Origin of the sequence: Streptomyces sp. NPDC050287, from assembly GCF_044459385.1 — a bacterium.
Classification (GTDB): Bacteria; Actinomycetota; Actinomycetes; order Streptomycetales; family Streptomycetaceae; genus Streptomyces.
On the sequence record NZ_JBITIY010000001.1, the window covers coordinates 911,893 to 968,449 of the forward strand.

The following is a 56,557-nucleotide window of genomic DNA, read 5'->3' on the forward strand; positions in this document are numbered from 1 at the left end:
GTCCTCAAGGACGGCAAGGAGATCCGTACGAAGAGCGTCGCGGAGGCCATCAAACACGGCATCGCGTACGTCACCGAGGACCGCAAGCACTACGGCCTGAACCTCATCGACACCATCAACCGGAACATCTCGCTGACCGCCCTGGACAAGGTCGCCAAGCGGGGCGTGGTGGACGAGCACGAGGAGCGGCAGGTCTCCGAACGCTTCCGCAAGTCCATGAACATCAAGGCGCCGACCGTCTTCGAGCCGGTGGGCAAGCTGTCCGGTGGCAACCAGCAGAAGGTCGTCCTCAGCAAGTGGATCTTCGCGGGTCCGGAGGTGCTGATCCTGGACGAGCCCACCCGCGGCATCGACGTGGGCGCCAAGTACGAGATCTACACGGTCATCGACCAGCTGGCGGCCGAGGGCAAGGCGGTCGTCTTCATCTCCTCCGAGCTGCCGGAGCTGCTCGGCATGTGCGACCGCATCTACACCATGGCCGCCGGGCGGCTGACGGGCGAGTTCTCGAGGGCCGAGGCCTCCCAGGAAGCGTTGATGCGTCAGATGACGAAGGACAAAGAGGTAACCCGATGAGCACCGATGTGACCGCCAAGACCCCGGCGCCCGCGCCGCCCGGCAAGAGCGGATCGGCCACCGGCGAAGGTCTGCTGCAGCTGATGCTCGGCGGACTGCGCCGCAACATGCGCAAGTACGGCATGCTGATCGCCCTCGCCCTGCTCGTGATCCTGTTCCAGGTGTGGACCGGCGGCGACCTGCTGCTGCCGCGCAACGTCTCCAACCTGGTGCTGCAGAACAGCTACATCCTGATCCTCGCGATCGGCATGATGCTGGTGATCATCGCCGGCCACATCGACCTGTCGGTCGGCTCGTTGACGGCGTTCGTGGGCGCGACGGCGGCCGTGCTGACCGTCGAACACCATGTGGCCTGGCCGGTCGCCCTGGTGCTGTGCCTGGTGCTGGGCGCGGTGGCCGGTGCGGTGCAGGGCTACCTGATCGCGTACTTCGGCATACCGTCCTTCATCGTGACCCTGGCAGGCATGCTGCTCTTCCGCGGTCTGACGGAGATCTTCCTGGAGGGTCAGACCCTCGGCCCGTTCCCGGAGGGTCTGCAGAAGCTCGGCAACGGCTTCCTGCCGGAGGTCGGCCCGGACACCAACTACCACAACCTCACGCTGCTGCTGGGCCTCGTGCTGCTGGCCTCCGTGGTCTACCAGGAGATCCGCGACCGCAAGCGCCAGCAGGAGTTCCTGCTGGACGTGCTGCCGAGGAACGCCTTCCTGCTCAAGCTCGTCGCCATCGCGGCGGCGGTCCTCGCCGTGACGATGCTGCTCGCCAGCTACCAGGGCGCGCCGATCATCCTGATCGTCCTCGGTGTGCTGGTGGTCGGTTACGGCTATCTCATGCGCAATGCCGTCTTCGGCCGCCACATCTACGCGATCGGCGGCAACCTGCCGGCGGCCAAGCTGTCCGGCGTCAAGGACAAGAAGGTCACCTTCCTGGTCTTCCTGAACATGGGCGTGCTCGCGGCCCTGGCGGGTCTGGTGGTCGCCGCCCGCCTGAACGCGGCCTCACCGAAGGCGGGCCTCAACTTCGAACTCGAGGCCATCGCCTCGTCGTTCATCGGTGGCGCGTCCATGAGCGGCGGTGTGGGTACCGTCCTGGGCGCGATCATCGGTGGTCTCGTCCTCGGTGTGCTGAACAACGGTATGAACCTCCTCAGCGTCGGCACCGACTGGCAGCAGGTCATCAAGGGCCTGGCCCTGTTGTTGGCGGTCGGATTCGACGTGTGGAACAAGCGCAAGGTCGGTTCGTAGCCTGGTCGGGCCCCGCCGAAGGGCGGGGCCCGGTTCATTTCCCAGCAGTTTCCCGATGAAGCGGAGCCGCACATGGAACTGAACAGACGCACGGTCATCGCAGGAGCCGCGGCGGCAGGGTTAGCCGCCACGGCGCTCGGCGGCACAGCACACGCCACGGGAGGCAGGAAGCCGGTGAAGGAGCTCTTCGGCAAGCTGGCCGACGGCACGAAGGTGTACCGCTGGTCGCTGGAGAACGGCGGCACGCGGATGAAGGTCCTTTCCTGGGGCGGCGTCGTCCAGTCCCTGGAGATCCCGGACCGCAAGGGCCGCTACGCCAACGTCTCCCTCGGCTTCGACAACATCGAGGACTACGTCGCCAAGACCCCGTACTTCGGCGCGCTGATCGGCCGTTACGGCAACCGCATCGCCAAGGGCCAGTTCACCCTGGACGGCAAGAGCTACCAGCTCTCCGTCAACGACGGCGCCAACAGCCTGCACGGCGGCGCCCAGGGCTTCGACAAGCGGGTGTGGGACGTCGAGCCGTTCACCAAGGGCTCCGACGTCGGTCTGCACCTGCACTACACGAGCGCCGACGGCGAGATGGGCTACCCGGGCACGCTCAAGGTGAAGGTGACGTACACCCTCACCCGGCACGGCGACTGGCGCATCGACTACGAGGCCACCACCACCAAGGCCACCGTCGTCAACCTGACCAGCCACGTGTACTGGAACCTGGCCGGCGAGGGCAGCGGCACGATCGAGAACCACGAGCTGAAGATCGCCGCCGGCCGCTACACGCCCACCGACTCGGGCCTCATCCCGACCGGTGAGCTGGCGAAGGTCTCCAGCACCCCCTTCGACTTCCGCAAGGCGAAGCCGGTCGGCCGGGACATCCGGGACGGTCACCCGCAGCAGATCCTCGCCCAGGGCTACGACCACAACTGGGTCCTCGACAAGGGCATCACGGCGAAGCCCGAGCACGTGGCGACCCTCTGCGACCCGTCCTCCGGGCGCACCCTGAAGATCGCCACGGTCGAGCCGGGGCTGCAGTTCTACTCCGGAAACTTCCTCGACGGCACCCTGACCGGCACCGGCGGCCGCACCTACCGCCAGGGCGACGCCCTGTGCCTGGAGACGCAGCACTTCCCGGACTCGCCGAACCACCCGTCGTTCCCGTCCACGGTGCTGCGACCTGGGCAGACGTACAAGACGACGACGGTCCACACGTTCGGCGCGTAGGGCCGCGGCCGGCACCGTCGACGCGTCCGCCGGATGAAGTTGATAGGTCACGCTCCTTTCACACGCGTTGAACGGCGCCACCCCAGCCTCCGTATCTAAGGGTGGCCCGCGCTCCCCCGCGCGGGCCACCCAAGACGACGGGCCCGGTCGTCCCCGCCAGGCCCGCCCCATACGGAGGCTCCCTTGGCTGACAACGTCACCTCGCTGTTCCGCGGCACCGCGGCGCACAGCCCGTCGATGGCGGCGTTGACTCGGGAGGGCGGCGAGGGAGCCGGTCCGGTCGACTTCTGCATTCCCTGCAACCCGTACTTCCCCACCCCGGCCATGTTCGAGTCCATGGCGTCCCGGCTGCGCGACATCATCACGTACTACCCGAGCAGCGCCGACACCATCACGGCCGAGCTGTGCAACCTGCTCCAACTCCCCCCGCAGTGCGTGGCGATGGGCAACGGCTCCACCGAGCTGATCACCTGGATCGACCACCTGCTGGTGCGTGAGTCGCTCGCCATCCCCGTCCCCACCTTCGGTCGCTGGACCGACCAGCCGATGGAGACCGGCAAACGGGTCGACATGTTCCCGCTCCAGGAGTCCAGCGGCTTCGCCCTGGACCTCGCCCAGTACGCCGAGTTCATCCGCGCCCGCGGCACCCGCGTCGCCGTGATCTGCAACCCGAACAACCCCGACGGCGGCTTCCTGCACAAGCACGCGATCGTGCAGTTCATGGACGCGATGGCCGACCTGGACCTGGTCGTCATCGACGAGTCCTTCCTGGAGTTCGCCGACGCCGAGGTCGAACCCAGCGTCGTCCACGAGGCCATGCTGCGGCCCAACGTGGTGGTGCTGCGCAGCCTCGGCAAGAACTTCGGCCTGCACGGCATACGGTTCGGCTATCTCGTCGCCAACCCGGCCCTGGCCGGCCGGATCCGCTCGATGCTGCCCAAGTGGAACCTCAACTCCTTCGCCGAGCATGTGGTGTTCATGCTGAAGGAGCACGGCTCCGAGTACGCCCAGAGTCTCCAGCAGGTCCGCCGGGACCGCCTGGACATGGCCGGCCAGCTCGCCAACCTGCCCGGCCTGACGGTCTACCCCTCCCAGGGCAACTTCCTCTTCGTACGCCTTCCCGTCGGCGCCGAAGGCACCGTGGTCCGGGACCGGATGCTCACCGAGCACCGGATCCTCGTCCGCGAGTGCGGCAACAAGATCGGCTCCTCCAGCCGCTTCCTGAGACTCGTGGTGCGCCCCCAGGTGGACGTGCGTCGCCTGGTGTCCGGCCTGGAACAGGTGCTCTACGGGACCAGGAGGGGAGCCGCCGTGCCCGAACTGGCCACAGGGACCGGCTACAGCTCGGGTACGGCGGCCGTGGACCGGCTGGTCGGTGCCACCAACGGTGGCGGGATGCAGGGCCTGGCGGCCCAGGCGGTGGCCGCCGGTGGCCAGGGACTGCACGCGGCCCCGTCCATAGGCTCCGGCATGCCGATGCCCGCGGCGGCGCAGTCCGGCCGGCCGAGCCAGCCGAGCCAGCCGGCCCGGCCGGCTCAGCCCGGCGGTGCCCCCCAGATGCCGATGCCGGCGGTGGCCCAGGCAGCGCCCCAGCCGTTCGGCATGCCGGCTCCGCCGGCGCCGGCCCAGATGCCCATGCCCGCGCAGATGCCCACGCCGGTACCGGCACCGGCGCCGATGCCCACGCCCGTACCGGCGCCGGCACCGATGCCCGCCCAGGCGCCGACGCCGTTCCCGGCGGCGGCCGCCGCCACCGGCCCGACCCCGCCGGGCGTCCCGGCCCGCGGCGGCCTCACCGCCGCCCAGGTCCGCGGCATGACCGGCCCGGCGCCGGTACCCGACCTCACCCCCGCCGCCGCCACCGGCTGGCCCAACGCGCAGAGCTGGCCGAACGCGGCGGGGATGGGTCAGGCGGGTTAGCTCTTCCGCGCACGCCCCCGGGTGTGCGTCAGTACGCCACCGGCCACCCGCTGCTCCAGTTCAGCAGGTTGATACCGAGCTTGGGTGTGCCGTTGTCGTTGCCGTCGTAGTAGTGGTAGACGATCAGGTCGCCGTCGGAGTCGTTCATGATCGACTGTCCGCCGGGGCCGATGACGCTGCCGTGCGTCTCGAGGACGGGCGTGCCTCCGTTGTTCGTCATCGCGACGCCGCTCTTGTCGTAGTACGGCCCGGTGACGCCGGTGGCGCGGCCGACCTTGACCTTGTACGTCGAACTGGTGCCGGCGCAGCAGGTGTCGTACGAGGCGAAGAGGTAGTAGTAGCCGCCCCGCTTGACGACGTACGGCGCCTCGACCGCCTTGGTCCCGGTGGGGCGGGAGGCGATCGAGTACCGGGTGGTGTTGGAGGACAACTGTTTCCCGGTGGACGGGTTGATCTGGATCATCTTGATCCCCGTCCACCAACTGCCGAAGGACAGCCACCACTTGCCGTCGTCGTCGACGAAGAGGTTCGGGTCGATGGCGTTGTAGTCGCTGGACGTGGTGGAGGTGTAGACGGTGCCCTGGTCGCTCCAGGAGCCGGGCAGCCCCGTGCTCGACGTCGCCAGGCCGATGGCCGACTTGTTCGAGCCGAAGGTGGAGACGGCGTAGTACATGAGGTACTTGCCGCCGTGGTACGAGATGTCGGGCGCCCAGGCCTCGGTGGCGTACGAGGACCACCAGCCTGGCTTGGCGGAGAAGGCGTCGCCGCCGTTGGTGAAGGCGATCCGGTCGGTGGAGCTCTTGTAGCCGAGGCCGCCGCCGGTGCCGTACAGCAGGTAACGGCCGGCCGAGGAGCGGACCATCGTGGGGTCGTGGACGACGACGTCGCCGGTGACGCGGCCGGGGTTGGGGTACGCCGAGGCGGTGCTCGGTATCAGGGCGAGGAGCACGGCGGCGGGGAGGGTGAGGAGGGCGGCTCTGCGGGAGGTTCGGGGGGTGCGGGGAGTGCGGGGGGTGGCTGGCGTGCGGGGTATGCGGGGGGTGCGGGGGGTGCGGGAGGTGCGGCTCACGCGGGTCTCCTTGTGTGGGGGGGAGTATGGCCCGTTCGGCCTGTTCGGTTCGTTCGATATATCGATCGACGATCAGAACTTCGGACGGACCGTAGAATCGAAGCCCTTGCGCGTCAATGGTCCGCGCAGCCGCCTGCGGTCCACGCAGCCCCACCTGTGAGCCGGCGCCCGCCCGGCCGACGGCCCGGCCCGGCGGGCGCGGCGGAGCCCACTCAGACGGCCGGGCCGAAGTCCGCCTCCAGTCGTTCACGCCAGCCCTGGTCCGCCAGACCGGCTCCCACCAGCACGTCCCGCCAGTCCTCCTTGGCCAGCTGCACGGCGTCCAGGAGGCGGTCCACCCGCCCCCGGCCGCACAGCAGCGTCGCGGCGGCGATGCGTTCCTTGTCCTCCCGGTCACCCCGCTCGGTCAGGTGGTGCACGAGCTCGGCGAGAAGCTCCCCCACGATCTGGCCGTCCCGCCCGGGAAAGTCCTTGGCGATGCGCTTCTCGACGCGCACGGTCAGCCCCATTCGCACTCCTTTTCGCCCTTTTCCGACCCTTTTGTCACACCACGCTACCTTGACGAGCCGTCAGAGACAGCCACCCCGGCAGGTCGACCTCGGCGCGCACGGTCTTGCCCGGCGGCGGCTCGCGGTCCACGACCTCCCACCGGTCGGCGAGGGCGTCGACCAGGAGCAGGCCTCGGCCGTCCTCGTCCAGCGGCCCCGCAGTCCGTACGCCCGAGGCGGCCGGCGGACGGGGTTCCGTGCAGGTGTCGGTCACCTCGACGCGCACGCTCCCGGTGACCAGCGCGAGCCGTAGCTCGAAGTCCCGGCCCGGGACACGTCCGTGTGTCACCGCGTTGGCGGCCAGCTCGGCGACGATCACGGCGACCGCGTCGGAGACGTCGCTGCCGTGCGGGATGCCCCAGGCGTGGAGTTGGTGCAGGGCGAGGCGGCGGGCCAGGCGGGCACCGCGGGGCGTGGAGCTGAGACGCTGACTGAACACACGTACGGTAACCGGGCCTTGGCGGATGGGGGGTGGTGTCATGCGCCCAATCTGGCGGGCGCGAGGGCCACTTCACCAGGTCGGCGCCGCGTACGCTGCGCGGGCGTACGCGGTCACGGGCTGGACAGTACTGGTGACTGCCCGTGACCATGGGCGCGGGAGGTGACCGATGGTGGTCGATGGAGCGGTGGGTGCGGGCGGGAGCGAGCCGGAGTCGTCCGACAGTCTGCGGACCTTCGGGGCGGTCGTCCAGGCGTTGCGCGAGCACGCGGGACTGAGCCGGGAGGAGTTCGCGGACCTGGTCCGGTTCTCCAAGCACACGGTGGCGTCGGTGGAGTTGGGGCGCCGGATGCCGGATCCGGCGCTGGTGGACCGGGCGGAGGACGTGCTGGGGAACACGGGGGCGTTGCGGAAGGCGGCGGGGCATCTGGCTCGGCAGCCTGGGTTGGCGGCTTGGTTTCGGCAGTGGGCGCGGATGGAGGCAGTGGCGATCAACCTGGACACGTACGAGTGCAGGGTCGTGCCAGGTCTGCTGCAGACGGAGGCGTACGCACGGGCAGTGTCGCTGAGCGTGCCGCCGGTTCCCGACGAGGAGGAGCTGAACCAGCGGATCGCCGCGCGGCTGGCCCGACAGGAGCTGCTGTCGACGCGGCGGAAACCACCCTGCGCGTTCAGCTTCATCTTCGAGCAGGCGCTGCTTGAGCGCCACACCGGCGGCGAGGAGGTCACACGGGATCTGCTCGATCACTTGCTGCGGGTGATCGACCGGCACTGGAACCTCCAGGTGCAGATCATGCCGCTGCGGCAGCCCGACCACCCGGGTCTCGACGGGCCGTTGCAGTTGCTGGAGACGCCGGAGAACCAGTGGTTCGCCTACTCGGAAGGGCAGAACAACAGCCGCCTCATCTCCGACCGGAAAGAGATCAGCGTTCTCAGCCAGCGATATGGAAAACTGCGCGCGCAGGCTCTCACCCCGGAGGACTCGAAGAGCCTGCTGAAGCGGATGCGAGGAGCGCTATGAGCAGCACGCCGGACCTGGCCTGGTTCAAGAGCAGCTACAGCAGCGGCAGCCAGGGCGACTGCGTCGAGGTCGCCGTTGCCTGGCAGAAGTCGACGTACAGCAGCAGCGGCGACGGCGACTGCGTCGAGGTAGCCCTCACCCCCGCCACCATCCACGTACGCGACTCCAAGGACCGTAAGGGCCCGCAACTCGCCCTCTCCCCCACCGCCTGGGCCGAGTTCGTGTCGCGGCCCCTTCCGCACTGAACGAGTAGTTCCAATGGCTCGAAGTGTGGCGTGAGCGTGCGACAGCCGGGCCGCTGTTACAGCCGACGGAGAACGAGAATCTTGCTCAGGTGCTTGGTGGAGCCGCGAGCTGCTACTCGCAGGGCCCCTGCGCGCCGTCGCACTCGCTGCTGTCGCCGGTGTCACGCTGGTGGCCGCGGCGGGCGTCGCGGTCGAAGATGCCCATGATCTCGCACGGGCCGCCCTCGGCCCCGATCGCGTGCGGCATCATGGTGGGGAACTCGGCGGCCTGGTTGGCCTCGACGCGGAACCGGCGGTGGCCGAGCATGAGGATCGCGGTGCCGGAAAGCACGACGAGCCATTCGCGGCCGGGGTGGGCGCGCATGCGGGCGGGATTGTCCGGCGGCGGTTCGGTCATGCGCTGACGCATGACGCTCATGCCGGGGTCGCCCTTTACAGGCCAGCGCATCAGGCCGTGGGCGGCATCGATCATCGGGCTGATGACGACGTCGTCGGCGGCGTTCTCCACCAGCTGGTCCAGGGTGGTGTCCAGGGCGCGGGCGAGGGTGACGAGCTGATCCAGGGCGAGGCGGCGCTGCCCGTTCTCGATCCGGCTCAGCGAGGACTGGCTGAGGTTGGCGCGAGTGGCCAGTTCTTCCAGCGACCAGCCCTGTGCGACGCGCAGTGCGCGGATCCGTTTGCGTACGAGGCCGTCCAGCGCTCCATCTTCTTGCGTCATAGGCAAGATTGTATGCCCTAGCTGCAATATGTGCTTAACGTCGAATACAGCTGGCCCAGCACGGGGGCCACCTACGACGAAAGGGGCGCGACGTGTCCGCGCAGACTTCCCGCGACGAGAGCGACACCCTGCCCGCCACGACAGTGGACGTGGTGGTGATCGGCGGCGGCGCCGCGGGCCTGAACGGCGCGCTCATGCTCGCCCGTTCGCGCCGCTCGGTTGTCGTGATCGACAGCGGCACCCCGCGCAACGCACCTTCCGCAGCGATGCACGGCTTCATCGTCCTGGACGGCACCCCGCCGACCGAGATCCTCAAGCGCGGGCGCCGGCAGGTCCGCGAATACGGCGGGCAGATCATCTTCGGTGAAGTCGCCTCCGCCGAGCCCGCTGAACCGGTCGAGGGTGATCTGCGGTTCACCGTAACCCTCGCCGACGGCCGCGGCGTGACCGCGCGCCGCGTCCTGGTGGCCACCGGTCTGCGCGACGTACTGCCCGAGGTGCCGGGCCTGGCCGGGCACTGGGGCCACAGCGTCGTGCACTGCCCCTACTGCCACGGCTGGGAAGTGCGCGACGAGTCCATCGGCATCCTCGCCACCAGCCCCGCTTCCCTTCACCACGCACTGCTGTTCCGTCAGCTGACCGACGACCTCGTGTACTTCACCAACGGCACCGACCTGGACGAGGCCACGCGCGGCCGGTTCGCCGCCCGCGACATCCGCGTCGTCGAGACCGAAGTGCGGGAAGCCGTCGAGGAGGACGGCGCCCTGACCGGTCTGCGCCTGGTGGACGGCACCTTCGTCGCCCGGCGCGTGATCGCGGTGGCCACCCGATTGCAGGCCCGTACCGAGGGCCTGGACGGGCTCAAGCTGCCGATGGAGGACCTGCCCGACAACATGGGCCGCCGCTTCACCTCCGCCATGGCCGGCACCACCGACGTCCCCGGCGTGTGGGTGGCGGGCAACGCCACCGATCTGACCGCGCAGGTCGGTGCGGCCGCCGCGGCCGGCGCCCTGGCCGGATCCCACATCAACGCTCTGCTGGCCACCGCCGATACCGATGCGGCCCTAGCCGCCGCCCAGGCCGCGAACACCCCCGCCTGACCCTCGTACTGATCCGCGCGGACCGCAGCCGGCGGTCCCCGCGACGAGCCCCCTCTTCAGCCCCTCTTGGCGACCGGCCCTGTCCGGCGCTGATTCCGCATGCCCTTTTTGAGAGGAAAACATGAGTAGCAACCAGCCTCCCCAGGCGGCGGCCGCGCCAGTGAGCGGCGAGGGCACGCCGGACGCGCGTCAGCTGCGTGCGATCCTGATCACCGTCTCGATCGCGCTGATGGCCGTCATCGCCTCGGTGTCCGGCCTGAACGTCGCCCAGACCCACATGGCCGTCGAATGGGGCGCCTCGCAGACCACCGTCCTGTGGATCATCAACATCTACACCCTTGCCCTGGCCGCCCTGCTGCTGCCGCTCGGCGCGATCGGTGACCGATTGGGCCGTAAGCCCATGCTGATCACCGGACTGATCATCTTCGGCGCGGCCGGCGTCGTCGCCGGGCTCGCCCCGTCAGCCGAAGTGATGATCGGCGCCCGCCTGGCCGCGGGCATCAGCGCAGCGATGATCATGCCGATCACGCTGGCCGTCATCACCTCCACGTTCCCCGAGCAGGAACGGGGCAAGGCGATCGGTGTGTGGACCGGTGTCGCCGGAGGCGGCGGCATCCTGGGCATGTTCCTCTCCGCGCTCCTCGTGGACGTCGCGGACTGGCGGTGGCTGTTCGTGCTGCCCGTGGTCCTGGTCGTCGTCGCGCTGGTGATGACCCTGAAGTCGGTGCCCAACTCCCGCGAACGCTCCACCCATTCCTTCGACACCATCGGTGCGGTGGTATCCACCATCGCCGTGATCGGACTCATCTTCGTCCTGCAGGAAGGCCCCGAGCGCGGCTGGACCGACCCCGTCTCCCTGATCAGCCTGGCCGTCGGTGTCGTCGCCGCCATCGCCTTCGTGGCCTGGGAGTTGCGCCGCCGCGACGCCTCCCTGCTGGACGTACGCCTCTTCCGCGAGCGCGGCCTGGCCGGCGGCTCCATCACGCTGCTCGTCGTCTTCGGCGTCCAGGCCGGCATCGCCGTCGTCCTCTTCCCGTTCTTCCAGGCCGTGTTGGGCTGGTCGGGTCTGCTGTCCACCGTGGCGATGATGCCCATGGCAATCATGATGATGATGACGTCCGGCCTGGCCCCAAAGATGGCCGCCAAGATCGGCGCCCGCTCCACCATGACCGTGGGCGTCGCCCTGTCCACCTTCGGCCTCGCGCTGATGGCGCTGTTCGTCTCCGTCGACGGCGGCTACCTGTCCATCCTCGCCGGCATGCTCGCCATGGGCATCGGCATGGGCCTGTCGATGACGCCCTCCACCGAGGCCATCACCAGCTCCCTGCCCCGCGCCAAGCAGGGCGTTGCCTCGGCCCTCAATGACGTCACCCGCGAATTCGGCACCGCCCTGGGCGTCGCGATGCTCGGCGCGCTCCTGGCGGGCGGCTACCGCAGCGCCATCGATGACAAGCTCGGCGGCATCCCCCAGGGGGCCGCGGACACCGCACGCGAAGGCATCGCCAACGCCGTCGAGGTGGCCCCGAGCACTGGCGACCACGCCCAGGACCTGATCCACACCGCGCAGCAGTCCTTCGTCGACGGCTGGCAGCAGGCCATGTGGGCAGGCGTCGCCGTCATGGGCGTGCTGCTCGTCTACGTCGCTCTTCGCGGGCCGAAGGGATCAGACCGCGCCACCGCGGACGAGGCGGAGACCACGGAGACCGTCGCCGTCCGATGACCGTGTGACAACTGGCGGATCATCCGTCAGGCGTTAGGCATCGCGATACCGCGATGCCTAACCCCAGCTCAGCAGCGCCTGTGCTCACCGCACTCGCCCGGCCGATACATGTCGCGGCGCGGGAGAACCCGCAGTTCCAAAGGACCGTGGAGCTTCTCATCGCGGAACTCGCACAGCCGCAGATCGGCACCACCGCCGCAGTCAACAGACGCGTCGGCCTCCTGCTCGTACAGTTCGTACGCGCCTGGCTGGCCCGTCATCCGCAGGGGCAGCCCGGCTCATGGCTGGGGGTGATGCGGAACCCGGTCGTGCGCGCCGCTCTGACGTGTGTCCACAGCGAACCGGAACGCCCGTGGACCACGGAGACGCCGGCCGCCGAGATCAGGGTCTGCCGAGCGACACTGTCCAGGCACTTCCGGGACGCCCTCGGACAGACACCGGGCACCTACGTGACACAGTGGCGGATGGACCTGGCGTCCCTCCGGCTCCGCGACACCGGCGAGCCGTCGAGTCGATATCCAGCGCCGTCGGATACGGCTCCCCGCACGCCTTCCGCCGCGCCCGCGGCATGCCCCCCCGGCGAGTACCGCTCCCGCTCCCGCGACCAGGGCTTCGGCAAAGTGTCGTGACGTCCAGCCCGCCGTCTGTCCGAAGCCTGGACCCCGTCCTCCAACGACTGCACCACCGCCCGTTCGGCGACCGCCCTCGGCGGTCCCGCCCCGTACTGGACCAGCTGGACCTACAAGCCCGGAGGCCTGCGCGACACCCAGACCGACCACAAGACAGCCGGTGACACCAAAACCGGCTACGGCTACCCCGCCGTCAACACCTCTGGCGCCGGCCAGCCCCACACCCTGACCTCCAGCACCGTCAACGGCGCCACCGCCAAGACGTACACCTACGACGAGCAGGGCAACACCACCAAGCGCTACAGCCCCACCGGCACCGCGCAGACCCTCACCTGGGACATCGAAGGAGAACTTACCCGCCTCACCGAAGGCACCAAGACCACCGGCTACCTCTACGACGCCAACGGCGAACTCCTGATCCGCCGTGGCCCCGCCAAGACCGTCCTCTACCTGGCCGGCCAGGAACTCCACTACGACACAGGCACCAACAAGTTCACCGCTCAGCGCTACTACCCGGCCGGCGACGCCACCGCCGTCCGCACCGAGGCCGGCCTGTCCTGGATGGTCGACGACCACCACGGCACCGCCTCGATGACGGTGGACGCCACCACCCAGGCCGTCAGCCGCCGCTACACCAAGCCATTCGGCGAGGCCCGCGGCGCGACGCCGCCGGCCTGGCCCGACGACAAGGGATTCCTCGGCAAACCCGCCGACGCCGACACCGGACTCACCCACATCGGCGCCCGCGAGTACGACCCGGCCATCGGACGCTTCCTCTCCGTCGACCCCGTCCTCGCCCCCGACGACCACGAATCTCTCAACGGCTACGCGTACGCCAACAACACCCCTGTCACCCGATCCGATCCCACGGGGCTCCGTCCCGATGGCATGTGCGGCGGTGCCTCAGGCCACTGCAACGGCGGCACTGAGTACTACACAAAGAACAGCAACGGGTGGGAGTGGCACTACACACAGACCTACACCCAGACGTACCAGTACCCGAAGGCGGGCGGCGGTACCGGAAGCGGCACCATGACCGTCACCGTCCGCACGGACGGGGGTCACAAGTCGGCGCAGATCGTGTTCAAGAAGGGACCTGACCCCAAGCCAGAGCGAAAAGACGGATCGCAGTGTAAATCCTGCTGGGCAATGGGAACGAACCCCTACTACGACTCGAACGCACACGATCTACCGGACACGCCGGAGCTCGCAACCTGGCAGAAAATCGTGCTAGGCGTCGTCGTGGGCGTAGCGGCGGCAGTAGTTGCCGCTCCGGTCGTTGCAGCTGTCGGTCCAGAGATCAGCGCAGCATGCCTGGCCAACCCTGCAGGTTGCGCTGGAGTCGTAGCTGAAATAGGAACAGGCGGCGCCGCAGGTGGAAGCATGCCGTCTGGCGCCGCAAACGCTGCCAGCGGGGCCCGGCTTGCGAAACAACTCCAGTACGAGGTCGACGCAGCCGCAGCGGCCAAAATGTTCACCAAGGAGGGTGACCTGACTACGGAGACCATCGCGCGTTCCACGAAAATTCAAGAGGGCTCCAAGATGGGAAACCCCCATCTGAAGGAATACTTCGCAGCGCACGGTGGTGCTGACCAGTGGGGTAAGTACGCTACTCCGCGACTCAATACCCCGGGAGGCGAGGGAACTCTCGACATTCATTTCTACAGAAATGAAGTGAGTGGAGAAGTTTACTACTACGACTACAAGGTGAAGCTCGGTGGAGGGGAAAGAAAGTGAGAGTCCGTTACCTGGGCGCCCCGGACGCGCCTCCTAATCCTACTGATGGCAGATACCACTTCGTTCCAGGGCAGGAATACGTCGTACTCGAACTGCATGTTCGGAGTGACGGTTCTTCCTCTCTGCGAATCGAGCACTCGCCAGGCGACCTCGCTGGCCTATACAGCGGGAACTACTTCGAGCAGGTGTCTGACGTCATTCCTTCCCAATGGAGGGTGGAGATCTACCAGCGAGGCGGGCTGAGCATGGGGCCGAAGGAATGGATCGCAGGAGATTTCTGGGAGCGCATGATGGAACGTGACCCTGAAGCGGAGGCTGCCTTCGAGGTGACACGCGACGCGATCCTGGCCGAGGATCCGGTCACCTGATCGTTTCGCCGAGGCCATTCCATACCGGAGGCCAGCAGCCGCGCCCGGCGCGGACGTTCGTTCGTGGACGTCCGCGCCGGGCGCGCGTGGTCGCGTAGAAGGAGCCGGACCTCCGGGGCGCCTGGCATCTCCCACGGGCGGCTGGTGGTCGTCCGCAGGAACTCTGCTCCCTTGGCATCCACCAGGACGGTCATCAACTCGTGCGCGCGTTCCTGCCGCCGGCGCATCCGGTAAGCGCCGGCCACACACGTCGGTCCGCAGGGACGGGATGGATGGTCGACGACCACCACGGAACCGCATCGATGACGCTGGACGCCATCACTCAGGCGGACACCCGCCGCCATACCGATGCTCACCGGTGGCCGCGTCCGCTCCCGGACCGGCCCACAAGTGCGACACGAGCCGCGTAAGGAATGCTGCCCGACCCAGCCGGTTGCGGCCACCACCTCCCGTGCGATGTCTATGACAGGCCGCAGGTCCGTCATCACCCGCACCGTCCCTGCGGTGGCCCGCTGGTCCAGGAGCGGTCCTTTACGGACGCTGCTTGCCTCCTTTTCCAGCTCCGAGCCGAGTTCCCGGCCCACCAGCCGCTCGCGAGCGGTGGCGTCGGAGGCGGTGAGCAGGACCCGCGTCATCCGCACATTCGCCCCCATGGCGCGCTCAAACATGCCCGTCGCCTCAGGCAGCACACTCGCAGTGTTCGTGTAGATCAGACGCCGGTAGCCGAGCCGGGCGAAGTTTTCCCATACGGCGGTCAGATTCCTCTCAGTGATCTCCGAACGGTACGGGTCCCCCTCTGGTGCCGGATGCACCTGCCCCATGAAGTCGCCCTCGATGACCGCATGAGGGACCGCCGCAGCGCGCAGCAACGCCGAAACCTCCCACCCCACCGTCGTCTTGCCGACACCGGCCCGCCCGCCGATGAGTAGTACTTCCGCGTGATCCATGGCGGCAGCGTGCCAGTTGGCGACCGCCTCACGCGATCCCATATCGCCCCGTCCTCAGGACCACACCCGACCAGGGTCATCGCGTGATCGGGATCTGTCCGGGTGTGTCACGTGAGGCCGAGGGCTCGTATGGGCCTGAGGTAATCGCGGCCGGTGTGGCGGAGGGCGGCAGCGACGTCGGTCTGGCCGTCCTGGCGGAAGGCGATGATGTCAAGGTTGCGCATGGAAGCCGTGGTGCGGGGCAGAGGCCGGTGCGGACCTTGGAGTCGTTCTCGCGGAACGTGCGGTACCGGACGTGGTGCAGGATGTTCTCGATGCCCCAGTGGCCTCTGATCCAGGTGGCCAGTTCAGTGCAGGTGGCATCGAAGACGCTCAGGCTGGTGATCAGGTAGACGCGCTCGATGGCCAGCTTTCCGGCGCTCAAGTCGCGCCGCCACCGCACCACTTGGATCACCTGCCGATTCCTGCCGCTCACCGGGATCCCTTTGCGTAACGGACATGACGCCACGTCACCCATGAGACCGGCGAACCGGACCAATCCCAATGCTGCCGGAATGGCTTCGCCGTGAATTGACCCTGGCGCTGATCGTCGCGATGACAGCTCCGTCGTCGACTGGGAGCGACATGTCAACGTGCAATGCCCCTGCCATCGGGCAGGGCATTGCTCGAGATGGTCTGTTTCAGGATGCCTTTTGGTCGGCGGGCTTCTCTGTCTCGCTGGTCACCCGTGCCCCTCGGAAGAGCACCGGGAGCCACAGGAGACATGCCAGCAGGGGGACCGCGGCGTAGGTGGCCATGCCCGCACTGGAGCCCAGCCCGTCCATGAGCGCGCCGAGGACGAGATAGCCGATGCCGATGAGCGCCGACTCCACGAACGCGATCATCGACAGCAGGCTCGCCCGGTGGCGCGACGGCACGGCCTCGTTGAACACGTTGTCCACGATCACCGCGGTGATCTCGGGAATCCCGACCAGGGCCAGGAACGCGGCGATGGTGACCCAGACAAGGCCCAGGCCGCTCAGGCCGAGTGCCGCCGCGAGCGTCAGGAGGGACACCGGGACCATGACCCGATACCCGATGCGCCGGTCCGCGCGGTCCGACAGCAGCGGAGTGAGCCCGCCGGCGAAGAATCCCGCCGATATGACCACGCTGACCAATGCGGTGCCCGCTCCCTGATCGGAGAGGGTCTTCTGCGCAAAGATGATGTACGGCGTCAAAGTCGCATGCATCAATCCGGACACCACGACAAGCGTCACGAGCGCCGGCGTGGCGACCCGAAGCATCGCCCGCCATGCCGTGGCGTCGCCGTGCCCCTCGGTTCCGTCCTGCTCGTCCACCGCGTCCGCGCCGCGGATCTCGGGCACCCGTGACATCAGCACCACCACGGCCAGGACGAGGCACGCCGCCGAACCGACGTAGACGACTCCCCAGGAGATCCGCTGCAGTTGGCCGCCGAGGACGATGGCGGCTCCCGAGGTGACCGTCCCGAGCATGGTGAACCGGGACTTGATCTTGACGTAGTCGGCCGTTGCGCCACGCCGCACGAGCAGGTCGTACAGCAGGGCGGTGTCCGAGCCGGACACGCATGCCATGCCCACGCCCTGCCCGACGAACAGTGCCAGGAACACCCAGTAGTTGGAGAACGTCCCCTGGCCGAGCAGGCATCCGGCTATCAGCATCTGGCCGATCACGACGCCGGCACGCCTGCCGATTCGGTCGGCGATGACTCCCGTCGGTAACTCCGCAAGTCCGCTGACCAGGTACAGCAGTGTCTGCAGTAGGGCCACTTGTCCGGCGGAGAAGCCTCGCTGCTGAAGGAAGAGGACGAATACGCCGCGCTGGAACAGCGAGTTGGCGAGCACGGCGTATACGTAGAACGGGCGCGTGACACTTCGTGCTGCGTTGTCGACCGCGGCCGACCCGCCAAGGGCCTCCGTGGTGCCGGTCATGCTGCGGGCTCCCTGGTGACTCCGGTGATCATTGGTGTTGGGCCTCCGCCGCCGACCGGAACCTCCAGTCCGTACGTCGCACAGGATATGGGGCGGCCATCCGGGAACCGTCGCCGGCGCCGCGCCGTCGTCGAAACGGCGGCCAGTCGGTCTGCGCCAGGCCCAAGAGCAGGTGTTCTGGTCGTGGGCCTGGGCAGCCGGTGAGTCCGTACTCGACTTCGCCGTAACCGATCAGGACTCCGGGCACTCCTTCCACGCCAGGTGGTACACCGTGCTGATGTCCCCGTCGGTGGAGTCCATCGTCATGAAGCTGACCTTGCCCGGGGCCTGGCTGCCCGCGGTCACCCGGAGTTCGGTGTTGATGTTGAAGTTGCGCTGGACTCCGCAGGGTGCGTACACCAGTTGGGGCCAGTCCGTGGTGTCGGTGGCCTGCCAGTTGTCGTCGCGGGGGCCGGTGAAGGAATGGTTCTTGAAGACCGTGCTCGAGGAGCCCTGGAAGTAGTACGAGGCCCTCTGCGTGCCGCTCGCGCCGGGCTGGAGCGAGGCGAAGCCGCGGTAGTCGGCGCTGGCGATGGCGTACGTGAAACCGCCCGGGACATGGACGATCAGGCTGAGCTGGCAGTTCTTGCGGAACGCCGTGGGGTCGGAGCCGCCGCCGGCCTGGGCGAGGTAGTCGCTGTAGGTCACGGTGAAGGCGGTGTTGTCCTCGGAGACGGCGACCGCGGCCGTGCCCTGCGGGCAGCCGGAGCCGTTCACGGTGGCGACCTTGATGACGATCTTGTCCGGGGGCGGGTCCTCGAACCCGCCGGACGAGCCCTGCGCGGGCAGTGCGGTGGTGAGCAGAGCGGCTATCGCCCCGCTCAGCAGGAATCCACCGGTCATGGTCTCTCCTAGGGGTGGGGGGTGGCTGCGCAACCGGACTGTGGAGAAACCATGAGGTTTCTGTGAAGTCCGGGAGCGGTCGCAGCCTAGGGAGACGCGGGGGAGGCGGTCAGGGCGAACTCAAGCCATTCACATTTCGGATTTCACAGCCCCGGGCACGAGAACGGCGATCAGTCGGTCCGCGCATGGCGGGAGTGGCTGTCGGCGGTCTCCCAGTACGGCGCCCAGGTCGGGAAGGACTCGGGCAGCTGGCGGGCGCCCAGCGGGTCGCTGCCGTCGTTCACGCCGGTGCCGTGCGCGGGTCTGGACAGTGCGTCGGCCAGGTACCAGCGGTGGAACTTCCGCCGCCGGAAGCACCACTCGCCGTCCACCCGCAGGTAGTCGTCCCAGTACTGCAGTTCCCCGACCTCCCACTGGCCGGTCGAGGGCCGTTCGAGCTGGTCCCGGCAGTAGACGACGCCTCTGGCGCGGTCGGCGTCGTCGAAGTCCACGATGTGGTTGGTCACCTGGTGGATCGTGGTTCTGGAGGCCCGCATGGCCTCGGTGTACCAGCGGCGCAGTGCCGCGCGGCCGGACTCGTCGCGCCCCACCCGCACGTCGGGCACGAACAGGTCCGCGACGGCGTCCATGTCCCGTGAGTCGAGCGCCAGCGCGTACCGGTAGGGGAGTTGGCGGATCTCGGCCAGCGACTCCATGCGGTCGAGCCGCTCCTCGACCGTCGTCGGTGTCCAGGGTCCAAGTCGGCCCATGCTCGTCTCCTCCCGGGTACCGGCGCGCGTCGCCACCGCGATCATACTGCGCCTTACAGATTAATAAGCTAACTGATTCAGGCAAGCCCGTCGGGGTAACGCGTTCGAACCGCCGGCCGCACTCGACCGTCAGGGCGTGAAGATGATCTTGCCCGGGGCCGTCCGGGCGGAGGATTCGGCCGGCTCCATCGCCGCGCCCGCCTCGGCCGGCGGAAATTGGGCGGCGATCTGCGCGGTGAGCACGCCGTCGCGAAGCAGTTCGAGGACGTGGGTGAGGTCGGTGCGTGTCCGGGCCCGGAACGCCTCGCGCTTGGCCGAGCCCGGCTTGCCCGAGCCCGCCCACGACATAATCCGGCCGTGGAAGCGCGTACAGAGGCAGATGAGATTCAGGCGGGACGGGTGGTGCCCGGCTTCACGTCGGGGCCGCCCATGGAATGGGCCATGCGCCCCGCCGAGCCGGCGGATGTGGAAGGGATCGCGGAGCTGCGGGCCGTGGTGATGCGCCCGGACCTGGAGAGCCTGGGCCGGTTCGACGAGCATCGGGTCCGGCAGAGGCTGCGGGATTCCTTCTCCCCGCGGCACACGTCGGTCATCCTGGCCGATGGCGCCTTCGCGGGCTGTGTCACCTTGCGGCCGGCTGAGGACGGGCAGTGGCTGGAGCATTTCTATCTCTCCCCCGACGTCCAGGGCCGGGGGCTCGGTTCGGCTGTCCTGCGAACACTGCTGGACCGGACCGACGCCGACGGCGTGCTCGTCCGCCTGAACGTCCTGCAGGGCAGCGCCGCCCGGCGGCTGTACGAGCGCCATGGGTTCACAGTGGAGGTTCAGGATCCGATCGACATCTTCATGGTGCGACTGCCAGGTGCGGGCACCCTTCGGGTGTGAGGGGTCACCTGGCCCAAAAGCCGCCCGAAAGCTGCCCAAAAGCCGCCCAAAACCTGTAGAACGACCGCGAAGCCCCGTATCCCGGACCCTCAGGGATTCTCCCAGGCCGCCGGCTCCGCGGCCAGCTGCCGTACCGGCTCCGGCAGCGTGCCCGTCGCGATGTCGGCGATCGTGACGCCCTCCAGGATGCGGCGGACGTTGGCGCGCAGGGCGATCCACAGGGGGAGCAGGGGCTGGGCGGAGCCGGTGTACTCGAGGCCTGTGGGGCGTTCGCCGCGCACGGAGACGATGGGGCCGTCGACCGCGCGGATGACGTCGGCGACTGTGATCTCCGTCGCGGGGCGGGCCAGCCGGTAGCCGCCGCCTCCGCCGCGCCGGCTGTCGACGACGCCGGCGCGCCGCAGATCCCCGAGAATGCCCTCCAGGAACTTGTGCGGGATGTCCTGGACGGCGGCGACGGCCTCCGCCTTCACCGGTCCGTCGTGCTGCCGTACGGCGAGCTCCAGCACCGCCCGTACCGCGTAGTCCGCCCGCGCAGAGATCCTCATACGACAATTGTGGGGCGTCGGACCGTAGAGAATGACCCCACAACCCACCCAAGCACCCACGGTCGCGGACGGAACAGGCACAACAGGAGGCGCTCCCTTGGGGCTCAGCAGAAGGACCTTCAGCATTCTCGCCGGTACCACGGCGCTCGGTTTCACGCTGGGCGGCAGTATCGGCACGACGACGAAGGCCTCCGCGTCGCGCAGTGTGCCCACCGGTCCCGCGCCGGGCCCGCCCGGTGCCGACGGGCGCGGGCACACGGTCGGCTTCGACCGGTACTCGCTGCTGGTCGACGGCCGGCGGCTGGTGCTGTGGTCGGGCGAGATGCACCCGTTCCGGTTGCCGAGCCCGTCGCTGTGGCGGGACGTGCTGGAGAAGATGCGGGCGCACGGCTACAACGCCGTCAGCGTCTACGTGTCCTGGAACTACCACTCCCCCGCGCCCGGCCGGTACGACTTCACGGGCGTCCGCGACCTGGAACTGTTCCTGCGGACCGCCGCCGAGACCGGCCTGTACGTGATCCTGCGCCCCGGGCCGTACATCAACGCGGAGATCGACGGCGGCGGCTTCCCCGGCTGGCTCACGGCCACCGAGGGCCGCGCCCGCACCTCTGACCCGGCCTACCTGAGGCACGCCGACGAGTGGCTGTCCCGGGTGAACCAGATCGCCGCCCGGTATCAGTTCACCAGCGGCACCGGCACGATCCTGCTCTACCAGATCGAGAACGAGTACGACGCGTTCGTCGCCGAGCCCGCGGGCCGCGACTACATGTCCCACTTGTACAAGAAGGTGCGGGCCGACGGCATCGACGTACCGCTGTTCCACAACGACAAGGGCAGGAACGGCCACTGGATCCCCGGATCGTTCGACACCGGAGGGGAGAAGGGGCGGTGGCTGTACGGCTTCGACGGCTATCCCGAGCCCGCGCGGGTACCGCCCGACTGGGGGCACTTCGGCGTCGGCGGGGCCAGGGGCGGGGCTACGGCGAGTCCTGAAACGCCCGGGTTCATGCCCGAGTTCGGGGGCGGCTGGTTCGATCCGTGGGGCGGGGCCGAGTTCCAGGGCAAGGGGTACGCGCAGGCCCGGCGGACCCGGGACGCGGCGTACGAGCGGCGTTTCCACCTGACCAACCTCGCCAACGGCATCACCCTGCACAACGTCTACATGACCTTCGGCGGCACCTCCTGGGGCTGGCTTCCCGCGCCGGTCGTCTACACGTCGTACGACTACGGGGCGGCCTTCGACGAGGGGCGCAACGCCACCCCCAAGCTCGCCCCGATGCATCAGATCGGGCAGTTGTTGCAGCGCCAGCCGGACCTCGCCAAGCTGGACCGGGCGGCGGCGGTCGAGCCCGCGGACGACCGGCTCAAGGCCTACCACCTGACCAACCCGGACACCGGCGCCCACGTGTACGTCCTGCGCAACGACAGCGACGAACGCGTCACCACGACCCTGCCGGACACCGACTTCGACGTGCCGGTCTCCGTCCCGGCCCGGGACGCCCGGCTGCTGGCGACCGGGATGGCACTGGGGCAGCGGAAGCTGAGGTTCTCCACGGTCCAGCCCATGTTCTGCCTCACCGCCGGGCGGCAGGACATCGCCGTGTTCGCCGGGCCGTACGGCGAGATCGCGCAGGTCGTGCTGGACTGCCCCGAGGAACCGGAGACGACCCGGCTGGACGCCGAGGGCGCGTGGGTCTACGACCGCGGTCTGCTGCGGGTGACCGCGCCGCTCGGCGTCGGCGGACTGACCCGGGTGCGGGTCGAGGGCGGCGGCCACGACCGGACCCTGCTGCTGTTCTTCACCGACGACGCGACCTCGCTGAGGCTGTGGCCGTACGACACCCCGTCGGGCTCGGTGCTGGTGTACGGCCCCGCGCTGGTGCGGGACGTGACCCTGAGCGGCGACACGGTCCAGCTGACCGGGGACACGATCGGGGAGACCGGCATGGAGGTGTGGGGGCCGCGCGGTATCGCCCGGGTCACCTGGAACAAGGGCCCGGTGCCGACCCGGCTCAGCGGTACCGGAAGCCTGCTGGCCGAGCGGTTCCTGCCCGGAGTGCGCCCGGTCGCCCTGCCGTCCCTGGCCGGCGGCTGGCGGCGGCGGACGGAGAACCCGGAGGCGGAGCCGGACTTCGACGACTCGGCGTGGAAGTCCGCCAACAGGACGACGTCGTACAGCGTCACGCCCGTGCCCGAGGGGCAGCCCGTACTCTTCGCGGACGACTACGGTTTCCACTACGGGGACGTCTGGTACCGGGGGCGCTTCACCGTCGGCGCCGATGACCTGGCGGACCTGGAGTCCGTCTCCCTCGCCTACAGCACGGGCACCCAGGGCCTGCTGATGGCGTGGCTGGACGGTGAGCCGCTGGGCACGCACCGGATGCCGGTGCCGGACAAGAGGACGGTACGGAAGGGCAGTTGGGCGGCCACGGCCACGTTCGAGGTGCCGAAGGCGTTGCGCGGGAAACAGGCCGAGGACGGTGCCGCGCACGTCCTGTCCGTCCTCGTGCGACGCATGCAGCACGACCAGGACGGCAAGGCGCTCGACACGCACAAGGTCGCGCGCGGACTGACCGCGGTCACCTTCAAGGGGGCGGCCCCGAAAGTGCGGTGGCGGTTGCAGGGCGAGGGCGCGCCCGACCGGGTGCGCGGGCCGCAGAACAACGGCGGGCTGCACGGCGAGCGGGAGGGCTGGCACCTGCCGGGGTTCGAGGACGGCGACTGGGAGACGGCCGAGCTGCCCCGGGCGGACCGACGGCAGGGAGTGACCTGGTACCGGACGGAGTTCAGGCTCGCCGTGGACCCCGGGACCGACGCCTCGATCGGTCTCACCCTCGACGACGACCCGGCCCGCGCCTACCGCGTCCAGATCTTCCTCAACGGCTGGAACATGGGCCAGTACATCAACGACGTGGGCCCGCAGCACACCTTCGTTCTGCCGAACGGGATCCTGCGCACACGTGGCGCGAACACACTGGCGCTGGCGGTGTTGTCCGACGGGACCACACCGGCGGGGCCGGGTGAGGTGCGGCTGACCCTGCTGGGCGCGGCGGCGGGCGGGGTGCCGGTGGAGCCGGTCGACTCGCCCGGTCGGTGACCGCCGAAACCTCGTCTCCGAGTGCATTGCCTTCTTCGGCCCACTGGTCCACGGTGTGGGGTCCGGAACCGCGAAGAGGGAGGGGAACCTCGTGCGAAGACGGCGTTTCATCGGCGGACTGGCAGGAGCCGGGGCGGGGTTGGGGCTGGTCTCGGCGAGCGGCGGTACGGCCGGGGCGGCCCCGGTCGCGCTCGCCGGGGAACCAGCGGAACCCCACGAGTGGCAGGCCGTCCCCGTGCCGGAGGGCACGCCGGCCGCCCAGTTGAGGGACGTGGCCGCAGCGGACGCGGGCCTCGCGTGGGCCGTGGGCGAGGAGGGCCGCGGCGGCGCCGCCTTCGGGCCCCCGCTGGCCCTCGTGTGGGACGGCGGGACGTGGACCCGGACCGGCCTCGGTCACCTGGGGTTCCGCGGCTACCTGCACTCGGTCGCCGGTACCGGCGCCGGCTCCGCCTGGGCGATCGGCACGGACTCCTCCGGCGCCACCCGCCTCCTCGCGTGGGACGGGCAGACCTGGCGCGAGAGGTCCTTCCCCGGTCAGGGCCAGGCCGGGACCTCCCTCACCGGTGTCACGGTGGACCCCGCCGGGGGCGCCTGGTTCTCCGGACGCGACGCCGGCGGCTCGGTGCTGCTGCACCGGGACGGCCAGGGCGGCTGGCGATGGCTGCCGGCGCCCCCGAGCGCGACCACCGCCACCCCGTCCGGCGTGCAGCTCTCACCCGGCGGTGACGTGTGGGTGTACGGCGTCGGGATCGTCGCCCGCTGGGACGGCTCGGCGTGGACCGAGTTGCCCGGCTACCAGGGAATCCGCGCCTACCTCACCGGGCTGCTGCCGGTGGCCGACGACGACCTGTGGCTCATCGGCTTCGACTACGGCGTCGGCGGGCCGCCCGGCAAACCCCCGGGCGTCCTCCTGCTGCACGGGGACGGCAGTACCTGGAACAGCGCCACCCCGCCGTTCACCGTCGGCATGCTCAACGGCATCGTCGCCGACGCGCAGGGGCGGCCCGACCGTATCGCCGGGTGGGACTTCTGGGACCAGACCCGCGCCCACTACCTGCGGTGGGACGGCACGGGCTGGGTGAGCGAACGGGGGCCTGTGGCCGCCACGCCGGTCGTGATGAACTCCCTTGCCACGGTGCCCGGTTCGGGCGGCGGCTACTGGGCCGCCGGGACGACCTCCTCCTCGCCCTACCCACCCGCGCAGGTACGGATCGAGCGCTGACGCACCCGCGCGGGAGGGGACACGCTCACGCCAGCCGGATCACGTTCCAGGACAGCGGCTCCAGCACGGCGGTCAGGGTGCCGTCCGTGAGGGCGGTGCCCTCGACCGGGTGCGGGGCGACCCGCTCCGGGTCGTCGAGGGTGTTGCGGGCGTCCGGGTCGGCGTCGGCGAGGGCGCTGTGCTCGACGACCGAGGTCAGGTCGAGGCCGTTCAGGGCGACCTCCAGCGGGAGGGCGTCGGTGCGGCCGCGGTTGACGGCGAAGACGGTGACGGTGCCGTCGTCGGCGCGCACGGCGGTGGCGTGCAGCAGGTCGGCCTCGCCGTACTTCTTCGTCTCGTACGTCGGCGAGTCGACGCGGACGTCGAGGACCTGGCCTCGGCCGTACCGGGCGGCCTGGGCGAACGGGAAGAACGTCGTCTGGCGCCAGGCGGGGCCGCCCGGCTCGGTCATGATCGGGGCGATCACGTTGACCAGCTGGGCGAGGCAGGCGACGGTGACGCGGTCGGCGTGCCGCAGCAGGGCGATGAGCAGCGAGCCGAAGACGACGGCGTCGGTGACGCTGTAGTTGTCCTCCAGGAGGCGGGGGGCCTCCGGCCAGTCGTCCTGCTCGAACGTCTTCGCGTGCTCCTCCCATTCGGGCAGGTACCAGACGTTCCACTCGTCGAAGGAGAGGTTGATCTTCTTCTTCGACTTCAGCCGCGCGCCCACGTGGTCGGCGGTCGCGACCACGTTCTCGATGAAGGACTCCATGTCGACGGCGGAGGCGAGGAAGGAGTCGGTGTCGCCGTTCTCGGGCCAGTAGTAGGCGTGCAGGGAGATGTAGTCGACGAGGTCGTACGTCTCCTTGAGGACCGTCGCCTCCCACTCGGCGAAGGTCGGCATGGACTGGCTGGAGGAGCCGCAGGCGACGAGTTCGACCTTCGGGTCGATCTGGCGCATGGCGCGGGCGGTCTCGGCGGCGACGCGGCCGTATTCCTCCGCCGTCTTGTGGCCGGTCTGCCAGGGGCCGTCCATCTCGTTGCCGAGGCACCAGAGTCCGATGCCGAAGGGGTCCTTGTCGCCGTGCGCGATGCGCTGCTCGGAGAGTGCGGTGCCCTGCGGGTGGTTGGCGTACTCCTGGAGCTCCAGCGCCTCCGCCACCCCCCGCGTACCGAGGTTGATCGCCATCATCGGCTCGGCCTGCGGGCCGATCTTGCGGAGGAAGTCGATGTACTCGGAGAGCCCGAAGCGGTTGGTCTCGGTGGAGTGCCAGGCGAGGTCCAGTCGGCGGGGACGGGATTCGGCGGGGCCGACGGAGTCCTCCCACTTGTAGCCCGAGACGAAGTTGCCGCCGGGGTAGCGGACCGCGGTGACGCCGAGTTCGCGGACCAGTTCCAGTACGTCCGTGCGAAGGCCTGCCTCGTCTGCCGCCGGGTGCCCCGGCTCGAATATGCCCGTGTAGACGCAGCGGCCGAGGTGTTCCACGAACGAGCCGAACAGGCGCGGGTTGACCTCGCCGACGGTGAAGGCGGGGTCGAGGGTGAAGCGGGCGGTGTGCATGGGGTCCTTTCGGGAGTCGTTACTGGCCCGCGAGGCCGGTGTGCGCGACACCCGCCACGATCTGGCGCTGGAAGAAGACGAAGACGATGATCAGCGGCAGGCCCGCCATCAGGCCGCCGGCCATGAGCTGGGCCCACTGGATGCCGTACGAGTTCATCACGGTCGCGATGCCGTTCGGCATGGTCATCAGGTCGGGGTTGTTGGTCACCATGTACGGCCACAGGAAGTTGTTCCACGAGGCGATGAAGGTGAAGATGCCGACCGCCGCGAGGGAGGGACGGGACAGCGGGAGGACGATGGTGAAGAAGACCCGCCAGCGGCCCGCCCCGTCGATGAACGCCGCCTCCTCCAACTCGCGCGGGATGCCCTGGAAGAACTTGTAGAGGATGTAGACCATCGCTGCGGGCGCGCACTGCGGAAGGATCATGCCCCAGTAGGTGTCGACCATGCCCATCTGCTGGACGGTCGTGAAGAGGGGCACGCCGAGCACGGCGGGCGAGACCATCAGGCCGGTCATGACGAGGCCCATGAGGGCGCCCTTGCCGCGGAACTCGGTGCGGGCGAAGCCGTATCCGGCGAGCGCGCTCACGAACAGCACGACGGTCGTCACGCACACCGAGACCACCAGCGAGTTCACGAACCAGTTGGTGAGGTTGCCGGTCTCGAAGATGGCCTTCCAGGCCTGGCCCGTCCACAGCTTCGGCAGCCAGTGCGGCGGCACCTCGACGGCCTCGGTCTCCGACTTGAGGGAGGTGAACAGGGCCCAGGCCAGCGGCGCGAGGAACACCGCCGAGACGGCGGCGCCGAGGAGGGTGAGGATGATCTGGCTGGGCGTCCAGGCGCTGCGGGGCTTGACGCGTACCGGTGCGGCTGTCTGCGTGGCGGTGGTCATCGGCCGCCCTCCTCACGGTTGCGCAGCAGCCACATCCGGGCGAGGGCGACGGCCGCGATGATCACGAAGAAGATGATGGAGATCGCGGAGGCGTAGCCCACGCGGTAGCTGGTGAAGCCCTGTTCGAGGGTGTACTGCACGAAGGTGCGGGTCGCGTCCTCCGGTCCCGGGCCGAAGTCCATCATCACGACGGCCTGGTCGAAGACCTGGAGCGAGGCGAGGATCTGGAGGGCGAGGACGAGGCCGGTGATGTTGCGCAGCATCGGCAGGGTGATGTGGACCATGCGGTGCCAGGCGTTCGCACCGTCCAGCTTCGCGGCTTCGTACAGGTGCGCGGGGATGCCCTGGAGGGCGGCGAGGTAGAGCAGGAAACTGAAGCCGACCGTCCACCACAGGGTGCAGATGACGACGGCGAGCATGGCGTACGACTTGTCGGTCAGCCAGGGCGTCTCGATGCCGAAGACGGAGTTGACCATGCCCGTACCGGGGTTGAACAGCCACTGCCAGAGGTTGCCGGCGACGGTGGAGGGCAGCAGGAACGGGGCGAAGAAGCACAGCCGCCACAGCCACTTGCCGCGCTCGATGTGGTGGGCCAGCATCGCGAGGAGGAAGGCGAGGACGGTGATGCAGGGCACGACCAGGAGCGTGAAGTACGCGCTGTGGCCGAGCGAGTCCCACATCAGCGGGTCGTTCAGGGCCTCGCGGTAGTTGTCGAGGCCGATGAAGTGGGCGGCGTCGCCGGAGATGTTGGCGTCCGTGAAGCTGAGGTAGACGCCGCGCAGCAGCGGCCAGATCACGAACAGCGCGAACAACGCGAGGAACGGGGCGACGAACCAGCCGCCGTGCTGGAAGCCCTGCTTGCGGCGGACGGTGGCGCCGGCCGCGGCGGTTCTCGCGCGGGCCGGGGCGAGAACGGTCTGCGCACTGGTCGTCATGCGACCGCACCTCCCTGCGCGGCGGTCCTGCCGTCCATCGGGTTCTTCATGGTGAGCAGGTGGGCGAGCGTGCTCTTCATCCGGCGCGCGGCGCTCTCCGGCTCGGCGGAGCCCATCGACGCGGAGACGACGACGGGGCCGACGCGCTGGGCGAGGATGCCGGTGGAGCCCGCGAACCACACCTTGGGCTCGGTGGCCTGGTGGTCCATGGCGGAGACGTACTCGTTCTGCGGGCTCAGCTTCTTGTACGCGGCCGTGGACAGGGTCGGCGTGTAGGCGGGGATGTGACCGCCGGCCGCCCACTGCCGGGCGTGCTTGACGACGTAGGCGGCGAGCCGGTGGGCGCCCTCGTTGGTGGCGCCGCCACGGTCCGACTGGTGCGGCAGCACGAAGGAGTGCGACTCGGCGTGCGTGGCCTGTCTGCCGAAGACGGGCGGCAGCGGGGTCGCGCCGTAGTCGAGCTTCGCGCCGGAGAAGACGGGCACCGACCAGTTGCCCTCCCAGGTGAAGGGCGCCCCGTTGATGAACTGCTCGCCGTCGGCGGCGCCCGCGGTGGAGTACCCGTCGGTGACGTGCCGGCGCAGGAACTCAAGGACCTGGACGGCCTTGTCGGTGTCGAAGGTGACCTCGGTGTCGGCGGCGTTGAAGAAGGTGCCGCCGAGCTGGGTGTAGAAAGCGACGAAGAACCACCACATGAAATTCTGGTCGTTGGCGTGCAGCCCGAGGGTCTGCAGCCCCTTCTTCGTGGCTTTCTTGGCCTCCTTGAGCACGTCGAACCACTCGTCGGTCGACGTCACGGGCACCATGCGGCCGTCGGCGCCGAGCAGGCCCGCCTTCTTCAGCACGTCCTTGCGGTAGAAGCAGAGCTGGACGTGGATGTCCAGCGGGAGGGCGTACAGCTTGCCGTCGATGACGGCGCGCTTCCACAGCACCGGGTTGAAGTCCCCTTCCCGCACCCCGTACTTGGCGAGCAGGCCGACGTCCCACGGGTCCAGGAGGCGGCCGGGCGCGAAGCCGGTGACCCGGCCCAGGTGCATGACACCGAGGTCCGGTGCGCGGTTGCCCGCCGCCGCCATGGCCAGCTTGGTGTAGAAGGGGCTGCCCCACTGGAGGGTGGAGTCCTTCACGTCGATGTCCGGGTTGTCCTTACGGAAGGAGTCCAGCATCGCGATCATGTTGTAGCCGTCGCCGCCGCTGAAGAGGTTCCAGTACCGCACGCGGGTCCGGGCACCGGCGGCGAGCGCGTCGGCGCCGGTGCCGAGTGCGGCGAAGCCGAAGCTGCCGGCGACGAGCAAACCGCCGAGCCCGCCCAGGAGTTGCCTGCGATTCAGGTCAGGTCGTCCCATGCCCTGCCCTAACTGTTCGGTATGTCGAATCATGCTCGTAACTTCGAACGGCGACGGTAGATAGAAAGCGCTTCCACGTCAATGGTTTGGACACGACTCGCCTGACGGCGACACGTCAGGGCGCGTAACCTCAAAAAGCCAAGGAGGAGGAGAAGAAGGAGGGGAGGCGTGTGGCGTACGCCCTCGGCCTCGGTGCGCGCTACGACCTCGAACTCAGCATGTACGCCATCTCCTTCTGGATTCCCACCGCGGTGCTCGCCGCCGCGCTGGCGATCAAACTCCCGACGATCATCCGGCTGTGGAAGGACCCGCTGCTGCGTGCGGTCGGCGGGCTGCTGCTGCTCGCCTGCGGTGTGTTCGTGTTCGTCACGCCCTCGACGATCGTCTGGACGAACCGGGTCACCGGGGTGCCCAACATCTCGGCGCCCCTGGTCTATTCGCTGCTCACCGCGTTCTGCGGTTCCTGTCTGCTGCTGATCATCGCCTGGCAGGGCGGGCTGTCCGACCGCTCGGACGGCACCCGGCGCGCGATGCGCTGGGTGATCGCGGTCTACTCCGGGGTGATCGTGGCCCTGTGGGTGCTGTTCGCGCTCGCGGACGCGCCCGTGGAACGGCTGCGGGACCTGGACACCTACTACGCCAACACCCCGTTCATGCGCGAGGAGATCCTGCTCTACCTGCTCGCGCACACCGTGGCCACCGTGATCACCTCCCGGCTGATCTGGAACTGGGTGCGCACCGACGGCCTCGACGCCTGGCTGCGCTGGGGACTGAAGTTCCTCGGCCTCGGCTACGCCAGCCAGTTGGTGTTCGACGCCGCCAAACTCACCGCCGTCACGGCCCGTTGGACCGGGCACGACCTGGACTGGCTGAGCACCGTCGTCGCCCCGCCGGTGGCCTGTCTGTCGGCCGTCCTGATCGCCGTCGGCTTCATCCTGCCGCACGCCGGCCAGTACCTGCACGAGCGTTGGCGCCTGAGACTGGCCCACCACGAACTGCGTCCGCTGTATCTGCTGACCCGCCGCGTCAACGGCCACGGCGTGCCCGTGCTGCTGCGCGCCACCCCCGAACTGCGCCTGACCCACCGCGAAACGTTCATCCGCGACACCCTGCTCCCCCTGGCACGGCACCTCGACGAGGACCTGCGCGCCCGGTCGTACGACACCGCCCTCACCCTCGGCCTCACCCCGGACCGGGCGAAGGCGGTGGCCGCGGCGGTGGCGATCCTGGAGGCGGTCGAGGCGGGGACCGGCCCGGCGGGGGCACGCGAGTACCGGGCGGAGCCGGCGGACCGGGCCGGCGTCGGCCGGCGGGGCTTGGTGGCGCGGGTGAGCGGTTCCATGGAGACGCACCTGCGGCAGGCCGTGCGAACGGGGGGCCGCGTCCCGCCGCAGGGCGCGGGAGCGGGAGCGGGAACACCCCTGCCTGATGGGGGTCCCGGCCCGCGCACGCGTACGGCCGTGGTGGATCAGGCGGCCTGCGAACAGGTGGCGCCGCCGGTGAGCGACTCCGTCGAGGCGCATCCGCGCGAGGCCGTGCGAGCCGGGGGCCGCGTCCCGCCGCACGGCGCGGGAGCGGGAGCGGGAGCGGGAGCGGGAACGCCCCTGGACGATGAGGGTCCCGCACCGCGCAGGCGTTCGGCGGACGGCGACCGCACGGCCGTGGGCGCCCCCTCCGGGCGGGAGCGGGCCGGCGACCGTCAGACCGATGTGGTCCCCGGGGGCGCGGCGCCGCGGGGTGGTGGGATGGGCGACCCCGACACCACCGACCTGCTGCGGGAGATCGGGGCCGTCTCGCGGGCACTGCGGCGGACCGAGGTGATCGACGCGGTGCGCGCCCGGGCGGCGGTCGCGGCCGTGGCCGCCCCGGTGGCCGGTCCGGCCGCCGTCGCGCCGGAGGTGAGGTAACTGAAGGAACGAATGGCCCGGCATCTGGCGGCGGTGCGCGGCAAGAAGGAGATGCGCCGGCTGGCCGCCGTGCTCATCGGACCCCTGCGGGCCCCGGTCCCCGCGGACCCGGAGGCCCTGTTCGACGCGCTCGTCGACTCCGTCAGCCGGTGGCGGGGCCGGGAGGTCGTGGTGCGCCGGGAGGTGTTCCCGCCGCACACCGCGAGCGGACTGTGGCTGGAGGGCGACACCCAGGACATCGTCGTCGTCGACCGGCGGGCCGCCGTCTGGCATCAGATCGTGATCTTCTGTCATGAGGTGTGGCACATGCATCAGCAGGGCGTGGACCGTCCTCCCACCAGCATCGAAAGTCCCTTGCGGCCGGTCGCCGCGCGGACCGACTTCAGCCTGGACGACGAGCAGGAGGCCGACCGGTTCGGCATGCTGATGAGCGGCCGGCTGCGGCCCTGGCTGGAGGCCCCGGCGGACGGCGGCGGCCCGGCGTCGGGCGAGGGCCCCCAGGACGACATCGCCGGACGCATCGGCGCCGCGCTCAACTACCGCGGGCCCCGAAGATGAACGGCCTGATCAACTACGTGAGTTGTGGCCTGCTGTGGCTCGGCCTCGTGGTGCGGGCCCCCGACCTGGTACGGCACCGCGGCGACCCCTACCTGCGGGCGATCTGTGCCGTCCTGGGCTTGGCCGGAGTCTGCTTCTTCCTCGGGGCCGAGCCGACGGTCGCCGCCGTCAACCACCTCAGCGGCATCCCCAACCTGGCCGCCCCGCTGACGTACGCGTCGATCACCGCGTACAGCGCCGCCTCCCAGGTACTGATCGTGTACTGGAGGGGCGGACCGCACGTACACCGCACCACGCGCCGCTGGATCGTGGCGTACGCCTTCGTGCTGCTCGGCATCGCGGTCACCTTCGCCCTGGGCGACGCGCCCGTGGAGCGCCGCACCGACCTGGACACCTACTACGCGACCACCCCGTTCATCGCCGAGATGATCGTGCTGTACCTGGCCGGTCATCTCGCCGCCGTCAGCGTCACCACGGTGTCCTCGCTGCGGTGGGCCCGCGAGGTACGCGGCTGGCTCCGGGCCGGACTGGTGGTGCTGGGCTTCGGGACGCTGTGCAACGCCGGGTACAGCATCTCCAAACTCGCGGCCGTGGTGGCCCGTTGGTCCGGCCACGACTGGTCGGGACTGAGTACGACCGTCTCGCCGGCCGCCGCCGGCGTGGCCGCCCTGATGACGGTCATGGGCATCCTGATCCCGCTGATCGGGCCCCGGGCGACCCAGTGGCGGCGGGCCCGGCGGGACTTCGCCCGGCTGGAGCCGCTGGAACGGGAACTGGACGAGTTCCTCACCCGGCGCTCGCTGCGGCTGCCCCGGCCCCGCTGGGCCTCCCCCGGCACCCGGCTGGTGTGGCGGCAGACCAGCATCCACAACGCCCTCGGCAGCCTGGACTCCTTCTTCGACCCCGACCTGTACGAGCGGACCCTGGAGGCCGCGGCCCGGGAGAGCGGCGACCCGGAGCGGGCCGAGGCGACCGCGTGGGCCGCCGTCATCGCCGCGGCGGCCGTGGAGGAACGCGACCGGCGCAGCCCCGTCCGGAACCGCCTCGTACCGTCGGACGGGACGGAACGCCTCCAGGACCGGACCCCCGCCCCCGGCACCCTCGTGGGCATCGCCGACGCGCTGACCGCCTCCCCGCTCGTCGCCGCCGCCCGCGTCCGCGCCGGCACGACCCGGACGGGTACGGCATGAACAGCCGTATGGGCGCGGCAGGAGTGTCCGTGTGGGCGCGACATGGAAATCCGAACGGGTGGGTGCGGCCTGTACAACTGGACGTGTACGGCGTGAACATCCGGACAGATACGGCATGAACAAGGTGCCCGCGGCGCACCGTCCCCCCACCGCCGCACGATCGTCCGAACGGAGTTCCCGGGCATGAGCCTCGTCGTGTATCTGGCGGCCGCGGTCTTCGGACTGACCTGCGCGGTCCTCTTCCGCCGACGGCCGCCCACCGCCCCGCGCGACCCGCTGACCGTGTCCACCTGCGCGGCCATCGTGCTCGGCTCCCTCGTCTTCGTCTGCGCGGCGCCGGTCACCCTGGCCGCCGTCAACGACCTCACCGGCATCCCCAACTTCGGCGCCCCGCTCACCTACGGCGTGCTCTCTGCGTACAGCTGCTCCCTGCTCGTCCTGCTGATCAACTGGCGGGGCGGTTCCCCGGAGCGGATCCGGCGCCTGACGCTGCGGGCCGTCGCCGCGTACGGCGTGCTGATCGCCGCCATCGTCGCGCTGTTCACGCTGGCGGACGCGCACGTCGAGCGGCTCACCGACCTCGACACCTACTACGCGAACACGCCGTACATGCGCGAGATGATCGTGCTCTATCTGCTGGGGCACACCGCGGCGATGGGCGCGACGTGCGTGGTGTGCGTCAAGTGGGGGCGCGAGGTCACCGGGCTGCTGCGGGCCGGGCTGTGGCTGATCCTGGCGGGCGCGCTGCTGGACCTGGTGGGTTTCCAGGCGGCCAAGTACACGGCGGTCGTGGCCCGTTGGGCCGGCCACGACCTCGACGTGCTGTCCACCGAGGTGGCCCCGCCGATGGCCTCGCTGGCCGCGCTGCTGTTCTCCGCCGGGTTCGTGCTGCCGAGGCTGCTGCCGCCGGCGCTCGCCCACTGGCACAGTGTCGAGGACTACCGCAGGCTGGGCCCGCTGTGGTCCCGGGTGTGCTTCGCCTCCACCGCGCCGAAGCCGCCGAGCGCCTGGTGGCAGTCGCCCGTGGACCGGCTGCGCTGGCGTGAAGTGTCCATCCACGACGCCCTGTTGGCGCTCGCCCCGTACTTCGACGACCGGATCCGCGACCAGGCCCTGGACAGCGCCCTGCGTGCGGGCCGCGACCCGCACGAGGCCCGCCTCGCGGCCGAGGCGGCCATGGTGAGCGACGCCGCGCGCCGCGCCGCCGCCGGTCGGCCGCCGCTGGTCACACCGAGCGCGTACCGGCTGTACGCGACCGAAGTCCCGGGCACCGGCGGGCTGGTGGAACTGGCACAGACGCTCGCGCGTTCGACGCACGTCACCGTCTTAGCCGAAGGTACGGTGAGGGCCACCCCTGGCTGAACTAGAGGAGCTCCATGACGCGCAGAGCTGTCGTCATCGGTGCCGGCCTGGCCGGCATGCTGGCCGCGGCGGCGCTGTCCGGTGCCGCGGACGAAGTGATCGTGCTGGACCGCGACGACCTGCCCGACGGACCCGACCACCGCAAGGGCCTCCCCCAGGGGCGGCACGCGCACCTGCTGATGGCGGGCGGTCTGGCCGCCATGGAGGACCTGGTGCCCGGCGTGAGCATGCGCCGGCATCTGCTCGACGCGGGCGCTCACGACATACCTCTCGGCTCCGGCATGGTGGCGCTCACCCCGGAGGGCTGGTTCCGCCGCTGGCGGCACGAAGGCCCCCATATGCTCGCGTGCAGCCGGGCGTTGCTGGACTGGGCGGTCCGCAGAGCCGTGCTGGACCACACCGGGGTCGAGTTGCGCAAGGCACAGGTCCTCGAACTCACCGGCCGCAGCGGGCAGGTCACCGGCGTACGACTGTCAACTCCGGGCGGCAGCACGGACCTTCAGGCCGATTTCGTCGTCGACGCCAGTGGGCGCGGCTCACGGGTCACGCACTGGCTGGAGCGCCTCGGGGTCACCGGCATCCCCGAGCGGACCGTGGACGCCGGGCTCGTCAACGCCACCCGCGTCTACCGGGTGCCCGAGGGCGCCGAACGGTTCCCGCTGACCGTCGTACAGGCCGATCCGTACGCGAACCGGCCGGGGCGCAGCGGGATGGTGCTGCCCATCGAGGGCGGCCGGTGGATGGTCAGCCTCGCCGGCACCCGGGGCGGTGAGCCGCCGTCCGACCCGGAGGGCTTCCTGCGCTACACCCTCGGCCTGCCGCACCCCATCGTCGGGCAGCTCATCTCCGGTGCGGAGCCACTGACCGACGTACACATCAGCCGCAGCACGCACAACGCCCGGCGGTACCTCGAGAAGGTACGCGACTGGCCCGAGGGTTTCGTCGTCCTGGGCGACGCGCTGGCCACGTACAACCCGGCGTACGGGCAGGGCATGTCGGTGGCCGCGCTCGGCGCGCGGTTCCTGGGCGAGGAGGTCCGGCGCGGCGGGCTGGGGGCGGCCGGGCTGGCGCGGCGGGTGCAGCGAGGGGCGGCGCGGTCTGTGGACGCGGCGTGGGCGATGGCGGTGGGGCAGGACATCTGGTACCCGGAGACGCGGGGCGGGCGGCCGAACGCGGCGGACCGGTTGGTGACCCGGTACTCACGGCGGCTGACGAAGGCGGCCACGGGGTCGTACCGGGCGGCTTCGGCGCTGTGGGACGTGACCAGTCTTACGGCGGGTCCGGAGCGGCTGCTGCATCCGGCGACGTTGCTGGCGGTGCTGAACGGGGCGCTGCTGCCGCGGTTGGAGGGGCCGCCGTTGACCGCGGAGGAGTGGGGGGTGCTGCGGGGGCTGGAGCGGGCGGCCGTCTGAGTACGGGCCGACGTGGGGGCGGGGGACCCCCGTCGCCCACCCTCCCCCAGCACCCCGGCGGCACTACTGCCCGCGGTTGCGCCGCTAACCGGCGAACGCCGGCTGCGTCAATCCCTTCCCGGCCCCCCGCACCACCAGCAACGACCCCGCCACCGGATCCGGCGAGGAAAGACCCACCCGGGCCGTGGTGACGTACAGGTCCGCCAGGTCGGCGCCCCCGAACGCGCAGGCCGTCACCCGAGGTGTCGGCAGCTCGACGACCCTGTCCAGCTCGCCGCCGGGCGTGTAGCGGCGCACCGCCGCCCCGTCCCACAGCGCCACCCACACGCAGCCGTCGGCGTCGACGGTGAGGCCGTCGGGGAAGCCGGCGCCGTCCTCGATCTCGACCAGCGGACGCCGGTTGAGGGGCCGGCCGTTCTCGAAGTCGAAGACGTCGACCCGGCGGGTCGGGGAGTCGATGTAGTACATCAGGCGGCCGTCGGGGCTCCAGCCCGTGCCGTTGCTGACCGCCACGTCGTCGAGGACGGTCTCGGCCGTGCCGTCGCCGGTGATCCGGGACAGCGTGCCGCCGCCGGGTGCCTCGTCGTAACGCATGGTGCCTGCCCACAGGGAGCCGTCGGGGGCGACGGCGGCGTCGTTGGCGCGGCGGCCGGGGACCGGGTCGTGGTGCAGCCAGCGGAAGGTGTCGTCGGGGTCGAGCAGGCCGACGCCGTCCCGGAGGTTGAGGACGAGGCCGCCGCCCGCGCGCGGCTTGACCGCGCCGACGTGCTGCTCGGTGGTGCGGGTCGTCCGACGGCCGGAGCCCGGGTCGTACGTGTGGATCCGCGAGCCGAGGATGTCGATCCAGAGCAGCCGGCCGGCCGCCGCGTCCCAGGTGGGGCCCTCGCCGAGGGTCGCCTCCGCCCGTACCGCCACCTCGTAGGTGTACGTCATGCCACGCTCCGGTATCCGAGACGCTCCGACAGTTCGGCGGCACCCTTGGCGGCGAGCTGCTCCAGCTCGACGCGGCGCTCGTCGCTCCAGCGGATCATGGGCACCGAGATGGACAGCGCGGCGACGACCCGGCCGGTGCGGTCCTGCACGGGCGCGGCCACGCAGGAGACGTCCGGGTTGGACTCGCGGTTCTCCACCGCTGTCCCGCGCCGCCGGATCTCGGCCAGGGCCTCGCGCAGGGCGTCCGGATCGGTGATGCTGTTGGGTGTCATCGCGATCAGGTCGGCGCCGTCCGGGATGCGCGAGGTGAGCTCGTGGTCGGGCAGGGAGGCCAGCAGCATCTTGCCGACGGAGGTGCAGTGGGCGGGCAGCCGGCGCCCGGCCGCGGAGACCATCCGTACGGCGTGTGTGGAGTCGACCTTGGCGATGTAGATGACGTCGGTGCCCTCGAGGATCGCCACGTGCACGGTCTCGTCGCAGGTCTCGGCGACGGAGCGGGCGACGTGCTGGCCCTCGGCGGCGAGGTCGAGCTGCTCGGAGTACCGGCTGCCCAGCTGGTAGGGGCGTACCCCGAGCCGGTAGCGGCCGGGCTGGCCGGGCACCTGCACGATGTACGACCGGGCGGCGAGCGTGGTGACCAGCTCGTGCACGGTGGTGCGCGGCAGCTGCAGCCGGCGCACGATGTCGGGGGCGGACAGTGTTCCGTCCCCGTCGAGAAAGAGCTCGAGAATGTCGAGAGCCCGGGTCACGGCAGGTACCAAGCGTCCCACGACCGGCCCCCTCCCTTTGCGGCTAAGGCGTCTGCGTTCGAAATTTCAACAGACGATCGGCATGACGAACACAGGCTAGTCATAGAGCGTTTGCCCGGGCAATGGGCATGCGCCGTCACTTCCGCCTCACAGGTACAACCTTTTCTCCGCTCCGGGGTCTTACCCGTGAAGAAACGGTGACGGTTTTTGATCACCTGAGCTCCTTGGGGGAGCCGGCCGAGCCGTCGAGCTATGGAGTGGTTGATCATGCGGGATTCTCTTGAGTTACGCCGTGTCCGTCTGAGACGTGGTGCGGCGACGGTCGCCCTGCTGGCGCTGGGCGCCGGGGGCAGTTGGGCGGCGGTGCCCGCGGCGGCCGCCGGCACAGCGGCGGCGGGCGACGCGTGCGTGCCGACGGCGGGCTTCACGGGCTGCCGGTTGTTCGACTTCACGGGAGACAAGGCCGCCTTCCAGGTCCCGTCCGGCGTGCACACGCTGGACGTGCGGGCGTGGGGGCAGGGCGGGTGGGGCGGCCACAGCGTGAGCGGCGGTGCGGGCGGGTACACCGCGGGCACGCTGAAGGTCACGCCCGGTGAGCCGCTGTCCGTCGCGGTCGGCGGATACTACTACGGGAAGTCGTTCGGCGACGCGCTCGGCGGTGCCGCCGGTGGCGGCGATGCCAAGCCCGGCGGCAACAGCAGCGCCATCCGTACCAGCGGCGGCGAGGCACTCGTCATCGCCGGCGGCGGAGGCGGCTCCGGCGGCAGCCTGGGCCCGGGTTGGGGCGGTGCCGCCGGTGGCGACGAGGGTCAGGACGGCTCCGAGTCGGGCTTCGGCGGCAAGGGTGCCGACAAGGGCACCGGTGGCGCGGGGGCCGGCAACGGCGCGGCGGGGGCCGACGCCACCGCGGGTGGCCGCGGCGGTGACGGCGGCAAGGCCGGTAACGGCGGTGGCGGCGGCGGTGCCGGCTATGCGGGCGGCGGTGGCGGGGCCGGCTCGGAGGACTTCAAGGCCAGCGGCAGCGGCGGCGGCGGCACCGGCTACACCAGCCCCGACCGGGTGACCGACGCGCGGATGGTCAGCGGTGTCCGTAGCGCGCCTCCCGCGAAGGACGACCCGTTCTGGTCGGGACCGCCGGAGCCGGAGACCCAGGGGGTGGCCGAGGGCGGCGGCAACCTCATCGGCGGCAACGGCCGCGTGGTCATCCAGTGGAAGGGTGCCGTCGCGCCCGCGACACTGAGCCCGGCCTCCGCGGCGGAGCAGTCCGTCGAGCCGGGTTACGAGGTCCCGCCGACTGCCGCGGTGGTCCGGGACAAGGACGGCGACCCGGTCGAGGGTGTCTCGGTGAAGTTCGCGATCGACGACCCCCTGAAGCGGGACCTGACCTTCGGCGAGCGCGAGAACAGGACGTCCGTCGTGCTGGCGACCGACGCCCAGGGCCGCGTGCAGACGCCCACCATCTACACCGGCGGCCAGAAGGGCGACTTCACCATCCACGCGACGGCGCCGGGCGGTCTCTCGACGGACTTCGTCGTCCACGTGCGGAACCTGGCGAACGAGGTGAAGGTCCTCGCGGGCGACAAGCAGCAGGCCGAGCCCGGTCAGCCCTTCCCCGAGGTGCTCCAGGCCCTGGTGACCGACGAGGGCAAGCCGGCCGCCGGTGTGAAGGTGAACTTCCTCGTCCACGGCAGCAGCGCGGGGCTCCCCGAGTTCGAGGGCAAGTACGCGGGCGCCCGGGAGACGGCCGACGCCGAGGGCAAGGTCAGCTCGCGGGAACTGGTCGCCGGTGACGAACTCGGCACGTACACCGTCACCGCGTCCGTCGACGGCGGCGCGTCCGCCACCTTCACCGTCGAGGTCGTCGAGAAGGTCGAGACCGACCCGTCCGCGTCCCCCAGCCCCACCCCCAGTCCGTCCGGCTCCGCCGACGGCGTCACGGGCGGCACGAGCGACGGCAACGGTTCCGGCGGCACCGACACTGACGGTTCCGGTACCGGCGGCTCCGGCAACGACAACACCTCGCCGCTCTCGGGCGGCCTGGCGAGCACCGGCGCGGGCGGCATCGGCCTGATGCTGGGCGCGGCGGCGGCCCTCGCGGCGCTGGGTGTCGCGGCGGTCCGTCTCTCGCCCCGGCTGCGGGTGAGGCTCCAGAACCGCCGGTGATCATCCGAGCCGGGCGGTCTTACGGCGGCCGGGGTGCGGGGCACGTGTCCTTCATGGGTACGCGCCCCGCGCCCCGGTCGTCTCACGTTCCTCCCCGCCCCCGCGTCTCCCCCAAAGTCCCCCGCAACCGCTGTGCCCGCAGCACCAGTTCGAGTTCGAAGCGGCGGTCCGGGTCGTCGATCTCGGCGCCCCACAGCTCGCGGATCTGCCGGAGCCGGTAGCGGACGGTCTGCGGGTGGACGCCCAGCCGGGCCGCCACCTCGGGCGCGCCGCCCCGGGTCTCCAGCCAGGCCAGCAACGTCTCCGCGAGGCGCCGGCCGTGGGTGGGGCCGCAGTGGGTCAGGGGCGCGAGGCAGCGCAGGGCGAGGTCGTCGATGAGTTCCTCGGGCTGGAGCAGGACGAGCGCCTCGGTGTGCTCGGTGCAGTGGAGGACCTCGCCCGCCGGAAGCAGTCCCCGTTCCATCAGCCCTACGGCCGCCTCGGCCCAGCGCAGCGACTTGCCGGCGTCGGCGAGCGGGACCGGCGGGCCGATCGCCCCGGCCCAGCCGGTCAGGGCGCGGTGCAGCAGTTCGGGGCGGCCGGCGGCGTCCGGCTCGGGCACGACCATCCGGGGCTGCTCGTACTCCATGTCGAGCAGGACGCCCTGCCCGACCGCGGGTGCCACCGCCTCCCGTGCCGGGCGCAGCAGGACGCCGACCGCGACCTTCTCGGGCAGCGGCCAGCCGATCCGGGCGGCCCGTTCGGTGAGGGCGTCGGCCGGGTCGCCGCGGTGGTGCTCGGCGAAGATGAGTTCCATCAGGCGGCGCTGGAGCCGTAAGCGTTCCCCGGCCTGTCTGGCCGCCGCCTCCGCGTAGCCGCGTACGGACTGGTCGACGAGGCCGTCCAGGTACTCGTAGCCCGCGTCCACGAGCTCGTACATCGCGGGCGGCGGGATCTCGACGCGCTGGCCGATGTCGGCGAAACGGCGCCAGGCCAGCCGTACGCCCATGCGGTAGATCGCCTGGAGCGAGTCGAGACTGCGGCCGCCCAGGCCCTCGCCGCGGCCGAACTCCTGGAAGACGCCCGGCGGTACGGTCGGGCGGCCCGACGAGTAGTCGGAGTTCTCCAGGTGCTGGACGAAGACCTCGATGGCGCGTCGGATGCCGACCAGGGCCATGGGTTCGCCGGACTCGTCGAGGACGACGGGCAGATGCGGGTACTCGCGGCGGATCTCGCGCAGGATCTCGTCGGCGAGTTCGGGTGCCTCGGCCATGGCGATCGCCGCGAACTGGCGTACCTGGAGACGAGGGACGTCGTGCCAGGCCGAGCGGGTGGTGACGGTTGCCGGGCGGGCGGGCACGGGTCAACTCCCCTGGCCTGCTTGCTCGTACGTGATCAAGGGTGTGTTGGGCTGGTCGGGCGTGGCCTCGAGCAGCGCGACGACGCCGAGTGCGGCGCCCACGGCGAGGGCGGCGGCGAGCACGACGGTCAGTGCGGCGGCGAACAGTCTGGACATCGCAGGGTCAGCCTCTCTGTCCGGCCTGAAATCCGGACGTCGTACCCACCCGGCGTCCCACCCTGCCTGAAGGCCCCAGTGTCGACAGGAGATTGACACTCCGTCAAGAGGCGCCTACGGTCCTCGGCCCATAGAGCGGCCCGAACTCCTCATCCCACCCCCCTGGAGTAGCCGGATGCGCCGTAATGCCTCACCACTTTCCCTGATCCTGCTCGGCCTCGGTACGTTTCTGCTGGTACTGGCGCCCCTGCTCGCCTGGTACGTCGAGCCGCGCGCGGCCGTGAACCCCGTCGACATCGACACCACCGCCGTCTACAAGGGCACCGGCAGCGTCTTCGACACCGAGGAGCTGGAGACCGTGTCCGACCAGCGGATCACCGTCACCCAGCGGGTGCGCGGCAACGTGGCCGAAAGCGAGCGCAGCGGCCGGGCCGCCGTGTGGGACGTGACGACCACGGTCGACACCGACGCCTCGTTGCCGGCCGCCGACCCGCACGACGCGCTGGAGTTCATCCCGCACCGCTGGGTCATGGACCGCAAGACCACCAAGCCCGTGCACTGCTGCGGGGAGAAGCCCTACATCGAGGGCGAGGCCTATCTGAAGTTCCCCTTCGACGTGCACAAACGCTCGTACCAGTGGTGGGACAACTCCCTGGGATCCACGGTCACCTTGCGCTACGGCGGTACCAAGAAGGTCCAGGGGTACACGGGTTACCGGTTCACCGGGACGGTCGCGCCGGCGAAGGTCGGCACCCGGCTGGTGCCGGGCAGCATCGTCGACCAGCCGAACCGGCCGCAGGTGCTGGCGGAGGAGTGGTACTCCAACCACGGCATCGAGCTCGTCGTCGACCAGGCCACCGGCCGGGTGATCTACGCACAGGTCGGCCCGAAGCGCACGCTGCGGGCGCCCGGCGCGAAGAAGGACGCGGTGGTCCTGCTGGACAGCCGGAAGATCGCCTTCACCACCGGCACGCAGAAGGACGCGGTGCGGCAGGCCGAGCGGGACAGCGGCCAACTGCGCCTGCTGGGCGAGACCTTGCCGATCGGTGCCGCTGTGACCGGATTCGTCCTGGCGGCCGTGGGAGGCGTTTTGGTGCTTCGGGGACGCAAGCGCCCTGATTCCCCGGAAACTCCCGAGATGCACCGAGTTCCCGTCACGATGTGACGTGACGTCAGCTCTAATAAAGCCGGAAATTGTCACCTGCGTGAGTAGCCGTGACGAACGGGTGGGCGAAAACTGTCCACCCCACCCGAGCACAGACCGTCCACACCCACCACGCAGAAACCTCGGAAACCCCCCACAGGAACACACCCTCACCCCCACGCTGAGTTCCGCACCCTGAGACGAGTTGGAGCACCCATGCCCCAGCACGTGCCGTCCTCGCTGCACCCTCCGGTTGCCCGGATGGCGCAGCACCCCTCGGCGCTCCCCCCACCCCCACGCCGAGTCGTTTTCCTCGCCCATCGAGATCTGCACAACCCGGCCGCCGGCGGCTCGGAGCTGCTGGTCGACAAGCTCGCCGACGGTCTGACCCGGCTCGGTCACCAGGTGACCCTGCTGTGCGGAGGGCCGGCCTCCTCTCTCGGCTCCGCCCGAGCGGGAGGGGCCCCCGTCCGCGACTACCGGGTCGTGTCGGCGGGCGGCGAGTTCGGTCACTATCTGCGCGCCCGTTCCGCCTTCGCCCGTCAGGTCGGCGAGACCGACCTGCTGGTCGAGGTCTGCGACGGGATGCCGTATCTGGCGCCCCTGTGGCATCGCGGCCCCACGCTGTGCCTGGTCAACCACGTCCACACCGATCTGTGGAAGATGCGCTTCGGAGGGCCGCTGGCCCCGGCCGCCCGGATCGGCCGAAGACTCGAACACTGGGCCCTGGCCGGGGCCGCCCAGCACCGCGGTCTGCTGGTCGCCGTCTCCCCGTCCACGGCCCACGCGCTGCGCGCGATCGGCGTCCAACGCGACCGTATCCGGGTCGTGCACAACGGCGTGGAGGAGCCGGGCCCGCGCGCCGAACGCTCCCCCGAGCCCCTGTTCGTCGCGGTGGGCCGGCTCGTCGAGTACAAACGGATCGATCTGCTGCTCCGGCTCTGGGAGCGGGTGCGGCCGGTCACCGGCGGCCGGCTGGTGATCGTCGGCGACGGCCCCGAGCGGGAGCGCCTCGAGCAACTGGCCGGTCCCGGTGTGGAGTTCGCCGGTCATGTCTCCGAGGCGGAGAAGCACCGCCTGCTGTGCGCGGCCTGGCTGCTGCTGCATCCCTCCGCGGTGGAGGGCTGGGGTCTGGTGGTCACCGAGGCCGCCGCGCGCGAGACCCCGTCGATCGCCTTCGACGTACCCGGTCTGCGTGACTCGGTCGTGGACGGTGAGACCGGTGTTCTCGCGGCCGGCGAGTCCTCGTTCGCGGCGGCCTGGTGCACGCTTGCCCTGTCCGGGCACCGGCGGGAGTTGATGGGCAAGGCTGCCCGGGACCGGGCGGCGCGGTATCGGTGGGACCGGACGGTACGGCAGTTCCGGGCGGTGGCCGCGGAAGCGGTGCGGGGTTGGGTGCCGTGACGCCTATACGCCGTGGGGGTCAGGCCGTCTCGCGGGTAGCGGCCGCTTGTGGCTTGTCGCGCAGTTCCCCGCGCCCCTTCAGGGGCGCACCACCGCACGGAGATATGAAGGACCCCTCCCTCAGGCGCTCCCTCGCCCTCTTCCGTGCCTTCCTGCACGAGCAGGACGACCCGGAGGCCTGCTACTCCCTGCTCGCCCGGGACGCGGCCGACCAGGTGGAGGCCTACGACGGTCCGGTCGCCGGCCGTACGGTCGTGGACGTCGGCGGCGGCAGCGGACACTTCACCGAGGAGTTCCGCCGCCGCGGCGCCCACGCCCACCTGTTCGAACCGGACGTCCGGGAGCTGGGCGAGAAGCCGCCGGGCGGAACCGTGATCGCCGACGGGTACCTGCTGCCGCTCTCCGACGGGGTCGCGGACGTCACGTTCTCCTCCAACGTGCTGGAGCACGTGGCCGATCCGCAGACCTTCCTCAGCGAGCTGATCCGGGTGACCCGGCCGGGCGGTCTGATCTACGTGTCGTTCACCAACTGGCTGTCCCCGTGGGGCGGTCACGAGTGGGCGCCCTGGCACTACCTGGGTGCCGAGCGGGCCCGTGCCCGCTACCGGCGCCGTACCGGACGGCCCGCCAAGCACACCCTCGGCGAGAACCTGTTCGCCGTGCACATCGGCCCGACCCTGCGGCAGGTGCGCGCCAGAGACGACGTCCGGGTCGTCTCGGCGCGCTCCCGCTACTGGCCCTTCCTCGCGGAGACCGTCGTCAGAGCCCCCGGGATCCGCGAGGTCGCCACCTGGAACCTCCTCCTCATCCTCCGGCGGTGTCCACCATGACGACGTCCACGGTCCAGACCCCTCCTCCGGCGGCGGTCCCCACCACCGCGATCATGTCGGGCCCTCCCCAGGGCCCGAGGTCACGGCGCTGGCTGCTGGGGTTCTGGGCCGTGGTCTTCGTGCTGTTCCTGGCGGTGCACCCGGGCCGTCAGACCTTCGACACCAAGCTCGGCGTCACCACCGACCCGGGGCGGTTCCTCGCCGATCTGGGCCAGTTGTGGCACGACCAGGGTTCCTTCGGCGGGATCCAGGACCAGTACGTCGGCTACCTGTGGCCGATGCTGCCGTTCTACTGGCTGGGTCACGCCGTGCGGCTGCCGGTGTGGCTGATCGAGCGGCTGTGGCTGTCGCTGATCGTGTCGGTAGCCTTCTGGGGCGCCCTTCGGCTGGCCGAACGCCTGCGTGTGGGCACCGGTGCCTCCCGTCTGCTCGCGGCGGTGGCGTACGCCCTGTGGCCGGTGTTCACCATCGTCGTCGGCTCCACCTCGGCCGCCGCGCTGCCCGGCGCGTTCCTGCCCTGGGTGCTGCTGCCGCTGACCGACGAACGCTTCAGCGCCCGGATCGCCGCCCTGCGCTCAGCGCTGGTCGTCCCCTTCATGGGCGGCGTCAACGCGTCCTCGACGCTGGCGGCGCTGCTCCCGGCCGGTCTCTACCTGCTGTCCCGTCCCCCCGGCCCCAGACAGCGCAAGCTGATCGCCTGGTGGGCGCCGGGCGTGCTGCTGGCGACGGCCTGGTGGTGGATCCCGCTGCTGCTGCTCGGCTTCTACGGCGAGAACTTCCTGCCGTACGTCGAGAACGCGCGGACCACCACCGAGACCATGTCGGCGACGGAGGCCGTGCGCGGCGGCGGGAACTGGGTGGCCTATCTGCACCTGGGAGAGGCCTGGCTGCCGGCGGGCTGGACGGTCGCCTCCTCGGTGATCGTCATCCTGTGCTCGGCCCTCGCGGCCGGACTGGGCCTCGCCGGCCTCGCCCGCCGGGACCTGCCCGAACGCCGCTGGCTGGTGCTGACCGTGCTGACGGCTTCGCTGGTCCTGCTCGCCGGATACGGCGGCGCGTTCGGCGCCCCCTTCCACGGGGCGGTGCAGGACTGGCTGGACGGCGGGCTGGCTCCCTTCCGCAACATCTACAAGTTCCAGGTGGGCCTCGCCCTCGCCCTGGTGCTGGGCCTGGCCCACGTGGTGGGTGTGGCCGGTGAGCAGCGCGGCGCCCGTCGGATCCGGGGCCGCCGGTTCGCACCGCTGATCGCGGCGGTCCTGATCCTGCCCGGCCTCCTGTGGCCGTATCTCAACGGCTCGATCCTGAACCCGGGTTCCTTCCAGGAGCTCCCCAAGTACTGGCAGGCCACCGCCGACTGGCTGCACAAGTACTCCCCCGACTCCCGTGCCCTGGTCGTCCCGGCGACCGCGCACGGCATCTACACCTGGGGCTCCCCCATCGACCAGCCCCTCGACGTGCTCGCCGACTCCCGCTGGGCGCAACGCGACTACGTGCCCTTCGGCACCCCCGGCAACCGGCGCGCCATGGACGCGGTGGAGGGGGCCCTGCTCACCGGCGGCGAGGTCCCGGGACTGACCGACTACCTGAGCCGGGCGGGCGTCTACTACGTCGTCGTCCGCAACGACCTCGACCCGGACCAGATCGGCAACGTGCCGACCTCGACGGTGAAGCGGACCCTGGAACAGTCCGGCTACCAGCGGGTGACGGGCCTCGGCCCGCTGATGACCGGCGGCCGGATCGCCGAGGACACCCCGCTCCAGGTGGAGGGCCTGTACCCGAGGCAGCGGGCGGTGGAGATCTACCGTCCGGCGAGCGAGGACGTCCCGCGTCCGGGGCAGGCCGGGCTGGCCCCGGTCGCCGACACGGCGGTGGTCTCCGGCGGCCCGGAGGCCCTGCTGCCCCTGGCCACCGAGCTGCGGGGCCGGTCGACCGTCCTGACCGGCGACAACCACCCCGGTCTCGGCACTTCCCCGCTCCAGATCGTCGGCGACGGGCTGCGCCGCGCGGACACCCGCTTCGGCCTGGTCAACGCGAACACCTCGTACACGTACACCCGCGACGAACGCAACGCGTCCGGCGCCGCCCAGGACGCCGGTGAGAAACCGCACCAGATCCTGCCGACCGAGGGCGTGGACCACCAGACGGTCGCCGAGTTGCGCGGTGCCCGCTCGGTCACCGCGTCCTCGTACGGCAACTGGCTGTTCCATCTCCCCCAGTTCGACCCGGTGAACGCCTTCGACGGCAATCCGGACACGGCCTGGGCGGAGGGCGTGGCGGGCTCCCCGGACGGCCAGTGGCTGCGGATCGCCTTCACCGACGACGCGTACGACATGCCCTCGTCGTTCAAGGTGACGCCGTTGCCGCAGGAGAGTGTGCGGTCGGCGGCGACCCGGGTGCGGGTGGAGACGGAGAGGGGGTCACGCAGCAGCCTGCTGCGCCCGGACGGCTCCACGCAGAGCATCAAGGCGCCCCCGGGCGAGACGAGCTGGATGAGACTGACGATCACCGACTCGGAGGCCCGGCGCACCGGTCTGGCGGGCGCGGGCTTCTCGGAGATCGACCTGCCGGACGTCCAGGTGACCCGGCTGCTCCGGCTGCCCACGGACGCCGGCGGCACGGACGCCTCGAACGAGATCGTCTCCCTGCACCGCACCGCCGACCCGGCCGGCTTCTCCCCGACGGGCACCGAGGCGGGCCTGCACCGCACCTTCACGACCGCCACCGCGGGCACGTACCGGATCAAGGCGAGCGCGGTCCCGGTGACCGGCGAGGAACTCGACCGGATGCTGTACCGGGTCGCGCCCGATCAGCAGAACCGCATCACGGCGACCGCCGACTCCACGGCGATGCTGGGCGCGGGCCTGTCGGCGCGCAACCTCACGGACGGCGATCTGACCACGGCGTGGATCGCCGGCGACCGCCCGACCATCCATCTGCGCTGGACCGGCAAGCAGCCGGTCGGCGAGATCGTGCTGGCCGCCGCGGGCGGCCTGTCGAGCCGGCCCACCGAGGTGGACATCAGCTCGCCCGACGGCGCGGCGATCGCCGGCGTCGACGCGAACGGGGCGGCCCGCTTCCCGGCGATCACCACGGACCGCCTCGACATCACCATCACCGAGACCGCTCCGATGACCCTGCACAACCCGGTGGCCGACGAGGACCTGCAACTCCCGGTCGGCCTCACGGAGGCGTACCTCCCGGCCCTCGACAGTTACCGCACGCCCCAGCCGAAGCCCACCCGCACCTTCTCCCTGCCGTGCGGGCAGGGCCCGGTGCTCGCGGTGGACGGCGAGCTGTACCGGACGAGCGTGCGGGGACGGATACGCGACCTCACGGAGCGCCGCCCCGTGGAGGTGACGCCCTGTCAGTCGGGTGAGTCGGCGACAGGGCTGGAGCTGTCGGCGGGCTCGCACCGGGTCGAGGCCGGCGACGCCGGCCCCCTGACCCTGACCGACGTGACGCTGACCCGCGGCACGCTGCCGCAGGCGTCATCCGCGAGCCGTGAACTGCGGGTACGGGACTGGCTCGGCGACCGCCGCGAAGCCACCGTCGGCTCCGGCGCGGCCTCCTACATGACGACGTACGAGAACTACAACGACGGTTGGCGAGCCACCCTCGACGGCAAGGAACTCACACCGGTACGGCTGGACGGCTGGCAGCAGGGCTGGCGGATCCCGGCGGGCGCTGGCGGCACGGTCAAGCTGTCCTACGAACCCGCGACCACCTACGACGCCGGCCTGATCGGCAGCGCGGTCGCCCTCGCCGCCCTGCTGGGCCTCGCCCTGTGGCGTCGCAACGCCCCCAACCCGGACGACCCGCAACCCCTGCCGGCCGCGCCCGGCCTGTGGCTCGGCACGGTGGCGCTCACGCTGGTGGGCGCGGTGATCGCCGGCTGGTTCGCCCTGCTGGTCCCGGCCCTGGCCCTGCTCGCGTACCGCCGCCACGCCCTCCTCGTCCCGATCGCGTTCGTCGCCCTCGCGGGGGCGGGCATCGCGGCGGCGACGGGAGCGGGCGAACCGGTGGGCGCTCAGGAGGGCGCGTTCGGGCACGCGGCTCAACTGCTGGCACTGATCGGGTTGTTCGCGGGACTGGTGGGCGTGGCGGAGCCCGGTGACCGAGACCGCGTCCGCGAGGGTGACCGCGCCGCCGGGCCACCACCGGAATCAGAGGCGCCGACCGAGCAACTGCCCCCGGTCGAGGCCGGGAAGGGGAGGCCCGAACCCGTATGACGACCCGTACGCCGACCACGCGCATCCCGTTCCCGGTGGTGGACGAGGTGGCCCGCCACTGCCTCCAGGACGAGGAACCGGAGACGGTCCACATCGAGGTCCACCTGCCGGGCCGGCTGGACCCGGCACGCTTGCGAAAAGCCTTCACGGAGGCGCTGCACCGGCACCCGCGCATCCTCATGCGCCAGGCGCCCGGACGCTGGTACCGACGCCGCTACGAGTGGGAACTGACGGCGGAACCGGACGTGGAGGTGGTGAGCTTCCCGCCCCCGGGAAGGGACGCGCTGCGGGACGCACGGACACGGGCCCTGGTGGAGGCACCGCCGCTGTCGCTGTCGCCGCCGATCCGGCTCGAGGTGGTGGAGGGGGCGGGGTCGGTGGAGGGCAGCGAGGCGAGTGACGTGGTCGGCGCCACCCGTGCGGGGAGCCGGAGCTCGCACGTGGGTTCGCCCACCCGCGCCGGCGGGGTTCCGGTGAGCTGCTCCAAAGGCACCGTCCTCTTCCTGACCATCAACCACACCGCACTCGACGGCCCCGCCTGCCTCCGCGTCCTGGCCACCGCGGCGGAGCTGTACGGCGGCCAGGACAACGCCCCCGCCACACCTCCCGTACGCCCGCCGGAAGCCCCCCAGAACCAGCCCCCCGCCCCCTCCAACTGGTCCCGCCCCGCGAGGGTCGCCCCCGGCTCCCCCGAACCCTCCCCCGGCAACGGCCTGCTGGTCACCGAGCTCCCCCTCCCTCACCGCCCCAAGGGCTCCCCCTACACCGTGAACGACCAGCTCATGGTCACCACGGCCCTCACCCTCACCCACTGGAACAGGGAGCACGGCGCTCCTCCCCGCCCCCTGCGCGTCACCATGCCCGTGGACGACCGCCCACGCGACGCCTCGATGCCCATCGGCAACGGCACCCGCCTGGTGGAAGTCCCCTTCGACCCGGCCGAGTTGGCCCACGCCACCCCCACGGACATGGCCGCACTCCTGCACCGCACGGCGACCCGTACCCGCGCCCTCAAGTCCCTCCCCCGCCCCCAACTCGGCCACGGTGCCTCCCTCCTCACCGCCCCGGTCACCCCCGTGGCCTGGCGGGCGGCCCTCACCCGGGGGCTGCGGAAGGCGGCGGCCCCGTGGACGTCGACGACCCTGCTGAGCAACATCGGCCGGATCCCGTACCCGTTGGACTTCGGTGAGGAGGCCGGCCGCGCGCACGCCGTCTGGTTCTCCGCGCCCGCCCGTATGCCCCGCGGCCTGACCGTCACCACGGCCTCCACGGCCGGCCGCCTCCACCTGGCCCTGCGCTGGTCGCGCTCCCTGCTCGGCCACGGCGACGGAGCCCATCTCCGCGACCTCTTCGAGCACTACCTGCACACCACGGAGGTCGGTCCATGACCACCACCGCCCACCAACCCCCGAAGGAACTGCGGGACTTCTACGAGGATCCCGCCGTCCCGGTCGCCTCCGGCACCCCCCGTTCCCGCCGCCAGGCCCGCATGCTGGCGGCCGCTCTCGGTCCGGGCACCGGCACGCACGCGGCCCGTACCGTGCTCGACATCGGCTGCGGCGACGGCACCGCCGCGGCCACCGCCGCCCCGCTCCTGACCGGCCACCGCGTCATCGGCGTCGACTGGTCCCAGGACGCCCTCAGACGGGCCCGCGCCCACCTGACGTACCCGATCCGCGGCGAACTCACCGGCCCCGGGCTGCCGTTCGCCACCGGCTGCGCCGACGCCGTGCTGTTCAGCGAGGTGATCGAGCACCTCGTCGACCCGGACGCCGCGCTGGACGAGATCCGCCGGGTCCTGCGCCCGGGCGGCCACCTGATGCTGTCCACCCCGAACCTCGCCGCCTGGTACAACCGCGCCCTGCTGCTGGCCGGTGTACAGCCGGTGTTCTCCGAGGTGAGTCTGCGGGCCGTTCACGGCCGGCCGGGGAAGGAGGTCGTGGGGCATCTGCGGCTCTACACCCCGCGCGCCCTGCGGGAGTTCGTCGCCGCCTCCGGCTTCGAGGTCGTACGACTTCAAGGGGCGCCCTTCCACGGCGTACCGCGTCCGCTGCGCCCGCTGGACCGGCTGGCCTGTGCCAGACCGTCCCTCGCGTCGATCCTGCTGCTGCACGCCCGGAAGACGTAGGGGGCGCCGGCGATGTGGTGGGGGGTGGCGGCGGCCCTGCTGGCCAACGTCCTGTACAGCACCGGATTCGTCCTGGAGAAACGGGCGCTCGCGGCGCTGCCCCAGGTGAGCATCCGCCGGCCCGCCCGGCTGCTCGCCCTGGTGCTGCGCAGCCCGCTGTGGATCGGCGGGTCGCTCGCGCTGGCCTCCGGGTTCGGTGCGCAGCTGGCGGTGTACCGGACGCTGCCGATCGCCGCCGCGCAGGGCATCTTCGTCTCCGGTCTTGTGCTGCTCGTGCTGCTGTCCTCGCGGCTGCTCGGCGAGGAGACCACCGGCCGGGAGCGGTACGCGCTGGGCGCGATCCTGCTCGCGCTGCTGATGGTGGTGCTGTCGCTGCGCGAGGACGCCGACCAGGTCAGCCGGCGGGCGCCGTACCCGCTGATCCTGCTGGTGTGCGTGCCGTCGCTGGCGGCGGGCGTGTGGCTGTACAACGCGGCCGAGCGCCGCACCCGGCACCGCCACCGCGCGCCGACGACCGGTGTGGAGTACGGCGTGGCGGTCGGCCTGCTCTACGGCGTCAGCTCGCTCGCCATCAAGGGCGTCTCCAGCTATCTCACGGCGGGCGGACTCGGGGGCGCGATCCTCGGTCTGCTGCGCTCCCCGTACCCGTATCTCCTGGTGTTCACCGGCGCGTTCGGCCTAATCATGTCGCAGGCGGCGCTGCAGCGCTGCCGGGCCTCGCTGATCGTCCCGGTGTGCACGACGGTGACCGCTCTGTTCACGGCGGTGCTCGGCACGCTCTCGTTCGGCGAGGCGCTGCCGCACGAACCGCTCAGACTCGCGCTGCGGCTGGCGGGCGTCGTGCTCGCCGTGGCCGTCCTGCTCGCCATGCCGAAACACGATCCGGCACCCCAACCCCCCATCGGAGCCAAGGAGTTGACTCCACCATGAAACCCGACGACCCGCTGCTGAAGATCCTGGCGTGCCCGCTCGACAAGGGCCCGCTGCACCTCGTCGCACCGGACGGACCGGACCGGGCCGAGCTCCTCTACAACCCGCGGCTGCACCGCCGTTACCCGATCGTGGACGGCATTCCGCAGCTGCTGCCGTCGTCCGGGGAACAGGTGACGGACGACGAACACGAAGCCCTCCTCAAACGGATCACGTCATGACGGGCCCCGCGCGCACCTGGGCCGCCCGGGTGGCCCCGCATCTGCCGAAGCGGCTGGTGGCCGCGGCCGCCCGGGCCGTGTACCCGCGCTTCGAGCCGGAGCTGGCCCGGCTCGCCGACCTGTGCCCCCCGGACTGCGGCACGGCCGTGGACGTCGGCGGCTGGTACGGCCCCTGGACGCGCCGCCTGGCGGGACGGGCCGAGCGGGTGGTGACCGTCGAGCCGGTCCCGCATCTGGCGCGGCTGCTGACCTCGTCGGCCCCGGCGAACGTCCGGGTGGTCCAGGCCGCCGCCTCGGACCGGCCGGGCACGGCCCGGCTGTGGCTGCCGCCGGACGACGCCGGCGACCGGGGCGTGTCCTCGCTGGTCCGCCGGGACATCCACGGCCGCGCACTCGACGTGCGCTGTGTGACCCTGGACGAGCTGGGCCTGCGGGACGTCGGCTTCGTCAAGGTCGACGTGGACGGCAACGAGCTGGCGGTGCTGCGCGGGGCGACCGGCGTCCTGACCCGCGACCGCCCGGCCCTCTTCGTCGAACTGGAGTCCCGTATCCAGCCGATCGCGCCGGTGGTGACGTACCTGTCCCTGGTCGGCTACGACGGCTGGGTGCTGCCCCGCGACACCTGGGTGCCGCTCGCCGACTTCCCGCTGGAGTCCCACCAGTCGACGGCCTCGTACGTCGTCTCCCACGGCCTGCTGCGCCGCGTACTGCCCTTCCGCGACCGTCCCCGGTACGTCAACTCGGTCCTGTTCCTGCCCGACGGCCGCCGTCCCGGCGAGCGGCCGGCCGAGCGGCCGATGCGCCACGATGAACGGCATGCCCTCAGGAAACAGGCCGACTAGCCCTTTCACCCCGCGGGACTTCCAGCTGGTCCTGCTGCGTCGCATGGCCGACCACAACCCCGACCTGGTCGAGGACGCCCGCCGCACCCTGGGCGCCTCGATCACCGACATGCGCGAGGCCAACAAACGCTGGCAGGCGATGCTCCGCTCCCCCCGCGCGCGGGCCGCCGCCTCGCGGTACCGCTCGGTCCTGGGCGAGCCCGAGTCGGTCCTCACCCGCAAGATCGGCGACCTGGAGTGCGAGGCCCGGCTCTGGCCCCTTCCCCTGTGGCCCGACCTCCGCTTCGAGGTGGTCCTCGCCCCGAACGGCGCGGTCTGGAACGAGTGGCTGATCCGCGCCCCGGAAGCCGAGGGCCCTTCGCTGACCACGCTCGACGACCTCACCCCGTGGTCCTGCACGGTCGACGAGGCCGCCCGCGCCTTCGCCCCCGCCCGCCCCCTCCAGGGCACGGCCCCCACCCGCTGGGGCCTGACGTTCACCGCTGCGGACGCCCAGGGCGTACGGCGGGAGGTCGTCGCGGAGTTCACGTGGGGGTTGCTGCAACGGATGGCGGTCGTGGGCCCGGCCCAGAACCACCCGTAGGACAACCGGCACCGCTGTGATCAGCGGGCCTCACCCAACGCCGGCCCCGAATCGGGCGTCACCCTCTGGCGTCGGTTCTCCGCGGGGGCCGGTGAGTTCGCGGGCCGTGTGGTCATTGGAGTTTCCAGGTCTGGTTGTCTCTGCCGTTGCACTCGAAGAGGACCGCACCCGTTCCACTCGCACCCCCGAAAATGTCGACACATTTCTGCGACTGATCAGCCGCCAGTTCCGTACCGGCGAGATGGAACTGCTGGTCGGCGCCCCCGTCGCAGCCGGCCAGTTGGATCTCGGTCCGGTCCTCCGTCGCCCCACCGGCCGCGGTCATGCACTTTCCCGATGAGCGGATGGTGCCATCCGATCGGATCTGCCATTGCTGCACCGCGGAGCCGTCACATGCGGCCTGGAACAACTGTGTCCCCTCGCTCCCGTTGCCGCTGCTCAGGCACTTGCCCGAGGCGGCGACCACGAGGGCACGGCCGAGCGGGGCGGCAGACGTGTCGGGTCCACTCTTGGCGGAGGGGGTTCCGCCGTCCGCGGATTCCGGGAGGGCGGTCTCCCGCGGGGTCCTGGACGTCGCCGGCGGGGCAGCGGACGCCGCAGGCGCGGTGACACGGGAACTCGCGGAGGCTGACGGCGAGGGTGCGGCGGACGCGTCCGGGGACTGCGGCGTGGTGGTATCGCCGGCCACGGGCGGGCTGACCGATGCGCTGGTGCTGTTCTTCTCCGTCGGCGTCACGGGCAGGTCTCGGAGCAACACGGTCGCGATCGATATCGCCGTGACGGCCACGGCGGCAAGTACGACAGGCTTCTTCCACCAGCCCGAGGCCCGCTTCGGCCGCGGGTCCTTCGGAGGGAGCTGCGGGTGTTCCCCGGCCGTCCCGGCAGCGGACACCTCACGCCGTGCGCCGCCCAGGTCCGGTTCGGCATCCAGTTCCGGCTTCGCCGCCGGGGCCGCAGCGTCACCCGCCCCCGCACGGACAGCGGGCGGGGCACCGGCCGAGCCCCCTCCTGCAACCGGTACGCGCAGTAGATTCTCGGCCTCCTCGGCCGAGAGCCGCTCGGCCGGTTTCGCGGCGAGCAGACCCTGGATCAGCGGGGTGAGCCGCCCGGCGCCCCGGACCTCGGGGGCCGGTTCCATGGCGATGGCGTACATCGTCTCCGTCACCGAGTCCCGCAGGAAGGGTGAGCGGCCGTCCACCGCCTGGAAGAGCGTGGCACCCAGCGCCCACAGGTCGGCCTCCGGGCCCGGCGGGGCGCCGACCAGGCGCTCGGGAGCAATGAAGTCGACCGACCCCACCAACTGTCCGGAACGGGTGAGAGCCGAGGCCTCGGAGGCCTGGGCGATGCCGAAGTCGGTGAGAACCACCCGGCCGCCCTGGGCGAGCAGAACATTGGCCGGCTTCACGTCCCGGTGCAGGATCCCGGCCCGGTGCGCCGCCCGCAACGCGGCGATCACCCCACGGCCGATCCTGGCGGCCTCCTCGAGCGGAACCGGACCGTGCGACTCGATCAGGTCACCCAGAGTGATGGACTGCACGTACTCCATGACAATGGCGGGCAGGCCCTCGTCGACCACGACATCGTGGACGACAACAACATTGGGGTGGCTGACTCGCGCGGCGCTACGGGCCTCACGCCGGGTGCGCTCGAAGAGAACAGCGAGTTCGTCGTCATCGAGATGCGGCTGGGGATGGAGCTTCTTGACAGCTACCTGACGGGCCAGGAGATCGTCGTGGGCGCGCCAGACGGTACCCATGCCGCCCCGGCCTATCCGGTCCAGGAGCCGGTACCGCCCCGCGACCAGCCGTCCTTCGTCGGACACCGTGGTTCCCTTCCGCTGTTGCAGGCCCTGACCCGGCCGGCGGCGACACGGGACCCCGTCGGTCAGTGAGCCGGCCAACGCTCCCTCGGCCACCGGCTGTTGAAGAGAGCGCTGTCATTCAAGGGGTGAGCATACGTCTGGGCGAGCACGTGTTCGCGTCGGCCACGCCCACTGTTGTCGCTACCGGACGCCGCTGCGCAAGTACCTGACCGAGCCGGGCGACCACCCACCCGACTCACGGCACATGGCCGTACGCCTGGTGATGGTGGTTCGGCCCGCAGTTTCAGTTCCTCGCCCCTGGCACCGGTGGGTTGCAGGACTTCGGCCGGTTGTCAGTGACCCTTGTACGGCGGGAGGTCGTCGCGGAGTTCACGTGGGGGTTGCTGCAGCGGATGGCGGTCACCGGGTAGAGCGGCAGCCGTGATCGCGACGAGGACCTGCCCGGCGGTCGGGAGGGGTCCTGGGAAAGGGCTACAACTCACCTGCGCGCCGCCTCTACGATGGCCCGATGGCGTCGATCAAGCAGGTCCAAATCACCTTCGACTGCGCGGAACCCGAGCGCGTCGCTCGTTTCTGGTGCGAGGTGCTGGGGTACGTCGTACCGCCGCCTCCGGAGGGGTTTGCCACGTGGGGCGATTTCGACCGTTCTCTGCCGCCTGAGCGTCAGGGTTCGGCGTTCGCCTGCGTTGATCCCTCGGGTGTGGGCCCGCGACTGTTCTTCCAGCGCGTTCCCGAAGGCAAGGTCGTCAAGAACCGGGTGCACCTCGACGTGCGGGTCGGCACCGGGCTCGTGGGGGAAGAGCGCCTGGCCGCCCTCGAGGCCGAGTGCGTACGACTGGTCGCGCTCGGCGCGGTACGCGGGCCACTCCTGCGTGCCGATGGATTCAACGAGTCGTGCCAGGTGATGCAGGACGTCGAGGGCAACGAGTTCTGTCTCGACTGAGTGGCCACGAACGTCGCACCCGAAGGCCGCTGATCCACTGATCCACTGATCCGCCGGCCCGCCGACCCCGGCGCGGCCGGTGGCAGTCGGACGAGGTCCGGCCCATGTGCCCGTCGCCTGCCTTCGTGGACAGAACTCCTGGCTAGGCCGGCCCTTCCCGTTCCGGTACCA

Annotated in this window: 48 protein-coding genes and 3 pseudogenes (2 of these 51 running past the window's edge); 30 read left to right on the forward strand and 21 right to left on the reverse strand. The window is 70.8% G+C overall.

Annotation, left to right across the window (positions count from 1 at the left end):
• The 4 genes from mmsA to ACIBK3_RS04050 all read left to right on the forward strand — a co-directional run.
• On the forward strand, positions 1-573 hold the end of the coding sequence (mmsA, locus tag ACIBK3_RS04035) for a multiple monosaccharide ABC transporter ATP-binding protein (protein ID WP_399361604.1). 978 nt of this gene lie to the left of the window's left edge; the window shows 573 of its 1,551 coding nt (coding positions 979-1,551); its start codon lies off the left edge, out of view; its stop codon occupies positions 571-573.
• Positions 570-1,814, forward strand: a complete 1,245-nt coding sequence (gene mmsB / locus ACIBK3_RS04040) for a multiple monosaccharide ABC transporter permease (RefSeq protein ID WP_399361606.1) — start codon at positions 570-572, stop codon at positions 1,812-1,814. The genes mmsA and mmsB overlap by 4 nt, the downstream gene beginning before the upstream one ends.
• Positions 1,815-1,886: 72 nt before the next feature.
• Positions 1,887-3,035, forward strand: a complete 1,149-nt coding sequence (locus ACIBK3_RS04045) for an aldose epimerase family protein (RefSeq protein ID WP_399361608.1) — start codon at positions 1,887-1,889, stop codon at positions 3,033-3,035.
• 183 nt (positions 3,036-3,218) lie between these two features.
• On the forward strand, positions 3,219-4,955 hold the full coding sequence (locus ACIBK3_RS04050; RefSeq protein WP_399361610.1) for a pyridoxal phosphate-dependent aminotransferase: 1,737 nt from the start codon (positions 3,219-3,221) through the stop codon (positions 4,953-4,955).
• Between the two features lie 28 nt (positions 4,956-4,983).
• Here ACIBK3_RS04050 and ACIBK3_RS04055 read toward each other — a convergent pair whose 3' ends face one another.
• The 3 genes from ACIBK3_RS04055 to ACIBK3_RS04065 form a co-directional block, all read right to left on the reverse strand.
• A complete protein-coding gene (locus tag ACIBK3_RS04055; RefSeq protein ID WP_399362111.1) occupies positions 4,984-5,988 on the reverse strand; it encodes an arabinan endo-1,5-alpha-L-arabinosidase in 1,005 nt (334 codons plus the stop codon).
• A gap of 248 nt (positions 5,989-6,236) precedes the next feature.
• Positions 6,237-6,533: a hypothetical protein gene (locus ACIBK3_RS04060; protein ID WP_399361612.1), complete on the reverse strand. Its 297-nt coding sequence runs from the start codon at positions 6,531-6,533 to the stop codon at positions 6,237-6,239.
• A 34-nt stretch (positions 6,534-6,567) separates the two neighbouring features.
• Positions 6,568-7,053, reverse strand: coding sequence for an ATP-binding protein (locus tag ACIBK3_RS04065; protein WP_399361614.1), 486 nt, complete (start codon positions 7,051-7,053; stop codon positions 6,568-6,570).
• A 127-nt stretch (positions 7,054-7,180) separates the two neighbouring features.
• On the opposite strand from ACIBK3_RS04065, the gene ACIBK3_RS04070 reads away from it, so the two are divergent.
• Complete coding sequence (locus ACIBK3_RS04070; RefSeq protein ID WP_399361615.1) at positions 7,181-8,032, forward strand: Scr1 family TA system antitoxin-like transcriptional regulator; 852 nt, start codon at positions 7,181-7,183, stop codon at positions 8,030-8,032.
• Positions 8,029-8,277, forward strand: a complete 249-nt coding sequence (locus ACIBK3_RS04075) for a DUF397 domain-containing protein (RefSeq protein WP_399361617.1) — start codon at positions 8,029-8,031, stop codon at positions 8,275-8,277. Before ACIBK3_RS04070 ends, ACIBK3_RS04075 begins: the two co-directional genes overlap by 4 nt.
• A gap of 112 nt (positions 8,278-8,389) precedes the next feature.
• Here the strand turns inward: ACIBK3_RS04075 and ACIBK3_RS04080 are convergent, their stop codons facing one another.
• On the reverse strand, positions 8,390-8,995 hold the full coding sequence (locus ACIBK3_RS04080) for a helix-turn-helix domain-containing protein (protein WP_399361619.1): 606 nt from the start codon (positions 8,993-8,995) through the stop codon (positions 8,390-8,392).
• Positions 8,996-9,087: 92 nt separating this feature from the next.
• On the opposite strand from ACIBK3_RS04080, the gene ACIBK3_RS04085 reads away from it, so the two are divergent.
• The 4 genes and pseudogenes from ACIBK3_RS04085 to ACIBK3_RS04100 all read left to right on the forward strand — a co-directional run.
• Positions 9,088-10,095 (forward strand): NAD(P)/FAD-dependent oxidoreductase, encoded by a 1,008-nt coding sequence (locus ACIBK3_RS04085; protein ID WP_399361621.1) that lies wholly within the window; start codon positions 9,088-9,090, stop codon positions 10,093-10,095.
• A 121-nt stretch (positions 10,096-10,216) separates the two neighbouring features.
• Positions 10,217-11,815 carry an MFS transporter gene (locus tag ACIBK3_RS04090; RefSeq protein ID WP_399361623.1) on the forward strand — a complete coding sequence of 533 codons (1,599 nt, stop codon included), beginning with the start codon at positions 10,217-10,219 and terminating at the stop codon, positions 11,813-11,815.
• 53 nt (positions 11,816-11,868) lie between these two features.
• A complete protein-coding gene (locus ACIBK3_RS04095) occupies positions 11,869-12,444 on the forward strand; it encodes a cupin domain-containing protein (protein WP_399361625.1) in 576 nt (191 codons plus the stop codon).
• Between the two features lie 9 nt (positions 12,445-12,453).
• Positions 12,454-13,863: pseudogene (locus tag ACIBK3_RS04100) on the forward strand (RHS repeat-associated core domain-containing protein); the annotation flags it as partial.
• A gap of 1,099 nt (positions 13,864-14,962) precedes the next feature.
• Here the strand turns inward: ACIBK3_RS04100 and ACIBK3_RS04105 are convergent.
• The 6 genes and pseudogenes from ACIBK3_RS04105 to ACIBK3_RS04130 all read right to left on the reverse strand — a co-directional run.
• Positions 14,963-15,496 (reverse strand): annotated as a pseudogene (locus ACIBK3_RS04105) (hypothetical protein); the annotation flags it as partial.
• A gap of 76 nt (positions 15,497-15,572) precedes the next feature.
• Positions 15,573-15,950, reverse strand: coding sequence for a hypothetical protein (locus ACIBK3_RS04110; RefSeq protein ID WP_399361627.1), 378 nt, complete (start codon positions 15,948-15,950; stop codon positions 15,573-15,575).
• A gap of 226 nt (positions 15,951-16,176) precedes the next feature.
• The gene (locus tag ACIBK3_RS04115) at positions 16,177-17,445 is read right to left on the reverse strand and encodes an MFS transporter (protein ID WP_399361629.1); all 1,269 of its coding nucleotides are present in this window, start codon (positions 17,443-17,445) and stop codon (positions 16,177-16,179) included.
• A 231-nt stretch (positions 17,446-17,676) separates the two neighbouring features.
• Complete coding sequence (locus tag ACIBK3_RS04120; protein WP_399361630.1) at positions 17,677-18,327, reverse strand: DUF4360 domain-containing protein; 651 nt, start codon at positions 18,325-18,327, stop codon at positions 17,677-17,679.
• 170 nt (positions 18,328-18,497) lie between these two features.
• Complete coding sequence (locus ACIBK3_RS04125; protein ID WP_399361632.1) at positions 18,498-19,076, reverse strand: nuclear transport factor 2 family protein; 579 nt, start codon at positions 19,074-19,076, stop codon at positions 18,498-18,500.
• 129 nt (positions 19,077-19,205) lie between these two features.
• Positions 19,206-19,424, reverse strand: a complete 219-nt coding sequence (locus ACIBK3_RS04130; protein WP_399361634.1) for a hypothetical protein — start codon at positions 19,422-19,424, stop codon at positions 19,206-19,208.
• Between the two features lie 93 nt (positions 19,425-19,517).
• Here ACIBK3_RS04130 and ACIBK3_RS04135 point away from each other — a divergent pair, with 93 nt between their 5' ends.
• Positions 19,518-19,961 carry a GNAT family N-acetyltransferase gene (locus tag ACIBK3_RS04135; RefSeq protein ID WP_399362113.1) on the forward strand — a complete coding sequence of 148 codons (444 nt, stop codon included), beginning with the start codon at positions 19,518-19,520 and terminating at the stop codon, positions 19,959-19,961.
• A gap of 89 nt (positions 19,962-20,050) precedes the next feature.
• On the opposite strand, the gene ACIBK3_RS04140 is transcribed toward ACIBK3_RS04135, so the two are convergent.
• A complete protein-coding gene (locus ACIBK3_RS04140) occupies positions 20,051-20,509 on the reverse strand; it encodes an RrF2 family transcriptional regulator (RefSeq protein WP_399361636.1) in 459 nt (152 codons plus the stop codon).
• A gap of 97 nt (positions 20,510-20,606) precedes the next feature.
• Here ACIBK3_RS04140 and ACIBK3_RS04145 point away from each other — a divergent pair, with 97 nt between their 5' ends.
• The gene (locus ACIBK3_RS04145; RefSeq protein ID WP_399361638.1) at positions 20,607-23,606 is read left to right on the forward strand and encodes a beta-galactosidase; all 3,000 of its coding nucleotides are present in this window, start codon (positions 20,607-20,609) and stop codon (positions 23,604-23,606) included.
• A gap of 91 nt (positions 23,607-23,697) precedes the next feature.
• Positions 23,698-24,828, forward strand: a complete 1,131-nt coding sequence (locus ACIBK3_RS04150) for a hypothetical protein (protein ID WP_399361640.1) — start codon at positions 23,698-23,700, stop codon at positions 24,826-24,828.
• Between the two features lie 25 nt (positions 24,829-24,853).
• On the opposite strand, the gene ACIBK3_RS04155 is transcribed toward ACIBK3_RS04150, so the two are convergent.
• Genes ACIBK3_RS04155 through ACIBK3_RS04170 form a run of 4 tightly spaced genes read right to left on the reverse strand, consistent with a single transcriptional unit; the run spans position 24,854 to position 29,541 of the window.
• Complete coding sequence (locus tag ACIBK3_RS04155) at positions 24,854-26,368, reverse strand: alpha-N-arabinofuranosidase (RefSeq protein WP_399361642.1); 1,515 nt, start codon at positions 26,366-26,368, stop codon at positions 24,854-24,856.
• Positions 26,369-26,387: 19 nt separating this feature from the next.
• On the reverse strand, positions 26,388-27,260 hold the full coding sequence (locus ACIBK3_RS04160) for a carbohydrate ABC transporter permease (RefSeq protein WP_399361644.1): 873 nt from the start codon (positions 27,258-27,260) through the stop codon (positions 26,388-26,390).
• Entirely contained in the window at positions 27,257-28,195 is a 939-nt protein-coding gene (locus tag ACIBK3_RS04165) for a carbohydrate ABC transporter permease (protein WP_399361646.1), read from the reverse strand. Before ACIBK3_RS04165 ends, ACIBK3_RS04160 begins: the two co-directional genes overlap by 4 nt.
• On the reverse strand, positions 28,192-29,541 hold the full coding sequence (locus tag ACIBK3_RS04170) for an extracellular solute-binding protein (protein WP_399361648.1): 1,350 nt from the start codon (positions 29,539-29,541) through the stop codon (positions 28,192-28,194). The genes ACIBK3_RS04165 and ACIBK3_RS04170 overlap by 4 nt, the downstream gene beginning before the upstream one ends.
• Positions 29,542-29,759: 218 nt before the next feature.
• Here ACIBK3_RS04170 and ACIBK3_RS04175 point away from each other — a divergent pair.
• The 5 genes and pseudogenes from ACIBK3_RS04175 to ACIBK3_RS04195 all read left to right on the forward strand — a co-directional run.
• Positions 29,760-30,788: pseudogene (locus ACIBK3_RS04175) on the forward strand (DUF6545 domain-containing protein); the annotation flags it as partial.
• Between the two features lie 672 nt (positions 30,789-31,460).
• Positions 31,461-32,006 (forward strand): toxin, encoded by a 546-nt coding sequence (locus tag ACIBK3_RS04180; protein ID WP_399361650.1) that lies wholly within the window; start codon positions 31,461-31,463, stop codon positions 32,004-32,006.
• A complete protein-coding gene (locus tag ACIBK3_RS04185) occupies positions 32,003-33,196 on the forward strand; it encodes an MAB_1171c family putative transporter (protein WP_399361652.1) in 1,194 nt (397 codons plus the stop codon). Before ACIBK3_RS04180 ends, ACIBK3_RS04185 begins: the two co-directional genes overlap by 4 nt.
• Positions 33,197-33,379: 183 nt before the next feature.
• Complete coding sequence (locus ACIBK3_RS04190) at positions 33,380-34,558, forward strand: MAB_1171c family putative transporter (protein WP_399361654.1); 1,179 nt, start codon at positions 33,380-33,382, stop codon at positions 34,556-34,558.
• Between the two features lie 14 nt (positions 34,559-34,572).
• Positions 34,573-35,970 (forward strand): NAD(P)/FAD-dependent oxidoreductase, encoded by a 1,398-nt coding sequence (locus tag ACIBK3_RS04195; protein WP_399361656.1) that lies wholly within the window; start codon positions 34,573-34,575, stop codon positions 35,968-35,970.
• Between the two features lie 84 nt (positions 35,971-36,054).
• Here the strand turns inward: ACIBK3_RS04195 and ACIBK3_RS04200 are convergent, their stop codons facing one another.
• Positions 36,055-36,903 carry an SMP-30/gluconolactonase/LRE family protein gene (locus ACIBK3_RS04200; protein WP_399361657.1) on the reverse strand — a complete coding sequence of 283 codons (849 nt, stop codon included), beginning with the start codon at positions 36,901-36,903 and terminating at the stop codon, positions 36,055-36,057.
• Entirely contained in the window at positions 36,900-37,673 is a 774-nt protein-coding gene (locus ACIBK3_RS04205) for an IclR family transcriptional regulator (protein WP_399361659.1), read from the reverse strand. The genes ACIBK3_RS04200 and ACIBK3_RS04205 overlap by 4 nt, the downstream gene beginning before the upstream one ends.
• A 246-nt stretch (positions 37,674-37,919) precedes the next feature.
• Between ACIBK3_RS04205 and ACIBK3_RS04210 the strand changes: the two genes are divergently transcribed.
• Positions 37,920-39,815 (forward strand): hypothetical protein, encoded by a 1,896-nt coding sequence (locus tag ACIBK3_RS04210; RefSeq protein WP_399361661.1) that lies wholly within the window; start codon positions 37,920-37,922, stop codon positions 39,813-39,815.
• Between the two features lie 82 nt (positions 39,816-39,897).
• Here the strand turns inward: ACIBK3_RS04210 and ACIBK3_RS04215 are convergent, their stop codons facing one another.
• Together ACIBK3_RS04215 and ACIBK3_RS04220 are read right to left on the reverse strand one after the other, a co-directional pair.
• Positions 39,898-41,154: a helix-turn-helix domain-containing protein gene (locus tag ACIBK3_RS04215; RefSeq protein WP_399361663.1), complete on the reverse strand. Its 1,257-nt coding sequence runs from the start codon at positions 41,152-41,154 to the stop codon at positions 39,898-39,900.
• A gap of 3 nt (positions 41,155-41,157) precedes the next feature.
• Positions 41,158-41,310, reverse strand: coding sequence for a hypothetical protein (locus ACIBK3_RS04220; RefSeq protein WP_399361665.1), 153 nt, complete (start codon positions 41,308-41,310; stop codon positions 41,158-41,160).
• 175 nt (positions 41,311-41,485) lie between these two features.
• On the opposite strand from ACIBK3_RS04220, the gene ACIBK3_RS04225 reads away from it, so the two are divergent.
• The 10 genes from ACIBK3_RS04225 (at position 41,486) to ACIBK3_RS04270 (ending at position 53,621) form a co-directional block, all read left to right on the forward strand.
• The gene (locus ACIBK3_RS04225; RefSeq protein WP_399361667.1) at positions 41,486-42,475 is read left to right on the forward strand and encodes a DUF3068 domain-containing protein; all 990 of its coding nucleotides are present in this window, start codon (positions 41,486-41,488) and stop codon (positions 42,473-42,475) included.
• 195 nt (positions 42,476-42,670) lie between these two features.
• The gene (locus ACIBK3_RS04230; RefSeq protein ID WP_399361669.1) at positions 42,671-43,858 is read left to right on the forward strand and encodes a glycosyltransferase family 4 protein; all 1,188 of its coding nucleotides are present in this window, start codon (positions 42,671-42,673) and stop codon (positions 43,856-43,858) included.
• Between the two features lie 104 nt (positions 43,859-43,962).
• Entirely contained in the window at positions 43,963-44,688 is a 726-nt protein-coding gene (locus tag ACIBK3_RS04235) for a class I SAM-dependent methyltransferase (RefSeq protein ID WP_399361671.1), read from the forward strand.
• Positions 44,685-48,917: an alpha-(1->3)-arabinofuranosyltransferase family protein gene (locus ACIBK3_RS04240; RefSeq protein ID WP_399362115.1), complete on the forward strand. Its 4,233-nt coding sequence runs from the start codon at positions 44,685-44,687 to the stop codon at positions 48,915-48,917. Before ACIBK3_RS04235 ends, ACIBK3_RS04240 begins: the two co-directional genes overlap by 4 nt.
• Positions 48,914-50,305: a condensation protein gene (locus ACIBK3_RS04245; RefSeq protein ID WP_399361673.1), complete on the forward strand. Its 1,392-nt coding sequence runs from the start codon at positions 48,914-48,916 to the stop codon at positions 50,303-50,305. The genes ACIBK3_RS04240 and ACIBK3_RS04245 overlap by 4 nt, the downstream gene beginning before the upstream one ends.
• Entirely contained in the window at positions 50,302-51,045 is a 744-nt protein-coding gene (locus ACIBK3_RS04250; protein WP_399361674.1) for a class I SAM-dependent methyltransferase, read from the forward strand. Before ACIBK3_RS04245 ends, ACIBK3_RS04250 begins: the two co-directional genes overlap by 4 nt.
• A gap of 24 nt (positions 51,046-51,069) precedes the next feature.
• Entirely contained in the window at positions 51,070-51,975 is a 906-nt protein-coding gene (locus ACIBK3_RS04255) for a DMT family transporter (RefSeq protein WP_399362117.1), read from the forward strand.
• Positions 51,972-52,196: a Trm112 family protein gene (locus tag ACIBK3_RS04260; protein ID WP_399361676.1), complete on the forward strand. Its 225-nt coding sequence runs from the start codon at positions 51,972-51,974 to the stop codon at positions 52,194-52,196. Before ACIBK3_RS04255 ends, ACIBK3_RS04260 begins: the two co-directional genes overlap by 4 nt.
• The gene (locus tag ACIBK3_RS04265; protein ID WP_399361678.1) at positions 52,193-53,038 is read left to right on the forward strand and encodes an FkbM family methyltransferase; all 846 of its coding nucleotides are present in this window, start codon (positions 52,193-52,195) and stop codon (positions 53,036-53,038) included. Before ACIBK3_RS04260 ends, ACIBK3_RS04265 begins: the two co-directional genes overlap by 4 nt.
• On the forward strand, positions 53,013-53,621 hold the full coding sequence (locus tag ACIBK3_RS04270) for a hypothetical protein (protein ID WP_399361680.1): 609 nt from the start codon (positions 53,013-53,015) through the stop codon (positions 53,619-53,621). Before ACIBK3_RS04265 ends, ACIBK3_RS04270 begins: the two co-directional genes overlap by 26 nt.
• A gap of 112 nt (positions 53,622-53,733) precedes the next feature.
• Here the strand turns inward: ACIBK3_RS04270 and ACIBK3_RS04275 are convergent, their stop codons facing one another.
• Entirely contained in the window at positions 53,734-55,443 is a 1,710-nt protein-coding gene (locus tag ACIBK3_RS04275; RefSeq protein WP_399361682.1) for a protein kinase, read from the reverse strand.
• A 508-nt stretch (positions 55,444-55,951) separates the two neighbouring features.
• On the opposite strand from ACIBK3_RS04275, the gene ACIBK3_RS04280 reads away from it, so the two are divergent.
• On the forward strand, positions 55,952-56,386 hold the full coding sequence (locus ACIBK3_RS04280) for a VOC family protein (RefSeq protein ID WP_399361684.1): 435 nt from the start codon (positions 55,952-55,954) through the stop codon (positions 56,384-56,386).
• Between the two features lie 142 nt (positions 56,387-56,528).
• On the opposite strand, the gene ACIBK3_RS04285 is transcribed toward ACIBK3_RS04280, so the two are convergent.
• On the reverse strand, positions 56,529-56,557 hold the end of the coding sequence (locus ACIBK3_RS04285) for an IclR family transcriptional regulator (RefSeq protein WP_399361686.1). 790 nt of this gene lie beyond the right edge of the window; the window shows 29 of its 819 coding nt (coding positions 791-819); its start codon lies off the right edge, out of view; its stop codon occupies positions 56,529-56,531.

Excerpts from the sequence above, each read along its gene's own strand:
- ACIBK3_RS04220 (WP_399361665.1), bottom strand. The coding sequence starts at position 41,310 with ATGTCCAGACTGTTCGCCGCCGCACTGACCGTCGTGCTCGCCGCCGCC.
- ACIBK3_RS04135 (WP_399362113.1), top strand. The coding sequence starts at position 19,518 with ATGCGCCCCGCCGAGCCGGCGGATGTGGAAGGGATCGCGGAGCTGCGG.
- ACIBK3_RS04165 (WP_399361646.1), bottom strand. The coding sequence starts at position 28,195 with ATGACGACCAGTGCGCAGACCGTTCTCGCCCCGGCCCGCGCGAGAACC.
- ACIBK3_RS04195 (WP_399361656.1), top strand. The coding sequence starts at position 34,573 with ATGACGCGCAGAGCTGTCGTCATCGGTGCCGGCCTGGCCGGCATGCTG.
- ACIBK3_RS04180 (WP_399361650.1), top strand. The coding sequence starts at position 31,461 with ATGGCCCGGCATCTGGCGGCGGTGCGCGGCAAGAAGGAGATGCGCCGG.
- ACIBK3_RS04260 (WP_399361676.1), top strand. The coding sequence starts at position 51,972 with ATGAAACCCGACGACCCGCTGCTGAAGATCCTGGCGTGCCCGCTCGAC.
- ACIBK3_RS04230 (WP_399361669.1), top strand. The coding sequence starts at position 42,671 with ATGCCCCAGCACGTGCCGTCCTCGCTGCACCCTCCGGTTGCCCGGATG.
- mmsB (WP_399361606.1), top strand. The coding sequence starts at position 570 with ATGAGCACCGATGTGACCGCCAAGACCCCGGCGCCCGCGCCGCCCGGC.
- ACIBK3_RS04125 (WP_399361632.1), bottom strand. The coding sequence starts at position 19,076 with ATGGGCCGACTTGGACCCTGGACACCGACGACGGTCGAGGAGCGGCTC.
- ACIBK3_RS04115 (WP_399361629.1), bottom strand. The coding sequence starts at position 17,445 with ATGACCGGCACCACGGAGGCCCTTGGCGGGTCGGCCGCGGTCGACAAC.
- ACIBK3_RS04190 (WP_399361654.1), top strand. The coding sequence starts at position 33,380 with ATGAGCCTCGTCGTGTATCTGGCGGCCGCGGTCTTCGGACTGACCTGC.
- ACIBK3_RS04265 (WP_399361678.1), top strand. The coding sequence starts at position 52,193 with ATGACGGGCCCCGCGCGCACCTGGGCCGCCCGGGTGGCCCCGCATCTG.
- ACIBK3_RS04240 (WP_399362115.1), top strand. The coding sequence starts at position 44,685 with ATGACGACGTCCACGGTCCAGACCCCTCCTCCGGCGGCGGTCCCCACC.
- ACIBK3_RS04200 (WP_399361657.1), bottom strand. The coding sequence starts at position 36,903 with ATGACGTACACCTACGAGGTGGCGGTACGGGCGGAGGCGACCCTCGGC.
- ACIBK3_RS04065 (WP_399361614.1), bottom strand. The coding sequence starts at position 7,053 with ATGACACCACCCCCCATCCGCCAAGGCCCGGTTACCGTACGTGTGTTC.
- ACIBK3_RS04090 (WP_399361623.1), top strand. The coding sequence starts at position 10,217 with ATGAGTAGCAACCAGCCTCCCCAGGCGGCGGCCGCGCCAGTGAGCGGC.
- ACIBK3_RS04130 (WP_399361634.1), bottom strand. The coding sequence starts at position 19,424 with ATGTCGTGGGCGGGCTCGGGCAAGCCGGGCTCGGCCAAGCGCGAGGCG.
- ACIBK3_RS04075 (WP_399361617.1), top strand. The coding sequence starts at position 8,029 with ATGAGCAGCACGCCGGACCTGGCCTGGTTCAAGAGCAGCTACAGCAGC.
- ACIBK3_RS04270 (WP_399361680.1), top strand. The coding sequence starts at position 53,013 with ATGCCCTCAGGAAACAGGCCGACTAGCCCTTTCACCCCGCGGGACTTC.
- ACIBK3_RS04155 (WP_399361642.1), bottom strand. The coding sequence starts at position 26,368 with ATGCACACCGCCCGCTTCACCCTCGACCCCGCCTTCACCGTCGGCGAG.
- ACIBK3_RS04160 (WP_399361644.1), bottom strand. The coding sequence starts at position 27,260 with ATGACCACCGCCACGCAGACAGCCGCACCGGTACGCGTCAAGCCCCGC.
- ACIBK3_RS04170 (WP_399361648.1), bottom strand. The coding sequence starts at position 29,541 with ATGGGACGACCTGACCTGAATCGCAGGCAACTCCTGGGCGGGCTCGGC.
- ACIBK3_RS04245 (WP_399361673.1), top strand. The coding sequence starts at position 48,914 with ATGACGACCCGTACGCCGACCACGCGCATCCCGTTCCCGGTGGTGGAC.
- ACIBK3_RS04185 (WP_399361652.1), top strand. The coding sequence starts at position 32,003 with ATGAACGGCCTGATCAACTACGTGAGTTGTGGCCTGCTGTGGCTCGGC.
- ACIBK3_RS04120 (WP_399361630.1), bottom strand. The coding sequence starts at position 18,327 with ATGACCGGTGGATTCCTGCTGAGCGGGGCGATAGCCGCTCTGCTCACC.
- ACIBK3_RS04210 (WP_399361661.1), top strand. The coding sequence starts at position 37,920 with ATGCGGGATTCTCTTGAGTTACGCCGTGTCCGTCTGAGACGTGGTGCG.
- ACIBK3_RS04070 (WP_399361615.1), top strand. The coding sequence starts at position 7,181 with ATGGTGGTCGATGGAGCGGTGGGTGCGGGCGGGAGCGAGCCGGAGTCG.
- ACIBK3_RS04045 (WP_399361608.1), top strand. The coding sequence starts at position 1,887 with ATGGAACTGAACAGACGCACGGTCATCGCAGGAGCCGCGGCGGCAGGG.
- ACIBK3_RS04060 (WP_399361612.1), bottom strand. The coding sequence starts at position 6,533 with ATGGGGCTGACCGTGCGCGTCGAGAAGCGCATCGCCAAGGACTTTCCC.
- ACIBK3_RS04235 (WP_399361671.1), top strand. The coding sequence starts at position 43,963 with ATGAAGGACCCCTCCCTCAGGCGCTCCCTCGCCCTCTTCCGTGCCTTC.
- ACIBK3_RS04250 (WP_399361674.1), top strand. The coding sequence starts at position 50,302 with ATGACCACCACCGCCCACCAACCCCCGAAGGAACTGCGGGACTTCTAC.
- ACIBK3_RS04095 (WP_399361625.1), top strand. The coding sequence starts at position 11,869 with ATGCCTAACCCCAGCTCAGCAGCGCCTGTGCTCACCGCACTCGCCCGG.
- ACIBK3_RS04080 (WP_399361619.1), bottom strand. The coding sequence starts at position 8,995 with ATGACGCAAGAAGATGGAGCGCTGGACGGCCTCGTACGCAAACGGATC.
- ACIBK3_RS04280 (WP_399361684.1), top strand. The coding sequence starts at position 55,952 with ATGGCGTCGATCAAGCAGGTCCAAATCACCTTCGACTGCGCGGAACCC.
- ACIBK3_RS04225 (WP_399361667.1), top strand. The coding sequence starts at position 41,486 with ATGCGCCGTAATGCCTCACCACTTTCCCTGATCCTGCTCGGCCTCGGT.
- ACIBK3_RS04140 (WP_399361636.1), bottom strand. The coding sequence starts at position 20,509 with ATGAGGATCTCTGCGCGGGCGGACTACGCGGTACGGGCGGTGCTGGAG.